Source organism: Paenibacillus sp. JNUCC-31 (assembly GCF_014844075.1).
GTDB lineage: Bacteria > Bacillota > Bacilli > Paenibacillales > Paenibacillaceae > Paenibacillus.
On record NZ_CP062165.1, the window covers coordinates 2363648 to 2421318 of the forward strand.

The window sequence follows — 57671 nt, forward strand, 5'->3', positions numbered from 1 at the left end:
AGATGACCAGCTTTTTGGTGCCTTCTTTCAAAAGGATGACGGAGCCATTGGGCAGTAAAGTGGATGTTTCTTTTTCCATAGTGATCTTCCTCCTTTATCATTTTATGTTTGTAGTGGCATGAGCTTCATCCGACTTGTTCAACACTCGGCGAAGCCAGTAGTATCGGTGCACATCCATAATAAAGTGAAATACGACAAAAGCCAGCATAATGTACACACAGATGAGCACAACTGCTACGGTCTGCTGCGTAACAAACGCCAGTGAAATGTTGGCCAGAAGATATCCAGCCCCCGTTAACATCGTTAGCGTAGCGATTGGCATTCGTGCGCCCGTATCCCCTTTTTTCCGCTGAGGGTACTGTTGCAGTTTACGCAAATGAAACTTCGCATACTGATATAAGGCAAATCCATATAAGACAAATGATCCAATGGCGTACCACGGCGTTGTTAGGCCCAATATGCCGTATGCGAACTTTTGCACAATGATCATAAAGCCCAAAGAACAGACAATCCCAAATACACCTCGAAACAGGACATAATTCAGCTGCAACTTTCGTGGTGCCACAATCAGAGCGATGGCCCACACATTCATCACCACCAGAAGCGGCAGGAGAACATAAGCGTATACGGGTTGGAACGGAACACTGAACACGGGAATCAACAGAAATAGGTTAAGAAAGAAAAGTACTAGGGTACCCGCACTGAACCGAATGCCCTCTACCGCATATACAGCCAGATAATTTTCGAACGCCTCCCGGTGATAGGGGGTTCCTTCATATATTGCAGAAACCGTGGTACCGGTCGTTGAGTTTTTACGTTTTTTGCTTGCCATTTATTTAAACCACCCCGCTACTGTAGACCAGGCTTTCTTTGCACCATGCTTAACGACATCCTTCACAGAATCATCTTTCCCATCGCCATCCAGATCCATATTCATCGTTACTCCTTCCGCAAGATAAGTCAGGCCTACGGATACGCCCAGACCAACTGCGCCTACTGCCAACACAGGTGCTGCTGCAGGCAGAATAGCCGCTGTCAGGAGTGTCGCGCCAACGGTTGTTGCCCCGCCGACAACAACGTTACCGATGATATCGCCAGCAATTTTGTCACTAGAAGCATTATGACTAATGTTCTCCTGAGTATCTGTGAAAACATCAATGCCAACACTTGCCCATCCCAACTTGTCTGTTAATGCAGATTTGACCGCATAACCCGGCTTGACCATAGAAGCTATTTCCTTGATCTGCGGGGTAGCGGTTCCATTGGAAAGTTTAGCTTCAATATCACGGACATAGTGAATTTTGTAGTCTCTGGGTCTGCCGTTCACAATCTTGTTATCTTTGACCGAATCATAACTTTCACGAACCAAAATACGTGGCGTATTCCGGTCCAGCTCTGGCTTGACCATGTAGCCATTTTTCACGCGATATCCCAACCGGGCAACAGCCGCGGCTCCCGTCAGCGTTCCTACCGTACTTCCCGGTCCGTCAAATGGAGCGATTGGATTAATTCCGGTCAGCCCAAATGTACCACCTGACTGATCCTCCTGTTCCATTCGCTCACGGGTAGTTTTCACAAATGCACTCAGTTGCTGCATATTCTGTCCAGCGTTCTGAAACCGTTGCTGGTGTGTCTGGTATAACCCGATGATGGTTTGACGATTCCCCGACTGCCAAGCTGCACCCTGAATGGAACGTTGCAGCGTGCCATCTACCTGCTGCAGTTGTGCGGTAACCTGTTCAATCTGCTGCGCGAGGGAGTTCAGGTATTCCGATTTCATGATAATTTTGGTCAACTGGACTTCCTCCTTCAACTTCGTAGATGATTCCATGTGGTTTAGACCACAGGCAACGTAGATAATGAACGTGTCGTTAGTAAAAACAGACTCTGCACCACCTCTTCTTCGGTCACCTTGAATGCTGTCAGATCTGTATCTTTCCCTTCAAGGAATAACCAATTGCCATTGGTACTGCCCAGAAAGTAAATGGTTTGCGGCGTACCCTCCGTCCCGCGAGTGTACACGTCAAATTGTCCCCGTCTCCGGATCGTCTCGAAAGCATGGGATAACTCGTTGATCAACGATTCATTGAGATGATGGTCCTGCTGTAGAATCGATTGTATGGTCTCGATGTCTGATCCGATCGGTAACGCAGATAGTTGCTGAAATGTTTCTGCCTGAATGGGTGTGCGCATCATTTCCTCTGCCGTATCGGGCAACTCGATCCGATTCCCGATGACCTGGAACAGATCCTGCAATTCCTCGTAAGAAGATAGTACCGCCTGATCCTGTGTGGGCGTCCATACCCACTCAACAATTTGCGTACCTGACAAAAAACCATAAGTCAGGGACGATTCACCATCCGCTATATGCAGTTTAAGTCGGGTAACTGCACTACTGAGCTTACACCCCATCAGCAGGTTATGTACTTGCGGATGTAGAGTGACTTGTCCATCATCTACTTCAATGACACTATCTTTAACCAGACGGTGAACAACTTGTTTATAAATGTACTCCGCCTGCTCACCCTCCAATAAAGGATCATTCAGATCCCTGATAAGCTGGTCCGCTTCGGGAATATTCATCAGTTGAAACAAAAACAAGGCCTCTCGGCCGGAACATTCAAACGATGTATATGAAGGCAAGTCATTCCCTCTTTTCCTTAGTATAGAGATAAACATGATATGGAAAAGTCTATCATTTTATTGTAAAAGGATATGCAGCTGTGCTCAATGCGCCCACGCTCCTGATATTGGGATGATCAACCTGATTATATTTACCCAAAAAATGCATAGGGGCACAGCAAATGCCCCCGTCTCCCTACTACATTGTCCACTATAAAATTCACGTTACCAAGTCCGCTAAACGAATCACTCTCCGGTAGTTCATATAATCGATCATATCCTCCCAGTCCAGTTCGCCTGCATTACCGTCACGATAGTATACGGCCGCAGCGGGCAGGAAACCGACCAACGGACCCATGCCGCCACAGATCATCGCGCCACCGTCGCCTCCTTTGGGCATCATGTTTCCAGACGTATCAAGCGTCAATTCATAGTTATAGGGATCTCCGATAAACTGGACACCAAAAAAGTTGGGCAGCTCCAGATCATATGGACTATCATCCTCTTCCAATAGGGAAGGGTCAGGCTCTACCGATTCATCCACAATTCCCTCCATCTCTTCAAGGCTTCCAAAATGCTTCAATTTCATCGTGTAGTCGAAGCTGTCTCCCCATGGAAATAACGTGCGACAGCCCCCTCCGTACAGATACTCCCACTCATCTTCAGTAAGCAAATCAAAACCCGCTTTTGCTTCTTCCTCGATAAGGTACTCCAAAGTCAAATCCTCATTGAACCAAAATATCTGTACTGCCTCACTTTGACGAACCAGACGGAACTCTTGATGCAGTTCATACTGGTTCAGATCGGACAGCTTGAATTTCTCCAACTCTTCGGCAAAATAGGTATTCTCCTGCGCCATCGCTTCATCTTCTGTCACTTCAATCCAGCCCATTGAATGGTTGCTGCACTCCACCAGCATGGGAGCAATGTGCACTTCCCTAACCGGAGACATCTGGCTACTTAAAAAAGAATCCACGTCCTCCACACCATACTCACTGACCGTCTCCAGCAAATCTGCGGAAGTTTGCTCATTCATTCCATCCTGCCAACGATCCCAGCCGAGTGTAACCCGATCCCCAGGCACAAATACAAATCGCTGCTCATCATACGAAAATACACCTGTCTCGATTCGCTGACCGAATCGTTCAAATGTCTCCAATCCTTCATACTTCATACCTGTTGGAAAATGACTGACCATCCCCCGCAGACACTTCTCTTTTTCCTGAGCAGGTAACCCTTTCCATACCCTACGATTCAATACTTCCATGCACTCCCCCACCTTTACCTGTATCCTTATACACCAGCTCAACCTTGTAAGCCCTCACGGGCATATCCTTATTTCCCTGCGGCCTTTAACAGCTCCAACAACAATTCTTTCCGTCTTCCCTCTGCCTTGCGTGATAACGTTGCAAGCTTCTCTACCTTGCCCCAGATCGGATACAGCACACGCTCCACTTCATAGGTTTTCATTCCTTGCAGCGATTGGACCAGAAGTTCAAGTTTCTCCTCATCCTCCAGTTCTGGCTGGATCTTCAGCTTCAGGGAATCCGTAGAACGACGCAAACAGGCAACTAATGCAGGTATGACGCTGGCCGTTACACCATGTACCTCAGCAAAGGCAACGGTGAATTTATCCTGTACCAACTGGTGCTCATCATCCACTACACCCATGTAATATTCAACCAAAGGGAAATACTGCTTATCTGCCAGTCCAAGTCCAAAGGTTGCATAACTGCCTGGCATACAGTTCTTTTCACCCTCTGTATCCGCATAAAATTCGAACTCTTCGATTGCTGCACGTGCATATTCTTCAAGCAGCGGATGCAGCTCCGGGTACTCCAGTGCGTTTGCGAAAAATCGATGTGTATCCGACTTCGCGAGACCTTTAATAGGCAGATACTGCTTCACGCTGGACTTGAGCTTGATCTTGTAACTTTTCGGAAAGCCCTGCTTCAGCAAACGGATAATAAAATCAATGGCTTGTTCGTAGGCAGCTGCTTCTTCCTTGCGAATGATGATGGTAATCATCGAGAACACATCGTTGGCTGTGCATTCCACCTGCTCATTTTTCAAATGGATATCATCCTCGGCATAGGTTCCGCTACCTTCCGTCATCATGCGCGCTGCTCGGTTACTGCCAAGCTGTTTCGCCAGCTCCAGAAAGTTGAGCCCCTTCGGTTTACTGTAGCTAGGCTCATAACGGAGAATCATCACGGCCACATATAACAGCAGATCAATGGGCTGTGCCACATGCTCCCCATGCTCACTCGGAGACGGCTCCCCCCCCAAAGAAGCACCTGGCTTAAGTGTATATTTATTGTCGCTGTACGCAGAAGGCTGCACATCAAAGTAGCGTGGCAAAAAATGATTCTCTGCCCATGAGGTTATGGCACGAATAATATCACCACGATGCTCCGCCAGGGCTTCTTGACGCCCTTTGTTTAACTCCTGTATGCGATCATATTGCGTTATAGTCCACGCTACGTCCAGTTCAGGGAACAATTTCGGGTCAAGCAGGTGACGCGTCAGAAAAAAGGATTCCAACGGCTTGGTTGGATATGAACCTTTCAGCAGCTTCTGGTCTACGTATGTATGAATGCGCTCAAGTAACTGCTGCCTTTTCCCTTCGTTGATATATTCGAGCATGGTCACTTGCAGCTTTCCTTCTGTCGTTGGGAATTTCCCTCGAAAGGTAAACCGATAGTCAATCAACGGTGTATTCGCCAGCTCGTCCAATCTCCCCTGAACAACCGCTACAAGCCTGGGTTGAATCTCATTTCGCACCTGTTCCTCGGTAAAAGGACCGGGGTTCTTCGATTTTAATCCCTCATCCAATCCAAGATCCACACTGTCTACCGTGGTCCGTCCAGGTCTGTAATCCAGCAAAATATCATTAAAGATCCCCATTTGCAGCGTTGTTCGCTTGACAGCCTTTTCAAGGTCACTCCGCTTCAGCTGTTCATCAAACCATTCATGAATTACCGCAATCATCTCTTCCATTGCCTGATCATGGAATGTACTCATCCTTCGACCACCTTCCCATTTATCTACTATCCATTAGCGACTGCTTCCCAAACACCTGGCTCTCATCAGACCATTTCTCAAACCATGTATGCCAAAAATACGTATTGACGTTCGTATATTACCTAGTATTTTACTCTCTCAGGCAACCGCGAAACAATAAGTCTTACGCACGGTTGTACGCCGAGAGAGTAATGGATAATCTCTCCTGCACATGCTATGGAACCTGTTTGCCAAATCAAAAACACCGAACTCAGGCGACTTCCCGCCTAAATCCGGTGTATTCACGAAAGACTTCTTCCCTTTTTTATTACTTTAGTATGATTCATCTGTTGAATCATTCACAGGTTTAATTGACGGTTTTGAACCATTCGTTGACTTCCGTTGTGATTTGGTCGCCGCCCATGGACTTCCACTTCGTCACGAATGCGTCGAATTCATTGAGGTCCACCTGACCGTATATGATTTTGCTGAACGTATCTTTTTCCAGCTTGTCGAGTGCGTCTTTCTTCATTTTCATGGTATCCGTAGGTGCACCCGTAAATTTGTTCTTGATGGCATCATCCTTATGAGCCACCACGACTTGAGCCGCAGCAAATACTTCAGGTTTGTTGGCAATTTTCGTATTTTTCTCAAATGGTGTTTCAGGCTCCTTGCCTGTAGCGAGTTCTGCCAACGTATCCATCATCAGGTTTGGAATCCGTGCACCGTCATACGTAATTGTGTACTTGAGGGGGGATACCCCATCTTTCACTTCAGCTTCACCAAGCACTTTGCCGTCTACAATATCAAAGTCATAGCCTTGGGCAAAGCCGTGTTCGAATTCGCTACCTACTTCCGGATTGGCAAAGTTATCGAACAAATAGTTCTGATACGTGAAGAAAATTTCCGGGTTCGCCATATCCTTGTTAATCAACACGACCCCGTTGCTCGCACCTGAACCGTGGTGATGGCTCTCGCCAGTAGGTCCGGTTGGCAGAGCGATGGCTTTGTAGGTAGCGCCGTCCACATTTTTCTTCACATCATCGATCGGCCAGTTCGGCATCCAGTGTGGTCCTACAATGATTCCGGCTTTGCCTGCTGTAAACAGTTCCGCTGCCTTGATCTCGTCATATACGCCGGCTTCCTTCGGCAGATAGCCTTTGGACAACCAGTCTTTCATCGTTGCAAGTCCTTCTTTCACACCCGGTTGAACCGAGCCGTATTCCAGCGTTCCTTCTGCATTCAGATTCCATTGTCCCGGCATCGTGTTATACATCCCGAAGATCCAGCCGGATTCAGTCATCCAGGTATTGAGGGCATTTTTCATGCCAACTGTCAGACCGTACGTATCTTTCTTCCCGTTACCATCCGGGTCTTTATTCGTAAATGCATCCATTACTGCAACGAGCTCATCGATTGTTTTTGGTTCTTCCAGCCCCAGCTTCTTCAGCCAGTCTTCACGGATAAACATCACCGGGTCACCGTTGTAGGCATAGTCGAAGATCGGAATACCGTACCGTTTGCCTTCATACATGTACGGGTACCACTCTTCCGAGGCGGATTCAGCAGCCCCTTTCCATGTATCGGAGGCATACTTGTCAAACAGCTCACCTGCATCGGTGAATTTTCCCGACTCAATCAACTCACGCACCAGATTGTAGTCACCACGGATGGAGACGATATCTGGCAGTTCTTCGTTAGCCGACAGGGAGAGGCGAAGCTTCGTGTAAAAGGCATCATTGGTCACGGACACAGCCCACGGTGTGGTCAGGTCGATGCCCAGTCGTTCTTTGGCCCATTTGGTGTGCACGTTGTTCTGTGCAGTCTCTCCGTTCTTGAACTTTGTATCATCATTCCAGGCTCGCAGATAGCTCATCTGAACCGCAGGTTCGTACTTACCGTCTTGCAGCGTAAGTGGCGCAGCCGCTTCCTTGGACGGTTCTTCCTTTGCCCCCGAGCTGCATGCCGTTACGGCAACCATCGTCAGTGCAAGCAATGCAGTCATCATTTTTCTATACATGAAACCCCTCCTCAATCACTTTGAATACCCTTACATGAAAAGGATAGTGCAGCCAGGGAAGCAAACATATATCACAATTTCAATGTTCATATTGATTTGTTAACCGTTCCGAAAATCCTGCGGGGTCAGACCATAATGTTTGCGGAATACCTGAATGAAATAAGGGGTATTGTTATATCCCACTTCCTGACCGACTTCATAAATCTTCATTGCCGTGTGCTTCAGCAAGTGAACTGCACGCTCCATTCGGGATCGGATAATGTAATCACTGATACCTTCACCCGTCGATTGTTTATACATTTTGGACAAGTATACCGGGTGCAGATGCACCTCCCCGGCAATCACCTGCAAGGACAGATCTTCGCCCAGATGATGGTCAATCCATTGCTGGACCTGCCTGATCATGCTGGATCCACTTTCCTGACCCGTGTCGGTTGTACTTTGAGCCCACTGTTCCATCACGCTCCGGGTCCATGCCTCCAGACTGCGCAGTGACACGCCATACCCGTCCTTCAACAGCTGCTGATACTGCTCACCAAGGACATCGGACAATTGTCTGCCCTCCCGATGAGCCATGTACGAGAATGCGGCCGCGAGATAGTGAAAGGCAACATAAACATGCTCGGGGAACACACTATCCGATAACTCGGCAAAAATCGAATCAATCTTGCGATTGGCATCCTCCATCCGCCCTGCTTCCAGCAGCGAGGTCAATCCGGGTGGCTCATACAGCGCCGCAAGGGATTTCAATGTTGCTCCATGGGAGCCGGCAGCCGCATTGAGATGCAGTCCTTTGCCCGCTTCCGCCTGCTTGCGCAAGGCACTTACAGCCTGATGGTGCAGCTGCGGAACCTGCTCTGGAAAACGGCCTATCCGGCTGACCGACAGTGAAATTGTCGCGTTCAAATACTGCTTCACACTGTGAAGCAGTCGTTCCCCAAGCCGTCCCATTAACAGTTCCGGTTCAGACTGTACTTGTTTGGGACTTGCCATGAAGACGAGATCGTCATACGCATCGTCGGTATGGCAGAGGTGATAGCTGCTGCCAAAGATCTCCTCCACCACGTTAGAGATGGCGTATTTCATCAACTGGAATGCCTTATGTGTTGGCTGCGGGTCATCATAGCGGATGAGCAGCAGCTGCATTTTATCCTGGGGACGAAAACCAATCTCCAACTGCTCCAGCTTTTCCACAAGTTCGCTCTCCGCAAATTTATGGCCCAGCAGCACATCCTTCATTAATCCTGCCCGCTTCTCCGGTAAGTGCTCCCTCACCGAATACATGGCGCGCTGATGCATCAACTGCTTCTCTCCCTCCAGCCGAATTTGGACGGAGGCTTGCTGCACAGCTTCAATCAGCTCTTCATCCCTCACTGGCTTCAGCAAGTAACTCACCGTCCCATGACGGAGTGCCTGCTTCGCATAATCAAAGGAAGCGTGCCCGGATAAAATGATACATTTGGTCCGCTCCCACTTCTGCCGAATATGACTCACCAGATCCAGACCGGACAAACCCGGCATACGAATATCGGTGATGATAATATGGACCTGATGTGCAGCCATTTGCTGCAACGCCTCTTTCACCGAGTAAGCCTTATATACATGTCCAATCCCATGTTCCCTCCACGGTATGGAAGCTGCAATCGATTCCACCGCTGAATGTTCATCATCCACGACCATTAGATTCATCATTAGGATGTTCCTCCTCAAACCATCGTATTTCCACACTGAGTCCCCCATAGGGGATCGCTCCAAAATGAAGCCCCGAAGAATGACCATATCGCGTAACGAGCCGCTGGTGTACATTCCAGGTGCCTGTGCCAATTTCTTCACCCATGGGTTCATTGATTTCCCGTTCCAGTCCCGCAATCTCTTCCGGTGTCAGGGTGACACCGTCGTTGTCGACAAACAGACTGTATCGTGTGTACTGCCTTCCATCGATTTGCTCTTGTGCAGCCATGCCTGTAACCACGATGTGACCGCTGCCCTCCATCGGTTCAATGCCGTGAATGACTGCATTCTCCACAATAGGCTGGATCAGCAGCCTAGGAATGTGCTGCTGCAACAGTTCTTGCGGTACGGCAATCTCATACGACAAACGATTGGTGCGCATCTGTTGGATGGACAAATAATTGTCCAGCAGTCGTATCTCCTCTTCCACAGTTGTCATGTCATTCTCATCACGCGTGATGTAGCGATAGTAGTCACCCAGACTGAGCGACATGGCAATAACCGCTTCGCGGTTGCCCAGCTGCGTCATATTTTTAATATAAAACAGGCAATTGTACAGGAAATGAGGATTAATCTGCGATTGCAGATGTTTCAACGTCGCTTCCCGTGAACGAATGCGTTCCTCGTATACCTTTTCGATCAGCTCCTGAATCTGCTCAGCCATGTGATTGAAGCTCTGGGTCAGATACGCGAATTCATCCCGGGAGTGATCAACCGGGATTCTTGTGGACAGCTGTCCTTTGCGAATCTGCTGCAGCCCTCTCATCAAACGTTGTATCGGCACCTGTACCTTTCGGTATAACAACAGCGCAGCCCCAATACTAAGCACAAGCAGCAGCAAAATCGAAGTAATGAACATATTCCGGCTCTTGTCCATCGGCGTGAGCAGATCATCCAGGACCACCGGGTTAACATAAATTCCGTTCAGCTGTTTGGAGAGCACATAACTGACCAAGTACTTCTTGCCCCCCACCTCCAGCTGATGGTTACCCTCGCTGCCCAGTCCGTTTAACGGCATGTCCTCCATGATGGCTTGCATCAGTTCAGGGTCCGCACTGCGGTTTAATAACGGTTCATTACCCGGCACATAAAGGAAAGGGTCCCCCCCTTGCGCCTCCTTGAAGTCGTCCAGCATGGCTACAATATTCATGGGATCAAAGTTGATCTCCATCACGGTTCGAACACCCGTAGTTACCGGCTTAGCATTCCATTCATAATTATCCGTGAAGAAATACGTAAACCCCGCCTGATCCAATTGCCACTGTCCAGGTTGGGGAAACTTCAACATGTTCTCATTGTAGACGGTTCGACTCGCCTTGGTGGATAATACCAACTCTGCCTGAGGAAGCACAATAGTAATATCGTTCTTCCAGCGGCTGGTGGACTGGTACAGCGACAGTTTGTCGAGAATATCGAGATAGATGCTGTTTTTCTCATACTGGCTGGTTGATTCTGTCATGTAACGATAGTGCAAAATGCTTGGATCGCGCAGCAAAGTAAGCCCATAAAGCGAGAGCTGCTCAATATTTTTATCCACCTGAGAGCTAAAATAGTTGAACTGACTCAAGCTGGACTGTTGTTTCTCCTCCACGATCATGTCCACATTCGCCTGATTTGCGTAGGTATAGAGCAGCAGAATCGGTACCAGCAAACAGACCAGCAGCATAACTGTTTTTGAGAATACTGTAAATTTCATTGCTTCACCCTGTCCCGGATTAAAGTAAAGATACACATCGAAGTCCTATTTTATATTGAAACCCCTTACATATCTATACTGATTTTATGTTATATCGCTTTCCTGTGATTCATAATCCTCTTATACTAGGAGTGAATTAACATTTCGTGAGGGGGTTGTATGATGCAATTGACAGAACACGGGGTTTTACAGATTGTGGATGAAGACATCTCCAGTCTGTATTGTTACTACGATCGGGATGGAATGGGTTATGATGATTCCTTTCTGTTTGAACTGCAACTTCAAAATGTGCCATTAACTCCAGGCAGTGTGTCTGCCATTCAGTTTGTTCTAGAAGATGAGTCTCCCCTGCGGGAAGGTATCATTGAAGATGTGCAGACAGCGATTCGTTCTGTTGATACGCAGTATGATGGCTCAATTGTAAAATAATATAATCTTTCAGCAGAAGCGTGAAACAGGAGCATTGGACTTGCGGGTCGGATGCTCCTGTTTGACGTTTCGTCAACAAGTTAATATTTCAACATCCGCCTTGAAATGTTGTTCTATAGCCGGCCCGTTTCCGTTGCTATAATTCAGTTGCTCCACTTTTTGCAGAGGCTGGCTGGCCTCATGATGCAGAGGCTGGACGATATAAAGGAGGGACCTGATGGCTATGGAACAACCACTAACGACCAATACACCGGTGCGGCAGGCAACACACCATCCACGCAAACGTACCCGGTGGAATTTCAAACGCACATGGCCGCTGCATTTCATGCTTCTGCCTGCGGTACTGCTCACATTGCTGTTCGCCTATGTGCCTATGGGCGGCATTATTATTGCCTTTCAGGATTTCAAACCGTGGCTGGGGTTCACCGGCTCCAAATGGGTCGGCTGGGATAACTTCCGATTCATGTTCGAATATCCGGACAGTGTTCAGGTCATCTGGAACACCGTACTGATTGCTGCCATGAAGATTGTGGCAGGACTCGTAGCCCCGGTTGTGTTTGCCATTTTGCTGAATGAAGTACGAAATTCCACGTTCAAAAGGTTCTCACAGACGCTGGTATACCTGCCCCACTTCCTGTCTTGGGTTGTACTGGGCGGCATCCTGCTGGATATGCTTTCCCCCGAAGGCGGACTGATTAATCAGGTGCTCGCGGCTGTTGGCATTGAACCAATCTTCTTTTTGGGAGATGGCGACTGGTTCCGTGTAACCGTAGTCATTAGTGATGTATGGAAGGAATTTGGGTTTGGTACCATTGTCTTTCTTGCAGCCCTCGCAGGCATTAACCCTGCGCTATACGAAGCTTCCGAGGTCGACGGGGCAACACGACTCAAACAGACTCTGCACATTACGCTGCCTGCACTCGTGCCGATGATCATTGTGGTGGGAACGCTGTCACTGGGGAATATTCTTAATGCCGGATTTGACCAGATTTTCAACCTGTACAATCCACTTGTATATGATAAAGGCGATATTATTGACACATTTGTTTACCGGATGGGTATTTTGAATGGCAAAATGAGCTTTGCGACTGCGGTTGGTTTGTTTAAATCCTTTGTCGCCATGTTCCTCGTTATTACTGCCTACCGGATGGCTTACAAAATCGCCAATTACCGCATTTTCTAAGGGGCATTTTGCATACATCCAGACAGCGACTTTCAATAAGCAAGATATAGATCGAAATGGTTCAGTTCGTCTATATCTTGTACACGCGAGCGGTTCAAATCGAATGATGCAAAATGCTTAAGGAGGAATTAAGGTGTATCACAAAACGACCGGATATCGTATATTTAACGGCTTCAACTTGTTTTTCATCGCGGCTGTCTCGCTGCTGTGTGTGCTGCCGCTTGTTCATATTCTGGCGGTTTCCTTTAGCGGTAAAGCGGCAGCTTCCGCCAATCTGGTCACACTCTGGCCGATTGATTTTACAGTCGATGCCTATACCAAAACATTTGGTAACAGCAACTTTCTGAGCGCACTCTGGATCTCGGTGCAACGTACCGTTTTCGGTACATTGCTCAGCATGGTGCTGGTCATCCTGACGGCATATCCGTTATCCAAGGAAAGTTTGAATTTCAAGGGGCGTTCGCTGTACGCGTGGTTCTTCATCTTCACGATGCTGTTTAGCGGCGGACTGATCCCTTCCTACATCCTGATTCAAAAGCTGGGACTGATCAACACCCTATGGGCCCTGATTTTACCTGGGGCTGTGGCGGTCTGGAACCTGATTCTCATGATGAACTTCTTCCGTAATGTGCCCAAAGAGTTGGAAGAAGCTGCATTTATCGACGGAGCCAACCATATCACCACTTTGTTCCGCATCTATCTGCCCGTATCCATGCCGGCCATTGCCACGATCTCCCTTTTCACGATGGTGGGGCAGTGGAATTCCTGGTTCGACGGGTTGATCTATATGAACGACGCAGCCAAGTATCCGCTTGCCACGTTAATGCAGACGATTATCGTGCAGCAGGATTTCTCCAATATGAACGTGGATGCTACACAGCTCCAAAACATGTCGCAGCGTACGGTCAACGCAGCCCAGATCTTTATCGGTGCACTGCCAATCCTGCTCGTGTATCCATTCTTACAGCGATTCTTCGTCAAGGGAATTGTGCTTGGGGCTGTAAAAGAATAGAGTTACCCAGCGCAATGCTTTCGCCTCATTTCATCCCGAGGTTTATAAAACATTTAGTTACTTCGGGATGATTTCCCGCGAATAGCATTGTTATATTGATTAATGAGCTCATCCAGCACCATTGATTGACGAATGACTTCCGGATGCCAGAGCTCTTTATGTGCATTTGCAATCTGATAGAGCCTTTGCCGTGCCTTTTCTATACATTCCTGAATGGTTTCCGGATTACGCACCATACTCCCGCCCCCTGTTGTCCTTCAATATACTTCATCCAAAAAAGACCATCTATTATAATATTCGGAACAAAGGGAGCTGCGGATTACCCCAAATTTAAAATTTTATATTTTTTCTTGTAAAGGTTGAATAAGCATGTCCTTGCGACCATATATGTGTCCAAACTAATTGCAGACAAAGAAGACCGGAAACGACCACACTCGGGCCATTACCGATCTTCTTTGTTTGTACTCTTCCCATTTAGAAACCATGTGCAGTATTCACTTCATCTTAATCCGATATCCTCAAAACGATTACCGATCGTTTCTGGGAAACCATGTTTAATCGCATCGATGGCACATTGTTCCGTCTCCCCTGCCTTAGCGATCAGATGAATCACCCTTTGCACATGCCCCTGCTCCTTCGCATCCCACGCCGAATCCTCAACCTTCTCCATTATCTGCGTATAAAGGTCAGACAACAATACGTACTCCCGTATAACGTGAATCATCTGATCTGACAGATGCCCAAGCCCTCCGACATAGGAGGCTATATCCTGTCTTGATTTGGCATAGTAGCGCAGGACCCCAGCAGCTTGATCGGTTTCATATGTTCCAGACTCTAAAGCATCAGCAATGGCAGCATACGCAGCCGCTCCACAGGCATAATCATGGTGCGGCAGCATGTAATCATGGGTTTCCCATTTGTATACGGCCTGAATTAATGACTCCTTGCATACTTCCCACTGATCTATGGATTTATGGGATTCCAGCACCTGATAATACCAGTATGGTGTGCTGTTCCTGCCAAACGAATCATAGGGAAGATGAATGACTTTATTTCCGTTACTTTCACAGATAAATAGCACCTGCTCCCCATCATCATACCCCGCACAGATGACAAATTGATCATGCCAGACAATCGCACCTACACCCCGATCAATGGAAGCCTTGATATCCAGCAGGGCCTGCTTCTGATAGAGCGGAAAGGTAGGTTCGAACGAAAATCCCCCGTGTTGTCCAGTCGTTATGCCAATGAAATCAGCCGCCACAAAGTTCTCAGCCATCCAGTTGTAGGCCGAGATCGATTCTGTCGTCAGACGCCGATCTACCACCAGTTGAAATACACTTGCGGTCATGCCCGCAATCATGTGACGCGGTAAATCCGTCCACTTTCTATGTAATAAAATACGGTACATCGCATCTGTATACGAGCCCACACCGCTCCATGGTATGTGTTCAGACGCATAACCCGGAACTTGTGGGCATTGAATTAAATCCAGTAGTAGTTTGGTTCTCATCATCCGTTCCTCCCTCTTCCTACCTTGCAGAGTGCGCCCCCCACCGTGGCACAGTGGAACGTTTGCGATCAGGAAACTTCAGGGATATTACGCGAAAATAATGAACAGCCTGCTCTTCCATTGCTTTCGCTTCCAATAAAACCTGTGCAAGCTTCTCTGTTGCATCTAGCCGCAACACCCATCCGTTCTCCTGCTGGGCCATGCACCCCTTCATCTGGATAATTAACGCACCAAGCTGCTCATAGCATGCATAGGCTTGGTCCAGTTCGGTCCATATTCCGCGCGCATCCTGCAAGTACATCTGAATTTCAGTTCGGGACTGGCAATAAGATTCCAAAATATAAGCAGCACCTGATGCATCGTAATCTCCACCCCGAAGGGCCTCCACCCACACATCATACGCCAGTCTGCCCGAAGCTATGTTTCGATCAGGCAACAGTCGATAAGGAATATCCCAATCCTCAATCGCTAGTCGCAGGGATTCCAGCAGCATCTGTTGTTCAGGGATATGTACCTGCTCACCAAAGATCTGACAATACCAGAAGCCGGTGAAGTTTAATCCGAAATTGTCATACAGCAAAATCTGCGGTTCCTTGCTCCAGCCGTCTTGCACATAAAAGATTCGATCACGGTCATCATACCCATGAATGACTCCAAATTCCGGAATCCAGTAGATCACCCCAATGCCTCCATCCAGACTGCGCTTCACCCAATTGACCGCATCCCGCTGATAATATTCGAAGGTGGAATGACGCGTGCGTCCGCCATCCCAGATCGTGAATATCCCCAGGTTATCGATTCCAGGGCGATGGGATTCCCCCCATTGACCATAGGCTGTAACCGACATGGGCAGTAGTCTGCGATGTACCGAAAGTTTGAATGCCAACCCCGTATATCCGGCTAACACATATTTGGAACCCTGAAACAGACCCGCATGAGTCAACACGGCGTGCAGACTATCTACATACGATTTGGACTGCCGCTTCATCATTAAGTTGTTTAATATGACTTCAGCCAAGGAACCCTCTCCTCCCCATGGTGGTTTTCTTATATATTTTGCTAAAAAATAACCAACCTGCCTCTGCTCGTTTATGCACGTTCAGAAACTTATTCTTCCATCCCAAGTTTGCCAATCATGCCACTCACACGACTTTCTAGCTTGCGTTTGAGCCACCCTGGGGACAATAGCTCTTCCCACTCGCTAATAAACAAATGCTGTAGAAAAGCATCCGTATCATAAAATTCGATGGATAGAATCTGATCTTCCTTCGACCGAATCCGATATCCATGCCACAGCTCGGTTTGCTGCTCTTCCTTCACTCTGATCTCAGCGACAAACGGTTTACGGACAGGCAGCGCCTCTTCCCATCCACACAATACCCCGTCTGTCTGACACTCAAAGGTCTCATTCGTGATCCGCACATGAACAATTCCCTCCATTCGGATGGCCGTTTGCTGTACAGAATCCGCCTCGTAGCCGATTACATAATCGGCATTATACTGGGATATCATCTTCAAAGGACACCAGGAAAATTGCCGTTCCCCGGCATGATCCCTGTAATGAATATGTACTTTGCGTGTTTCGGTGATCGCATGGGACAGTAACTCAAAGAACTGAAGCTGCTGCGGACGCGCCATAAATACGGGAAGCTGACTATTCCCCGTGTGTTGTTCCTCAGGCGTAAAACGCTCCAGCAAATGCGCGACACGCTTCACAGCATCCGACTGATCATAATTGTAGTGCCGATACCGATGTGCCAGATACTTAAGCACCCGCTGTTCTTCTTCCGTCATATATAAATGGGGTAATCGATAGGTCTGATCCTCGTAACAGTAGCCCCGATATTTTGCCAAATACAACAGGGGTGCACGCAGGGAAAACGCCATATATTCAATATCGCGCTGAGCCTGACGCCGGGATATTTCAAATTCACGGGCAAGCCAGCTGCTGTTCGGAAAACGTCCGCTCCTAATTTGCTCGTCAAACCAGTGAATACGATGCATATTGCTCATTTTCCCGCCCCCCCATCATTTACTATATTCATTATACCAAAAGACATGGCCCGTTCCGAAGAACAGGCCTGTTGTGTTATACGGTTGCCTTGTCCACTCTGGACTGCACGGCTTTGAAGCATTTCTTGCATACCTTCAGAGTTGTACCATCTGTTTTTGTTTGCGAATATAACAATTTAATTCGGGTGCTGCTGCACACCGGGCATGTTCCCCGTCCCCTTGAAGGAAGATTCCACAGGACGCGTCCTCTTTTTGTTTTTGCCAACGTATGTGAACCTCTTTTCGATATGTTTTGTGTGTTCACCGTTATTATAGAGGGTATGGTACGACATAGAATGTCGCAGCAGTATGGGCATATGTAAAAATAAAAAAATGTCCCCTCTTCGGCCTGAAGAAAGGACAAGTTTCAAGAATGATCGGTGCTTGACTGAGCCGCTGCTTGCAACAAAGGCTGCAAAAGACCGGGGAACCGCGCTTCCAGATCTTCGGATCTCAGCGTAAGGAAATGCTGTGTACCCTGTACTCTCACCCGAATGACTCCGGCTTCCCGGAGGGTCCGAATATGGTGCGACCTTGTGGATTTCACAACAGGTGTACGAAAATGACTGCATGGCTGCTCACCACTTCGGGCTGCTTCCGCTACAATGCCAAGACGGATTGGGTCACTCAACGCGTACAACACAGAAGAAAGCTCAATATCTTCCATTTGGGGATGATGTAAAATTTTCATGTTGTAGTCTCCTTTTTTCAGACTTCCCTTGTATTTTAGCACAGTTCCATGATATATTTCTAATGTTCGATATCAATCGAACTTATAAATTTATTTCGTTTATGTATCTCCTGCTGCCAAGAAGGGGATTCACTCTATACCACATTTTGCAAATGTTACACACCGTTTCTGAAATGTTGCGAAATACACATCAATCTAGGAGGTTTTTATGAACAACACCGCAACTGCATCATCCGGGGAACGAACGACCGGAATACAGGAAGGGTTAATTGTAAGTCTGCTTGGCTTCACGGTTGTACTCGTCGTCATGAATACAATGATGTTCAATCTGGCCCTGCCCAAAATAGCAGCAGAGTTTATGCTCTCATCTGTCGCTTCTTCCTGGATTGTCACGGGATATTCCATCGTATTTGCCATTTCCTCGATCACATTCTCGCGTCTATCGGATTTTGTACCGATTCGCACCCTGTTTACGACCGGACTTACACTACTTGGTGCGGCATCCGTACTTGGTTTCTTCAGTAATCACTTTATCATTCTGCTCATTGCGCGTCTGATTCAGGCTGCGGGTGCAGCTTCGGTACCGGGGCTCGCCATCGTTCTCATTACTCGTTATATTCCAAGCGATCGCCGGGGTAAATCCATGGCTGTCGTCATGTCTGCAAGCTCACTGGGTCTTGGACTCGGACCTGTGATCGGCGGCAGTATTACACAGTTTCTCGGGTGGCATGATCTGTTTATCGTTACGGGGTTAACACTGTTTCTGATTCCTGTATTTTTCAAGCTGCTTCCAAGTGAAATGCCGAAAAAAGGTTCGTTTGACTTGCTCGGCGCGCTGCTTCTCGCTATCGGAACAACCGGCATTCTGTTATTCCTGACCTCACGACAATGGGTAACTCTGGTTGTTGGTGCGGCTGCGCTGGTCCTGTTCTGGTTACGAATTCGCCGTGCGGCTGATCCATTCGTTCAACCAGCTCTGTTCAAAAACAAAAAGTACATGATGCTTAGCTCGCTGGGCATTGTATCATACATTAACAACTTCTCGACACTGTTTCTGCTGCCGCAAATTCTGGCACATCTGTATGGCCTGACTCCAGCCCAGTCCGGGCTCGTCATCTTCCCGGGTGCAATCGTGTCCATGTTGTTATCCAACCGGATCGGCCGCATGATTGACCGGCACGGCAATACACAACTGCTCAAGTTTGCACCATGGTTGCTGCTCGCTGCTGCGGGTTTGTTCGCGCTATTTGCAGACGACAGCATCTATGCCATTATGGCCGTATACATTTTGCTTAGCGTAGGTTTCTCGGCACTAACAACGAGTGTGTCCAATGAGTTGTCAGGCAATCTGACGATGGATCAGGTTGGTGCTGGCATGGGATTGTTCCAGCTTAGCCAGTTCTTCAGCGGTGCATTTAGTGTTGCCGTCACTGGCGTGGCACTGACTGCGATGCAGCAAATGCCATTAGCATCAGCCTACACCAATATTTTCTGGGGCATGACCGTGGTCGCTCTGGCATCCATTATTTTCTCCCAAGTGTATCTGAGAATGCAGTCACGGAAAAGAATGACCACGTAGTATAAAGCCGTTTCACAAGAATGATATGGTAAACTCCTCATACTCAAAAGCCAGGGATCGGTTCTGATCCCTGGCTTTTTCCCTGTTTTTAGGTTTGAAGGAAAATGCTTCACTTCCCCAGTCATTCCTGCAATATTCGCATTTTTCACCACATGGGTACAAGCTTCTCAGATGACTGGGGTTTTGGGGCTTTGACAATTATCGTATTTTCATATGAACACGAAGACTATTCGAACAGATCCAGACGAAGACGCTTCAGGCTGGTATGCTGGATGAGCCATTGACCGTCGATTTTGACAAACGTTTCATGATAGTGTCCAAATCCGTGAAAGGATTTGTTCTCGTTGCCTTCAGGGAACGTCACCCAATCTTCCATTGGGGAGATGACTTTGGCTTCGTTCTCGGATACAAATTCGACTTCGGCGCTATGTACGTGATGAACAGTTACGGCAACATCCACCAGATCGCGGAATACTTGAACGATGGTTTCACGGCCTGTTAATACCGGTATTGGATTGCCTTCTGTACTGAAATCAGCTACGGCATCCGGAGCAAATACTTCACCCAATGTATCCCACTGTTTGGTATCAATATAGCGGCAATAACGCGCTTTGGTGTTTCGAATGTTTTCCAGTGCAAGCAGTTGCTCCAGTTCCGTAATGGTTGATTGGCTCATGTATTGTCCCTCCAGAAATCTAAGATGTAATTGGATATGTATAAACTAAACTTCTTCCTTATTGTACCACCCCGCTCAAATTAGGCACAATGCAATCAGTTGACCGAAAAAAGCCTGAGAGTCCGGCATGATTACTGCGTGCCCACCCTCAGACCCTCTCTTGCTAATAATTCAGAAGGATAATATCCGCGTTCGTCACTTCTGACCTGTAAAATATTGCTTAACCACGTCATCTGAAAGCTTCCCACCCTCTGCGGAGAAAAAGTAAATATTATCCATTGTATTTTCAAGGTCTATACGGATTATAAGGAATGTACACCTTTCATCTGAGCAGCCAGCTCGGACATTTTTTTGTTGTTCAAATAGCTCTCCATCTCTTCCTCCGCATGAACCATCACCTGCTGAATCAGGCAACCTTCATTATGGTCCTGCGAGCATTCGAACAGCGAAGCCTGACCTTCAATGGCATGGATAATCTCCAGAAAGGAAGGATCAGGATTTCTACGGCTAAGCCGATAACCTCCATTGGCACCAGAAGTCGATTCGATCATGCCAGCTTTGACCAGTTTGGTCAATATTTTGGACAGGTAGGTTGGAGAGACCTTCTGCATGTCTGCTAGTTGATGTACACTAACCAGTTGTTCCGGTTCAGTCGCAACCAGAAAAAGCATCGTATGCAGCGCATAGTTTGTCGCTTTTGAATATTTCATGAGGGCACCTCATTATATACGGATTTAATTTATCTATAATAGACTTGATTGAACACTCTGTCAAACTTCATGAATTCCGACAAATGAAACAAATCGATATCATGCAACTTAGCTATGGTAAAGCCCGCGATAATCCGTAGGTGTCATGCCCTCATGCGCCAAAAACTGGCGGTTAAAATAACTGGCATTGGGATATCCCGCCTCCTCCGCGATTTGTCCAATGTTGGCCGTTGGCCGTTCCAGCAGCCATTGCTTTGCCATCTGCAACCGTGAACGTGTTATAAATTCCATCGGCGTCATTTCCACTGCACTTTTGAACATCTTGCAGAAATAATATGAGCTGACCCCCGCCATATCCGCCCAATCCTGGAGCAGAAACGGCTGGCAGGCCTCCTGCTGCATCTGTGGGAGCAGCCCCAGAATACGACTCTCCGCCTTGCTTGTGCGTGTACTTTTCAGCGGAATGGCATGCTGAACGAACTCGGCCAGTACAGCATAGGTCAGCGTGGATAACTGGGCTGGACGAAGCATACTGTTCTGCTCAGCTTCCGTCAACAGAGCCAAATGGGCTTCTTCCCAGGAATTTCGCTGGCGTAACGTCCACAGCAGATTGCGATGAAGCCCCCGTTCGATCATATAATCATGCAGGCGTTCACCGTAAAAATGAACCCAGCGTACATCCCAGGGATCATCTTCGCTGCTATAGTAATGCTGCCGCTGCTGCGGAAAATATAATACCGCCTGACCTGCGCGAAGTTCATGCACCACCCCATCCACTTCCACATATCCCTTGCCCGCAGCAACGTAGTGAATGTTGAAATTGTTAAGAGCGCCGGCCTCTCGTAATACGATATGCTCAGGGTGATCGATATAATGGCCAACAGATTCCGGGTAACAAAAATAAGGAATATCCTGCAAGGTAAGCAATACCGTTTGTCTCATCATAGAGTTTTCTCCTTTCTGAGCAATATTGTGTTAACCGAATTCAATATATTATCATTTTAATTCATTGATCTATTACTTATAATCACAATATACATTTATAAACAGGAGGAGACAACAATGAATACAGAACGTAAATTGCGCTGGGGCATTCTTGGTAGCGCTAGCATTGCTGTAGGCTCCGTTATCCCTGGCTTGCAGCAATCGGAGTTGAATGAAGTGACCGCCATTGCCAGCCGGGATGAAGAAAAAGCAAAACAAACCGCTGACCAGCTCGGGATTGCCCAAGCATATGGCAGCTATGAAGCTTTGCTGCAGGACGATTCCATTGACGCTGTCTACATTCCACTTCCAAACCATCTGCACCGCGAGTGGACACTCCGCGCCGCGGAAGCTGGGAAACATATTTTGTGCGAGAAGCCACTGGCACTGACTGAGCAGGAAGCCCAGGAAATGGTGCAAGCCTGTGAAGAGGCTGGTGTGCATCTCGCTGAGGCACTCATGTACCGCCACCATCCACGTTATGATCAGATTCGGGATATTATCGCCAGCGGAGAAATTGGTGAAGTCCGCGGCATTCATAGTACATTTTCGTTCAACAGTTCAGGTTCGACAGGCAATGTCCGCTTCCGGCGTGATTGGGGCGGCGGTTCCCTGTATGACATCGGCTGTTATTCCATCAGTGCAGCACGCCTGTTGCTTGGTCAAGAGCCTTCGGCGGCAACCGTCATTGGCATGTTCTCCCCTGAGCATGGTCATGTGGATATGATGGCTTCCGGCTTGCTTGAGTTCGACAATCATATTGGCATGACTTTTGACAGCAGCATGTGGGCAGCCTTCCGCAACACCCTGGAGGTGCTTGGATCGGATGGCATCATCGAGGTACCGTCTGCTTATATCAGCAATCCGGACCGCGGCTCCAACTTCTTCGTAATTGTTGACGGTGAGCGTAAAGAAATTGAAGTCCCACAGGTGAATCACTACTCCCTTCAGGGAGACGACATGGCACGAGCCGTGCTTCAAGGTAAGGCTCTGCGCTTCGCTCCATCCGATGCTGTAGCCAATATGAAAGTACTCGAAGCTTGCCTTCGTTCGGCAGAAGAACGTACACGAATCACACTATAAGTAAAGGGGATGAACTGAATTATGGAATACATTGAAATTGCTGGTGCAGGTAAACCAATCTCCCGATTGATTAAAGGAACGGATTATTTCTACCATGATGCCTATGAGAAAGCAGCTACGAACATGGATGCCTTTCTGTCGATTGGCGGCAACACCGTAGATACAGCACATATCTATTGCGGCGGTCAGAGCGAAGAAGTGCTCGGTCGTTATATGAAAGAGCGCGGCAACCGTGATGAGATCGTTATTCTTACCAAAGGCGCGCATCATGACCAGAACGGACCACGTGTTAACGCTGCTGCCATCCGCAGTGACCTGCTGGAAAGCTTGGAGCGCCTTCAGACAGAACATGTGGAGCTGTATGCCCTGCATCGGGATGATCCAAACATTCCTGTTGGTTTTATTCTTGAAGCCCTGAACGAACATATTGAATCCGGTAAAATCGGCGCAATTGGCGCTTCGAACTGGACCTGGCAGCGGCTTGAGGAAGCTAACGCATATGCAGCTGCTAACGGTCTGAAAGGTTTCACATTCAGCAGTCCGAACCTCAGTCTTGCCAAAGCGAACGAACCATTCTGGGCTGGCTGTGTATCAGCAGATGCCGAAACGCTCGCATGGCATCAGCAGACCCAATTGCCATTGCTGTCCTGGTCATCCCAAGCTCGTGGCTTCTTTACTGGACGGTTCACACCTGAAGTTCGGGACAATGAGGATCTGGTTCGTGTATTTTACAGTGATGGCAACTGGGAACGGCTGCACCGGGCTGAACAGCTGGCGGAGTCCAAGAAGACGTCACCGATCCAGATTGCGCTCGCTTATGTATTGAATCAACCGTTTCCAACCTGTGCGTTGATAGGTGCCCAGAATCAGGCGGAACTGCTCTCCTGTGACGAAGGATCACGTATCACCCTATCTCCTGAAGAAGTGGCATGGCTGGACCTCGGCAGTGATGTGAAGCCTAGCGTCTAATATGGACATCCACGCATTCATTCTTACTTAACGTGTTAAGGGACTGACTATTCCGCGATGGCGGAGTGGTCAGTCCCTTTATCTTATAAATTTAATTATTCATCATTAAGATTACAGCTTCACGATCTGACCTGTCTTCTCGGATTCGAATGCTGCCAGAATCACTTGCAGGGAACGCAAACCTTCTTCACCGGAAATGCTTGGAGGAGTTTGGGTCATAATGGATTCTACAAAAGCGTCAATAACGCCGCTTGGTACTTGTTTTTCGTTTGTAGCCATGGCGCCAACCTTGTAGGTTTCCACTGTACCGTTAGTCAGCTCAACGATAACCTCGTCGCCTTCTACCGTTCCGATCTTCATCACACCATTCTCACACCACAGAACCGTACTGTTATCTCCTGCTCTGTATTGTGTCCAGCTCGCTACCAGTGTACCGATGGCACCGCTCTTCATGCGCAGCAGGCACGTCGCGTTATCGTCCACTTTTGTGTTTTCTTTATGCAATGTGCTGATAAAACCAGCAACTTCGGACACTTCATCATCCAGCAAATAACGGATAAAGTCCGACTTGTGCACGCCCAGGTCTCCCATGGCGCCCATAATCGCTTCTTCTTTGCGGAAGAACCAGCTCTCTGCTCCGTCTACACTCCAGCCTTCCGGACCCGGATGGCCAAAGGAAGTACGGAAATTCAGGACTTTGCCGAGTTTGCCAGAGTCAAGAATTTCTTTGGCTTTCACGTGTGGAGGCATCAAACGCTGGTTGTGTCCAACCATCAGATATACACCGTTTTTCTTGGCAGCTTCGATCATTTGCTCGCCTTCTTCGGTAGATACTGCCATTGGTTTTTCCACCAATACGTGTTTGCCTGCATTTGCAGCAGCGATTGACATCGAAGCATGCAGGTAGTTCGGCGTACAAACGCTGACTGCATCCACTTCTTCGTTCGCAAGTAATTCTTCATAGCTGGAATAGGCCTTGCCACCGTAAGTTTCAGCCATCTTCTCTGCACGCTCCACGATCGGATCGGCAAAAGCCACAAGTTCTACGTTCTCATTAGCAGCATACTCTGGAATATGTCTGCGCTCGGCAATGGCTCCACAGCCGAATACAGCAACTTTAATTTTACTCATGTACAAATATCTCCTTTAATAAATAGATTTGCATTTTGCATCATTCGATTCTTATCGTTCATGGGAATGATGCAAAATGCTCAGATTAGAATTGGTTCAGGTAGTTCTCTTTCAACCAGTTATAGCTGTTGGCTACGCTTTCAAGCGGTGGATTCTGACATACGTCCTGTTCCACGATCAACCACTCTACACCTGCATTTGTAGATGCTTCAATTACTGCTGGCAGATTAACCGAACCTTGTCCCAGTTCGAGTGTCTTCATCTGGCCTTGATCATCTTTGCTGAAGTCTTTCAGGTGAAGCAATGGCAGACGGCCTGCATATTTATTAATATATTCAATCGGATTTTGTCCAGCAAATTGTACCCAACATACGTCCATTTCCACTTGAACAGCTTCAGGTGTCGTTTGAGCAAACATCGCATCAAAGGCATTATCGTCGCCAACCTGACCGTGGAATTCGAAATCATGGTTATGATAACCGAAGATCAGACCTTGTTTGGTCGCTTCTGCACCATATTGTTGCAATTCGTTGAACAGTTTGGTCCAGCCTTCTGCATTCTCTGGGCGATCTTCAGGCATCAGGTAAGGGCAGATCATATATTGAGCCCCAATCGTTTTGAGGTAATCGATTTGTTTTTGCAGATCCTCACGCATGGCATGCAATGAAACGTGGCTGCTGAAACCTTTCAGCCCAAGCTCATCCAATAGCGCTTTCATTTCTTCGGCAGGAATATCACCATATCCGGCGAATTCGACACCTTCATAACCAAGCTCTGCTACTTTGCGCAAAGTTCCACGGAAATCCGCTGCAGTTTCATCACGGAGCGTAAACAATTGCAAACCAATATTAAGTTTTTTCATAATAGATGCACCTCTGCTCTCAAATTTGCTTTCATTGCTCTATCTGGTATCATCCTAACGCAAAACAGGCTAGAATGAACATATACAATATCGTCAGAACATGAACTATCTGATCATTTTTTTAATATGGAGGATACATCTTTTGGAAACCTCAGTACTGATCTGCGACTACTCGTATCACTACAAGGCGTTTAACCATAATATGAAGGGCGAGTTGCAGACTTATTTGTTCCGTCTGCAAACGGAGGGCTCTTGCAAGGTATATGTACAGGATGAAGAATTCAAAATGACTGGCGGGGATCTGCTGCTTTTAAAGCCGGGAGACGATTATCATCTCGTGGTCGAAGAACCTCACAAGGAAGGCAGATTGTCGAGCGGAGACTATTATTTGTTCTGTGAAGGGACATGGATTGAGAACTGGTGGAAACGACAGCATCGGTCCACTGTAAGTCGCATCGGCCTGGATGACAAATTGATCAGTCTCTGGCGCAATATGCTTCTGGAGAAACGCCGTGGACCGCTAGAGGAAAATATAGAACTGAGTGACGCATTGCTGCGCGGTTTGTGCCTGTATATCGATCGGGCCATCAAGGAGAATATCCAGACGGATCGGTCGGTTTCCTCGACACTAAAGCTGAAACGATTCATTGAAGAGCATGCCACGGTTACCTTTAAGCTCGAAGAAGCGGCACGTTATGCAGGACTGAGTCTGTCCCGTGCGGTTCGACTGTTCAAGGAGCACTATGGCAAAACAATGATCCAGTATGCGATTGAAATCCGCCTGAATGCTGCACTGGAGCGTATGAAATATAGCGATATGACGCTTGAGCATATTTCCGAAACTTGCGGCTTTGCAAGCTACTCTTATTTCCATCGGGTGTTCCGGGCACACTTCGGCGCATCTCCAGTAGAATATCTCAAATCCCAATCTCATCAATCTATTGATCTGGAGCATGTGTGAGATTCAATATAAGCCCCCTCACTCAGAAACAATAACACCCTTGTTAATGCGACAAAAAACGGTCAACTCGAACGAACAAACCATACACAAGTTCAATACGGTCAAGCAATAACAAGAAACGCCGCCTTGCGAGAGAATGTAGCTTGTACACTCTTTGGTACTGCGGCGTTTTTTAGTTCCATCCCTTCCTCAGTCCCATCTTTTTTTACCAAATTCACCCATGACTCTGCCATTATAAATCTGTACAATTGATATAGAATGCCTTTCTTGCAACTTTATCCAAATAAATGGATTTCATTAATCGTATTGGAGCGATACATATGCAAGCTAATCCACGCAAAATTCTTATTATCGAAGATGAACACGATATCTCGCGCATTCTGCGAGACTACTTGGTGAAGAATCGGTATGAAGCAGCAATAGCCGTTAATGGTCAGGACGGGTTGCAGATGATGGACATGCTTCAACCGGATTATATTATTCTGGACATCATGCTTCCGGATATGGACGGCATTGATGTATGCCGCGAAATTCGGAGACGAAATAACATCCCCATTCTCATTCTGAGCGCAAGGGGAAATGATACGGACAAAGTCCTCGGCTTGGGATTTGGCGCGGATGACTATATGACCAAACCTTTCTCTCTGAGCGAATTACTGGCCCGAATCAATGCTCATTTCAGACGTTATGACAGCGTGACAGCAGAACAAGAGCACCCCCATCTATTGCGTCTAGGTAATCTCCAAATTGACAAGAAAGCCTATAGGGTTACCCTTGACGGAAATGAGGTTTCTCTCTCCGCCAAGGAATTTGAGCTGCTATTTCATCTGGCAAGCCACAAAAATCAGGTTTTTTCTAAATCCCAGTTGCTTGATGCGATCTGGGGATATGCAGTCTATGGAGATGAAAATACCGTTACCGTATACATACGCAGATTGAGAGAGAAAATCGAGGCAGACCCTTCCCATCCTTCTATCCTGAAGACGGTATGGGGAGTGGGCTACAAATTCAATCATGAATAATCAAGATTGGAGGAGGCAATATGTCACTGAACACCTGGTCCACACGATGGCTAAGAACTTCATTCATCCTCCTGCTTATTCTGATCGGATGTAGCCTGATGTTATTTCATGAGCTGAGCACAAACAGGCCGTCGAGCGGATCCAATCCATCCATCCAGAAGGTACGCCTTATGATCAATCCCCTTCTGCTTGATCTGGAGCAGAACAATCAACATCTGCAGGACCCCGGAATTCGGGAACATCTGCTTAACATCGCCAAGGAGAATAGGATCGAACTATCCTACATCGGGCTGGATGGAGTTGTTTTACTGTCCTCCTCTCCTGCAACTGAAGGAAAAGAAGTCAACTTGCGATCAGTCCTGCCTTATGATCTGAACCACACCGTGAAAAATACAAACGGAGAAGATTCGCTTAATTTCGCCTTTCCCGTCATGGATGGTCCTGAAGGAAAGCAGATCGGCAATGCGGTCTTCACGGTTCCGACGTCTATGATTATTGTTCAGGAAACGTTGACCTCCCTTTATATTATTTTGGGTGTACTCTTGGTTAGCTCCCTGATCCTTGCTATGTTTCTCCTATTCATGAAGCGCAAAATCAGAAAACGGATGCTGTCTCCCATTCATCAGTTGAAGGAACATACGGAATCTATTCTCAAAGGACAGTATGATAAGCAGATTCAGTATAACCGGACGGATGAGATGGGTGAACTGTACGCTATGCTGGATCTGATGCGATCCGAAATCATGCATTTGAGTGAGCAGCGGATTAGACAGGAAAAGGCAGAGAAAGAGCTGATTACGAATCTATCTCACGCGACATTAAAACTCCAATTACGACCATAAAAGCATACATAGAAGCCATTCTTGAAGGGTTGTGCTCGGATGAGGAGACATTGATGGAATATATGGAGATCATGCGTACCCATACGGACAAAACTGCCCGTCTTGTCGAGGACCTGCTTGTTCATGCCCTGCAAGAACTGGGCCAGATATCGGTGGAGCTGCGTGAGGTCTATAGCCGTTCCGCCATTAAAACGATGTTGAAACCCATCGGACATAGCGTACAAATGAACGGCCTGAAGTATAGGGAGCCGGAGCACATTCCCAATGTCCTTATCCGAATGGACCCCATACGAATTGAGCAGGTTCTGTCCAACCTCGTCTCAAACGCCCTTAAGCATACTGCGCCGGGAGACACCATTCATATCAACACGGAACTGGAAAACGCGCTTTTCAAAGTTACCATTGTCGATTCGGGTCAGGGAATTCGAGCACAGGACATGCCTTTTGTATTTGAACGTTATTTCAGAGGCCAGACTTCCCGCACAGACAATACTCTTGAAGGTACAGGCCTGGGTCTCTCCATCTGCAAAGGCATTATTGAAGCGCACGGAGGACATATCTCCTTTTCAAGCAAAGAGGGCCAGGGCACCCTGTTTCAGTTCACTCTCCCCATTTGCTGAGCATTGAAGTTTATTTCCAACCTTCTTTTCATCTCAATCCATTGCCCAAGGGCTGTAATACTTTATTCATAATTTGATAAGATTTCTTCAACATCCCTTCCTTAGAATGAACCTTATACTGGAATCGGGAGTGATCCGCTTGACCAAAACATCCATCATCCGTGTTCAAAACCTATGCAAAACGTACAATACAGGCAGTGAACAATATCATGCTATACGCAATGTCGATCTCGATATTTATGAAGGAGATTTTACGGTTATCATGGGTAATTCCGGCTCTGGCAAATCAACCTTGCTGTATTTGCTGAGCGGGCTGGATCATGTGACAGCTGGCGAAGTTTATTTCCACAACCAGCGAATTGATGCCTACAGCGAACTTGAAATGTCTCAATTCCGTATTCACAGGATCGGCTATATTTATCAGAGCATCAATCTGGTGCCGGATCTCTCGATCAAAGAGAACATTGCTTTGCCGGGATATATTGCTGGAGGCAAAAAAACTGAGGTAACAGCTAGGGCCGCACAACTGATGGCTGCCATGGATATTGACGGACAAAGCAAACGCCTTCCATCTCAAACATCGGGGGGCCAGCAGCAACGAGCGGCTATTGCACGCGCACTGATCAATTCACCGGACATCATCTTTGCCGATGAGCCTACGGGAAGCTTGAACTACGAACACGGTAAAGCCGTACTGGATATTCTGACGAATATCAATCGGAGAGGGCAATCCGTTGTTATGGTAACACATGATATCAAGGCAGCCTGTCGGGCGGATCGTCTTATTTTCATCCGGGACGGCAAAGTTGACGGTGTTCTGGAGTTTGAGAAATATAACGAACATCATATCCAGGATCGGGAATCAATGATCTTTGCTTTTGTATCAGGGAAGGAGTAACCGATGGCTGCCATGTTGAAACTTAGCCTGTCCTACCTGAGCAGAAGTAAAATACAAAATCTGTTGATTGCTCTGCTGATTCTACTCTCTGCACTCCTTGTATCCACAGCAGTCATCATTCTAGCCAACACAGGCAATCAGTTTAAGGAAATGCATGAGCGTACCCATGGCTCGCATCAGATTCTGACATTCGACAAAGGACTGAATGATCCCAAAGCCGTGTATGACTGGTGGGCTTCCCAAGACGGGGTTGAAGTGTCCACATTGCTGAGGTATCGTCCACTATCAGGCATCACTTTCAATGATCTCGATATTCCGAACCTGTACCTATACATGATGGATACACCTGCACTACCGTGGAAGGTAGATAAGCTTGTTTTTTCCAGTGGTTTGCAAAGCGCTGTGCCTGAACAAGGTTCGGTCTGGATTCCCACATCTATGGCGAATGCATACACGATCTCGGCAGGAGATACGATAGGCTTTAAGACCGGATCCAGCACACTTGATCTGAAGGTATCCGGCATTGTGGTCGACATTCCATACGGAGCGCCCTTCACCAATACAGCACGAGTGTGGATGAATCCTGCTGATTATCAAGCTGATTTCCATTCACTCGGAGGGAAAGATACTTACATGATGGGCATTCATTTTAATGATTACAGCATGAATTCTGACTACTGGGATCATTATGCCAGCGAGACAGGTGCTCCGTTTCTGGAAACCAAGATGGAGTTTGAGAGTATCGCCTCATTCTATCTGATCATTAGTCAGATCGTTGGATTCATCATGGTTTTCCTTGGTGTCGTGATGATGATAATTGCCCTGATCACGATCGGATTCACGATCTCGGATGCCATACTTGCCAACTACCAAACCATAGGCATTCTCAAATCACTGGGACTCACCTCAAACAGAACCATAGGCACATATGTTATTCAATACTCGTTACTATCCGTTGTCGCCATTCTCCCAGGAATCGCACTGAGCGTGTTAGTATCGAAATTCATCATTAATATCTCCGTATCTTCCCTTCGGGTAGGCAGCAGTGATATTGCAATTAAAGGAAGCAGTGCAGCCATTCTGGTCGGCGTCTCCCTGTTTGCCCTGGTACTATTATTCGTTGTACTCTATGCCAGAAAAGCACGCAGCATTCAACCGGTGCAGGCAATCCGCTATGGAATGTCAGAGAGTGATCATACCCGCATGTCCAACCGAATCCACTCACCACTGGGTAACTGGATCGGTTTTGGACGAATGCCCGTATTGGCGGTTATTGGCATCCGCAATCTGATCAAGAACAGTAAAAGTTCTATTCTGATGTTCCTGCTGACTACCGTGGCTTCTTCCGTGCTCGTTCTGGGGTATGTTTTGCTGACCAGCATTACCGGAATCTATCAAACAGCTGCCAAGTGGGGTTATGATAATGCCAATATTGCAGCTGTGGTTGTTAACAATAGTACATTCCCTAAGGATGAATTTAAGCAGTTGTTAGCAGAAGATTCAAGGATTAGATATGTGGGCTGGCAAGGAAACATTACCGGAGTATTCAGTCCGGAATCTTCCTCAGAAATCCATGGTCAAACCATCAGTCTATATTTGAGTGTACTGGATGGAAGTTATCAGGAACTTGGGTTTGAGAACCTGCGAGGAAATAATCCTCAGCAAGAGAATGAAATTGCCGTTGGTGTAAGTGTAGCCAAAACCTTAAATAAGGATCTGGGTGACCTCATAGATCTCTACATTCAAGGAGAAAAGCGCACATTCATCATAACGGGTATCTATCAGGCCATCGCCAACATGTCCGTATCAGGTCGAATCACCATGGATGCCGTGAGAACTGTGAACCCGGCATACAGTGATTTCGATGCCATTTTCATTAATGTGAATGACCCAACGCAAGCGAATACAGTTGCCAATGAATTGAATGAGCGATTTAAGTCTTCCGCTTCGGTGGTAACCCAAAAAACGCTGCTCGATTCGGTTTATGCAGAAGCCGCTGACATCCTGATCTATCCTATGAGTCTGATTGGGCTGTTGTTTATTCTGGCTACATTCATCATTATTTTCAGTACCTGCCGGATCAGTATCCGCAAAGAAAACAAAACCTATGGCATCTACAAATCCATAGGCATGACATCTCGTCGGATTCGATTATCGGTTGCCATGGGAGTGACAGTACTATCTGTCATTGGGGCAGTACTGGGAAGCGTGATAGGGGTATATGTGCTCCCCGTGTTACTGGAGATGATCCTCTCCGGATATGGTATCGTACAGCTTCCATTAATTTTGAATTGGGGTGGAATTATTCTGTTCGCCTGCTTAAGCATTGGCGCCGCAGCTCTTGGCTCTTGGTTCTCATCACGGGTTATTGGCGAAGCATCCCCTCGTATGCTGGTCATAGAATAACTTGGGAGAAAGAATAACAATACGAAAGAGCATCTGCTCTGTAGCCTAACTAATTATTTTCGATAGCCAAAAGAAATAAAACAGCCCTCCCGTCCCCCTGAAGTGCACCCCAATGCATGGGAACGAAAGGGCTGTTCATGTACCTTTTTTTACATGCTGGTGGAAATCCACGCGCTTACGCAGCAGGTCTTACTTACGCCACTTCTTCGCCAGTTCACCAATCTGATGTGGTGTAGTTCGGCAACATCCACCGATAATTCTGGCGCCCGCAGCGACCCATTCTTCCGAAGCATCGCTCATGCTGCCGCATGATCCTTGACCGCTCCACGTTTTGGTCTCAGCGTCATAGATCTCCCCCGAGTTCGGATAGACAATGACAGGTTTGTCGCTTGCACGGCTCAGCACACCTACCGCTTCCGTCACCACTTCCATGGGAGCACAGTTCAAGCCAATCGCAGCAATCTGCTGTTCGGAGCCAAATTGTCGTGCACACTCTTCCAAGAGCGTCCCCTCACTGATCGTTTTGCCATCCTGTAATGAGAAAGACAGCCATGCATAAGCGTCAGGGAACTCTTTTAATAAAGCAACCAATACCTGTGCCTCCTGTAAGGATGGGATCGTCTCAAATGCCAGAACATCCGCGCCTGCTTCCAGCAGTGCTGTCATCCGCGGACGATGGAAGGCGGTCAGCGTCTCATCCGTAACACCATAATGACCGACATACTCTGAGCCATCAGCCAAATAAGCACCATAGGGTCCGACGGATGCAGCAACAATTGGACGTGGACGAGCCGATGCCGTTTTCCCTATCGCAACTGCAGGTCGTTTTTCACATTTTGACTCATTCCCAATTACATTCTCTGCGACTCCACCTTGGATTTCTTGCCACACGTCATCACGCGCCTGAGCCGCCAGCTCTACTGTCTTGCGAATCAGCTTCAGCGACTCCTGTTCTCCGATGCCCCTCTTGCCGAAGCCATCCACTGTTGCCTGATAACTGGATGTGATCGCGCAGTCCGCTCCTGCACGGAAGTAATCCGCATGCACCTGAACGATAACTTCCGGATTCTCCAGCAGGACACGTGCTGACCATAATGGATCATCCAGATCACACCCCTGCTGCTCAAGTTCGGTTGCCAGTGCCCCATCGAGAATCATAACCGGATGTTCCCGCAGGATCTGTTCCAAGGGATTAATGCGTTTTGGTTGCGTCATGTTCTAGCCCTCTTTTCTTATTCACACGTTCTGTCAGATAATACGTTGCGTAACATAATACAATAAAAGGAATACCGCAGTACAACGCTATGCGCTGTGTCGGGTCAAAAGCAATGCCTATGCATGAAGCCAGACATAATATAAATGAAATAATCGGTACTGCCGGGTACAGCGGCGTCCGGTAGACCAGGTCCTCAACCGCATGCCCTTCCAGAAGATACTGTCTGCGAAACATATACTGCGAAGCACTGATGCTCATCCATACGGCAACAACGGCAAGGCCAGAGATGGAGACCAGCGTAATATACACGGTACCTGGTGCAATGATGCTCGAGAGCAAAGCCAAAGCACCACCAACCATGCTGATCAGGAGGGCATTCAGCGGTACACCGCGTTTCGTCAATTTGGCAAACCATGGAGAGATCGTCTTTTTATCTGCCAGAGACCACAGCATCCGCGAAGAAGCATATAGGCCCGAGTTGGCAGCAGAGAGAATCGCCGTCAGAATAACAAAGTTCATAATATCTGCTGCATACGGAACACCAATTCGCTCCATTACAGCTACAAATGGACTTTCGAGAACACTAGCATCCGACATGGGTAATAGCGCAGAGAGAATAACAATGGTTCCGATAAAAAAGATAATTAAGCGCCATAACGTGGTATGGATCGCTTTCGGAATCGTCTTTTCCGGATTCTCCGTCTCCCCGGCAGCAATTCCGATCAATTCTGTGCCCGAGAACGCAAAGTTTACGGCAAGCATCGTCATCAGTATCGCAGAAGCGCCATTCGGGAACCAGCCTGACGCTGTAATATTGGATAGAAAAGGGGCGGTTTCCGAGCCTGCCATTGGAATAATACCGAACATGGCTGCGCCCCCAAGAATAATGAAGATTACAATTGTAAGGACTTTAACTGCGGAAAACCAGAACTCCGACTCCGCAAAAAATTTGACCGTCAGCGCGTTGAACAGAAAGATCATAAGAGCAAACAATGCGCTCCAGATCCAAACATTCACTGAAGGGAACCAGCGCTGCATCAACAGCCCGGCCGCTGTAAATTCGGAACCGAGGGCAACCGTCCAGGTTAGCCAATACAACCAGGCTACGGTGTATCCTGTTGCCGGCCCAATATATTTTGCCGCATAGCTATGAAATGCCCCAGTCTCCGGCATATGAACGGACAGTTCACCTAAACAAAGCATAACCAGATAAACGACAATCGCTCCGATCAGGTAAGATAGAATAGTCCCGATCGGCCCTGCCTGCTGAATGGTATAACCTGAGCTAAGAAATAAACCTGTACCAATAACTCCTCCAAGTGAGAGCATGACTACATGCCGTGCCTGCATTTTGCGCTGAAAATGCCCTGTATCTTTGTTGTTATCCATGCCTGCTCCCCTACTTCTTCATCCAGAACAACAAAAAGACCCACTCTTCCCGAAGAGTGCGCCGTAACTGACAAATAAAGACAAACGCTCCTATCTATCAGGCTGTTCACCCGCTGGAATTAGCACAGTATCCTTCAGATCTGTTGCTGAGGCTTCTAAGGGCCAGTCCCTCCACCTCTCTGGATAAGAAAATGATTTTTTATAAATATAGCGATCTATCATGATTGTGTCAACAATTAAATATCATCATCCATTTATGGATAAAGAAACTCTCCAACCTCATTTTTAATCCGTCGATGATCCATAATCTGTGATTTTCATTTTCACATCATAGGTCACAGGAATCTCACTAAAGGTTTCATCCCAATTTTTTTTGACCTTTTTCCATACCCTCGGATATTTGATCCGCAACTGCTCTCCAAATCCGGCCACTTCCACCCGATAGGTGTGCTGCATTTTGTTCATGACCTGCTGTATTTGTTCTTTGGCTGTATCAGCGAACTGAACCTCACATTCCTTAATGTACTTTTCCGTAGAAGGAATTTCCGGAGCACTCCAATCTTCCATGAGCTGACCTTCTGATTCAACCTTTACATGAAAAGAAATGTCATCTCCGTGGACTTTGGGCACAATTTTGCTCTTCGTAGACTTGATTTCATAGACTATCGTATGTTTCTTTTTCGGTGCATACGATTTTAAGGCCCCTCCCTTAGCCTCCCCAGTGATCCAGGACAATCCTTGAAGGTCCACCTGATTTAAGGAGCCGATCCACTTTTTCGTTTTCCCTTTATAGACGCCTGCACCTGAAAATTTATGCTCCCCATCAGCAGTAAGGACATTTTGCAGCAAAAAGCTTGACCCTGACTGCATTTTGCCATCAAGTTTCGCGAGGGATACAGGCGGAAGAATTTTATTGGTACGATACGCATTATTCACCAACCCTCTCAGATAAAAGGCTGGGATTTCTCCCGGCTCCTTGGAACTAAGAGCATCCAAAGCACGTCCTTTGCTCACCAGAACAAGGGAACTGGGTCGGATATCATTGTCGCGCAAAACAAAATCAAGCAGCTGCTCCATGCTATATTTCTTCGACAACTCTTGGGAAACGACAATAACCTTTAAATGATGACCAATGAGCGGACGGTCTCTTCTTAGAGCAAACTGACGAAAGATCTGAAACAGGGAATCTCCGGTCAACTGTTCATTCAAAAAGGTTTGTCCGCCGGAAGAACCACTGGAACTGCTTTGATTTTCCTGTTTTCCCCCAACACGTGGGACAATCTGTACGGTAGATGTAAATACATTGTTTTTGGGATAATGACCTCCTTGTTTATTAATGTCCTGTTCAAATTTCGATTCCTCAGCGACGTCCAGTCCCAGACCCACATAAACACTTAAATCTTCGATCTCTTTGCTGCTCCAGCAACCTGAGGTAAAAACCAGCAGGGCCGTTGACAAAAGGGTTAATTTCTTTCTGATCCTGTTCAATTGTACTTGCCTCCTTTCTTTCGGAACATGCTCAGCAACAAAAGCAATAGTGGCAAAACACCAAACAAATAAATGGATGCATTCCCCAAAGCATCTCCGAGTTTGAACGTTTCGTCCACGTTCTGCGGAAGCATAGCAGTGATATAACTGATCGGGAGCAGAATGATCAGAAAAGGCAGCATTTTTTTCTTGAACAATTGCGAACATCCAAGAGAAGCGGCATAATGCGTGATGGTAGACGTAGAGAAAATTTGCATAATCCAAATAACCAGCAACAGGGATTCGAACCGTTCAAAGAACAATCCCTCAATCTCAAAGCTGCGCATCAAATCAAGGGTTGGCCACGTCCTTGTTCTCATGCCTTCAATAGATAAACTGCCAATAACCATAACCAATGTGATAAGGTAGATCACCATAGGGATAAGGATTCCCCAGACCATGGCTTTCTTGCCCTTCTCTGGATTTTTCATAAATGCCATCACCACAAACATGACTTCATAACCCGTATAGGCAAGTACCGAAGATTTCAGCCCTTTAAACACCGGCATGATCCCCTCTCCCAGCACAGGTCTCAAATTATTGATCTCAAACAGACTGCTGCTCAGAAAAATGGCCAGTACAAAAAGAATAAGCGTAATGGGTAAAATGATCTCATACAAACGCGCCATGGAGTTGATCCCTCCTGAGACCAAATAAAAGCCGATCCACATAAACACCATGACAATCGCCCACACCGGGGTTCCCTCCAATAAATATAATCGGGTGACTTCAGCCATCACTCTGATTTCAAAGGCAGAGATGACAAGGAAATACAGGATGATCGCAGCTCCCAATATATAAGCAATCCACTTCCCTGTGATTTCCTCAGTGAATTGAAAGACAGTCTTCCCTGGGAATCTTCGGCACAGGTTCACCAGGATTATACCCATCAGCATAGCCAACAGACCGGACAATATAATTGAAATCCACACATCAGGCGTTTTGACCGCCGTTACCGTAGTTCGGGGAAGTGTAAGTATTCCTGCACCGAGCATGTAATTGATGATAAAAACTGCGGCTTGAACTGTCGTCAGCTGGTCACTTTTAGGATTCATGATCCACCTCCTGAATATCGGATATGCCTACTTTTTGCGATCAGGGTCTTTCGGATTCATCATGCCTGGGCGCTGCCTCATCATTCGTAAGGGTACCCGAATAAAGAAATCCTTCCAATCCGACAGGCTGAATGGCACCGCAGGGGTGACGTAAGGAACTCCAAAGCTTTTCAACCGAACCAGATGACTGCAGAGCAGCAAGAAAAACATGACCACCCCAAACAATCCATAGCCCGCCGCACTGAACATTCCAAAAAAACGTAATATACGCAGTGTAATCCCCGCACTATATGAAGGGATTGAGAACGAAGAAATCGCGGTAACGGCCACAACTATAACCAGAAATGGACTGACCATTCCGGCCTTCACCGCGGCCTCCCCAATAATCAGACCGCCAACGATACCCATCGCAGGCCCGATCGGCTTCGGAAGTCGAATTCCCGCTTCCCGCAAAATTTCAATGGAGACTTCCATAATCAGCGCCTCAATAATGGAGGGAAAAGGTACTCCCTGTCTGGTTTGAATAATGGTTAGAGCCAGCTTCGTTGGAATCAGACCCGGATGATAAGAGATAAAGGAGATATACAATGCAGGCGCGAACAGGGCAAGCATGGCCGCCAGGAAACGAAGCATACGTAGAAAGGTCCCCGGAATCCAGCGCTCGTAATAATCTTCGGGGGATTGAAGCAGCATGCTGAAGGTCGACGGCACAATTAATGCAAAGGGTGTTCCATCCAGTAAGATGGCTACCCGTCCTTCCAACAACCCGCTGATTACACGGTCGGGTCTCTCTGTATTCTGAACCTGTTGAAATGGGCTCAGTTCATCGTCTTCAATCAACTGTTCCACATAACCGGATTCCAGCATCATATCCATGTCTATGCTTTGGATTCTTTTCTCCACCTCAGTGACAAGATCGGAGCTTGCAATATCTTGGATATACGCAATGACGAGATCTCTTTTGATCCGGGTACCAACCTGATGTTTTGTCATAAATAAAGCCTCGTTACCTCCGAATAGCCGTAGTATCCCGGTATTATCACTCAGCCGTTCGGTGAAGCCGATTCTTGGCCCGCGAAGCAGTGCTTCAGATAGCGGTTCTTCCAGGCTGCGGGTTTTCCCCTTTGCCGATCCGATAAGGAGAGCTCCTGGCATCCCGTCAATCAACAATACATTTTTGCCAATAAGAACTGCCCGCGCCGCTTGTTGCAACGTCTCCGCTTCCTGAACTTCACTAACAGGCAGCAGCTGACTGCTTATATAAGCTTTGAGTTCATTTGCATTTTCGGGGTGTTGAAATGTTTCTCGTTCTGTTTCCGGTACTCCCTCAGTCATAAGGGGTGTGAAGAGGTGCGTATCAATCAGATCATGATCTACCAAACCATCCACATACATGACAGCCGCGGACGTATGGGTTCCCCTTATCGTAAACTCCCTTATATGTACATCTGCATTTTGACCAAACGTTTCTTTTACACTAATCAGATCCGTAGCATACTTCCCGGTAAGCCTTATATTTGCGTAACTCCCTGTCTCTTCGCCCGTAGACGGATTGGAGTCAGCATCCCGATTTTGTTGATCTTTATTCGAAAAGGTCCCTTTCTTTAAGGATGAACGAACCCACTGAAATCCTTTCAAGAACAAGATTGGCATCAAAAATAATAAAAAGGCCTGTCCCCAAGTAGACCACTCCGGCACATAAGAGAATATTTTCGGCCACATCTGTCTCACCCCATTATCTAGACTTTCTTGGTATCATTGAGTATTGTTACCCTGACTGCTCTCAATAATTCCCGATTTTTTGAACAACAAAAAAAGCAGATGCCTCTATCAGCACTGCTTCCTTATAGGGTAATGGATTTCACCTAATTTATACGATTTGGGTTACGTGCTGCGCTTTGGCATCCAGCAGTTGTGCAGACGCCGCAATGGTTGTAAAATCATTCATCGCCACCTCAATCTGCTGCTGGCTTCGCTCCACGTATCCTTCCACCTGCTGTGTTCCACCAGAAATGTTCGTAATCTCTTTCGTAATCCCGTTCACACTATCCCGAATCTCATTGATCGATTGTTCGACCATGGCTGAAAGTTTCCGTACTTCCTTCGCTACAACATCGAACCCGCGGCCATATTCGCCTGCATGAGCTGCTTCAATCGCGGCGTTCAGGGCCAGAAGCTGGGTCTGCGACGCAATTTCGCGAATCGTTTTGACAACTCCCTGGATAGAACGAGCCTGTTCTTGCAACTGATTCAGTGTCGCTCGGTTGTGGGCGGAAACTTCAGATATATACGTGATACTGGACATCAGCTCACGGCTCCGCTCAATACCGATATCCGCATGTTCGTTCAGATCATGTGACATCGTCTTCAGTTCATTAACTACAGCAGAAATATTGTTCTGACGGCTTGTAATGTTTGTAGCTATTTTGGACACACCTAGTATGTTCTGGTTCATTTCATCATAGACAGGCATATATGTTGCCTCAAGCCATACGGAATTACCTGTTGCACCCTTGCGTTCAACTTTGTTCTGGAAACTGGTACCGTTAAATATGCTGCTCCAGAATGCGTTATAATCGGGGCTTTTCACAAATTCCTCGAAACACAATTGCTCATGCTGCATGCCATACATCTCAGCTACCGTATAACCCATCGTCTGGGCAAAGACTTCATTTACATACGTCACCCGTCGATCCATATCGAATCGAATGATAGCCAGACTTTTCTCCATTGCCTGAATGACCAGCGCGTCGGTGACAATCTCTTTCTTGTCCACATCCAATACAAACATCGAAATATTCCCCATTCCTGCTCCATAATAAATGACCTGTATGGAAAAACATTAACATTGATTTCTTTACAATTTATGTACACCACCAAGGATCTGGAAGGCTCTACTATTACCCCAATTTAGGCCATTTGAGTCACTAAAACAAGGTATAAAAAAATATATATTTGTGTCTTGAGAATCAGCCTGACTGTTATACGCAAAAAAGGACCGTTTCATCTCAACGGTCACACAATTTCAACGCAGGCGAGCCTGTCCAATCCTTCAATCCCGCGGCAATTTGTCGGCATAACGAGTGCGCAGATCAGCCAGCCGCTCCAGCTTGGACAGCGCATGCTCCTTTTGCATCAACCCCACCGCCAGCACCAGCTGCTCCATTAACAGGAGCGGAGTAACCATGGAATGAAATTCTCCAAGCTCCCCTCTGCTGACGTAAAAAGATAACTCCATCCCCAATCCATATAACAGGTCTTCCCGATCGGTTACAAGTACGGCTTTGCTGCCTGTATCGCTGGCATAATCCAGAATGACCTCCGCTTCAGGCAAGAGTCTTGTGAAACACAACAGCAGCACAACATCTTCCTGCTGCATATGCATCAGCGATTCCAATAATTCATGCCCCCCACCAGAGAGGTGGACGACCGTCAATCCGAATCGGGACAGCCGAAAGGACAATAATTCCGCCAAACCTGCGGATGGTCCTGGAGCATAGATATATACTCTTCGTGCTTCTGCAAAGATAGCGGCTGCCTGCTCCAAATCACCTTGCTTCATATGGGACAACGTCTCCTGCAAATGGCTGATGGAGGCTTCCAGCAACTGAACGGGAATGCTGTCCGTATCCATGCGGGATATGGTTTTATTTAATTTGAGGGCAGGTGTGGTGTCTTCCGATGTGCGTAGCCGGATTTTGAACGCTTTGGCATTATCATATCCAACCACACGCCAAAAACGGGATACGGTCGCAATACTGAGCCCCAGCCTGTCAGCAATCTCCTGTTCTGTCATGAACAGAATCTCCTCCGGATTGCGTTCAACAAAATCAGCAATTTTCAGATGGCCTGGTGACAGCTGTTCTTTATGGGTAAACAAATTCATTCCGTATGCACTCCTTTTCTATATAAATTGAACTAAAGAATATTTACACTTGCCACTTCGATGCCAGAACAACCTTCCGATCGCTGTTATCCCCAGATTTTTTGAATTCCCTTTTTTCAAAGGGGAAAATCCGGGGATAAAGGCGAACGCTCCGCTTCTTCAGGTTATTTCTGTCCTCTCCGTTCTTGTGTAAATGTTTAGTTCAATTTAAATAGCTCTGCACTCAGTATATCAGTTGAGAGAATAAGAAGTGGGTTATGTATGTAATATTTTTTTCATTAATTTAAGATTGTGTAATAAAAATTACATTCGATTTACAAATGTCCTCTTTCCCGTTAATACTCTGCCCCTAGACTGTGGCTATGATGATCACCAACTTTCAGGGGGTATGTATCGATGAAGAAGATGACTGAGCGTTATACGCTGACGTCTTCACAGAAAATGATGGTGTTTGTGCTTTCCATGTCACTGTACGGCTTGTCCAACATGTTCACAGAGCTTATTCCAAAGCTCCAGCTTGGACCGATTGAATTGTCTGTTGAATACTTCGCCTTCATTCCGCTGACACTTTGCATTTTGTTCCACCCCATGATTGCTGCCCTTGGCGCGGCTCTTGGTGAGGTGATCTTCGGTGAGCTGATGCTGGGGCAATTCGGCGGACTGGGCGAGCTGGAGAAATTCATTACCTTTTCCTTCGCCATGTATGTCGCAGGACGTATGGTCAGTGATCCTCGCAATCGCAGACAGGTTGGTATAGCTGCCATGACGGGTGTCATCATTCATCAGTTCCTCAGTTCACTGGTAGATATCGGTAAAGTGTGGATTGGTGTGGAGCAACTGGAGGCAGTCCCTGGACTTGCGGAAAGTGTTGTACTGATCGAAGGGGTTGGTTTTCTGAATGACGTACTGTTCTCGGGCATACTGTTCGCTCTGCTGCCTACGCTGTATCTCGTACCCCTACTCTATGGCAAAATTGAACCCCTTCTCGGCATCAAACCTCGTAATCCAGGGATGAAATATGATGGAATCGGCTTCTTCCGTCCGAAACTGATCCTGATTGGTGTGCTGCTGCTTGCACTTGCCTTTGGTGCGGAATCGCTGTCCGAAATGGATATCAACTTTGCGGTTTGGGAGACGGACTATGCAGATCGATATGGTTCAGCTTCAATATGGATTAGTATCGGGGCTGCTGCATTGGTTACCGTGGTGACATTACTGATCATGCGTGCGAAACGTAGCAAAAACAAAATGGTACCAGGTACGGAGAACCGCCCTTATGCATAATGAAATTACATCTACATCTGCTTCTGCTTCTGCAACGAATGCTGCTATTTCCATTCAAAATGTTATCTTTACCTATCCAGGCTCAGAGGAGCCTGTCCTGAACGGAGCTTCGCTTGAGCTCTCACGAGGCAGTTTTACAGCCATCATCGGGGGCAACGGTTGCGGCAAATCTACTCTGTGCAAGTTGTTCAATGGCCTTATTCCCCAATTCTACACAGGAGACTTCTCCGGTGAAGTCCATGTACTCGGCATGCCTGCCGAAGGCCGGAGTGTTGCAGACCTGTCCAGAAAGATCGGTTACGTCTATCAGGATTTCGACAACCAGCTCGTGCGGCCCACCGTCTTGGACGAGGCTTGCTTTGCACCACTCAATTACGGGTTTCCCAACTACCGGGAAATGGGTGAACATGCACTAACCATGTGTGGTCTGGATGCTATTCATAACCGATACATCTGGGAATTGAGTGGTGGGCAGAAACATCTGCTCGCTCTGGCCGGGGCCCTGTCACTCGACCCGGACATCCTGATTGTCGATGAACCTGTCTCACAGCTTGACCCGCAGCATGCGAGACTCATCTATGAGTGCCTTTCCAGATTGAATACGGAATACGGCAAAACGATTATCGTCATCGAACATCATACTGAATTTATTGCCGATTTCTGCGCAGATGTGGTACTGATGGACAAAGGTCAGGTCTTGTGGAATCTTCCCGTCAAGGAAGGCTTGAATCGCATTACCGATCTGGAGCGGCTTGGCATTCAGCCTCCTGAGGTGACATGTGCAGCTATCCAGGCTGCCGAATTATCGCAGGGAGAAGAATTAAATGCGGACTCTTCACGTTCACGACAACGTTTCCCGGTCACGGTGGAAGAAGCAACGGTTTATTTTGCCGAGCATTACGCGTCCATTCCATCCGTTTCTTTACAAAATGAACATTCATCTGACTCGACTTTAGCACGCGACGCTTCCAACCGGATTGTGAATACAGAACGTCTAACGCCAACTTCAGCTACTGAACCGTTGATTCCTATAGTACAGTTTCATCAAACCCGGCTGCGCTACAGAGGACTGGGCAAAAAAGAACATGAAGTCATTCGTGGTGTTAATATTTCACTGCATGAAGGAGAACGAATTGCCTTAATTGGTAACAATGGCGCCGGCAAATCCTCTTTGCTGAAGCTGATGGCTGGAATTTGCCTGCCTCAGGAAGGCAGTGTCAGTGTTCTGGGTGAAGTCACCCACCGTTCCTCTTTGGAGCAGTTGGCGGGTAAGGTCGCCTATATTTTTCAGAACTCTTCCGAAATGTTTATTGAAGACAGTGTCCGCAAAGAAGTCGCCTATTTCCTGAATAATCGTCGTATCCCGGAAGCTGACCAGCAAGTAGCACATGTACTGGATCGTTTCCGGCTTATTCCACTGCAAGAGCGGGATGCCCGTCTTCTCAGTGGGGGGCAACAGCGGCGTGTCACACTTGCCATCGGTGCAGCCATGAAGCCATCACTCATGCTGCTGGATGAACCGACCGCCAATCTGGACCTCGCTACACGCGAAGAAATGATAGGTGTGCTGGATGAGCTGGATCAGCATGTGCGAACAACCATCATTGCCACGCATGACATGCAGCTGGTTACCCAATGGGCCAGTCGCGTTATCGTGCTTCACAACGGTCAGGTGGAAGCAGACGGCACACCTGCCGACGTGTTTGCAGATGAATCCCTTCTGCGCCGCTCTGGACTTGCACTTACACAGATCATGGAGCTTTCGCACCGGATGGGACTGCCGACACTTGCACCGACAACCGAGGCTTTTGTTGATAGCCTGTTGAATCGATCACTCACCAAGGAGGATGCTCCTCATGCAGCTTGTCCGCAACTGGTTTGACAAAATATCCATTGAACGCATTCAGCTTGAGCTGATGAACACCGTATATGGCAGCGGGCATGCCAGCCTGTCGCGGATCGATCCCCGTGCCATGCTGATCTGGTATCTCTTTTTTGCCATCGTTCCCTGGTTTGTTCATAACGGGACTGTTCTGCTTGGCATGTTTTTGTTGACGGTAACTACCACCATACTGTCCAGAGCCGCTCCCTTTATCATTATCATTCTCTGTCTGGGGCTGATCGGTCAGGTCGGTTGGATGTTTATCATCTCGCTGTTCTTCGGTGGCAATCTGGAATCCGCATTCCCTCTGCTGCTGCTCACCCTGAAGCTGTCCATCGTCTCACTAGCAAGTATCACTGTCTTTTCGGGCATGGACCCGGAACGCATCGGCGATGGGTTGCTCGCACTCGGCATGCCAGCGACGTTCTCTTTCAGCCTCTCTTATGCTTATCGCATATTGCCGGTGCTGTTCGGTGAATTCCGCAACATCATGCTGTCCTACAGACTGCGGGGTCAGGTTCCCTCTCGGCACGGATGGCTCTATTGGCGGCTCGTTGTCTATTATATGAAGCTGTTCGTTGTGTCCTTCTTCCCGCTCATGCTGGCTACCGCCAAACGTTCCCGCACCACCGTGGAAGCACTGGAGACACGTGGTTTCTCGTACGGCATGAAGCATCCCGAATCCAAACGCCTAAAGCTGGCCCATCTGAAAATCACCTCACGTGACCTCGGATTTCTCGCCGGATCGGTAATCTATGTTGCACTGCTGTTCTGGCTCGGCGGACGTTATGAGATTCTGTAATTCAAAATAAAATGCTGTAATTGTTCATATCATTAACCATTCATGGAATAAAAGGAGTGTCTTCTATGCGTATTGATCTTCATACACACGGCAAATTATCCAAAAACTCTGATTTCTCAGTCGATTACTTCACTGAAATGGTCAAAGAGGCCAAAGCCAGTGGGCTCGAAGCCCTCGCGCTAACCGAACATTTTAACACCCGCAACTTCTACGAGGTCTACGAGACACTGGATCGTCTCTATCCTTATAAAGGAGACTACTACGATGCAGACGGGCTGCGCATTTTCCCCGGTATGGAAGTAGACATTCAGGAGACAGGGCATATTTTGCTGGTGGGTCAAAAAGAACACATCCTTGCCGTCCGCAGCGGCCTGGATCAATATACGGCCAAAGGTTCATTCATTCCCTTTGCCGAACTGCTGGACTTGGTCGAAGCCTGGCCTCTGCTCAAAATTGGCGCACATCCTTTCCGCGAGTCCACCCCGCTGTACCAGCTGGATCGTGATTTGTTGGCACGTCTGGACGCTTTTGATCTGAACGCCAAGGATATGTACCAATACGGCATCGAGGCGTGCCGCGGCCAGGTTGAACCATTCGCCCACTCCCTTGGTAAACCGATCACTGCCGGAAGTGATACCCATCAGTGTCTGCAATACGGCAGTGTAGTCAATGTGTTGGATCATCCATGCACATCGGTTGCCGAGCTCAAAGAGCAAATTCTCACTGGCTCATACACGATTGAAATCTCCAACGATCTTCCTCTCCGTGTCAAAGCCTCCGTTATGCTCAAAAAAGTAATGAAACGTCTGGCCAAGCTGGAGAACGCCCGTTTACAGAGCGTTTAGAGGAGACTATAACTTCTATGAATTCAAAATGAGCCCAAAGGACATACATCCTCCAGGCTCATGACGGGTTCACTTTTACACTTTTGCCTAATTAAAAATCATGCACTGTCACACAGAGCTGAATCACGATTCCGAACGGATCACGGACAATTCCATACCCTGGACTAAATTCGTTTGGCTCATAGGGCACCAGCACCGTAACCTCATCATGCTGTACCAGCGAATGATACAGCTCTGTCATCGTGCTTTTATCTTTCGATTGAATGCATAATGACGTGCTGTTTCCCAGCTGCCAAGGCCGCCCCGTATCCATTTCCTCCTCAGCAATCATCAATTTGTTTACCCCGATCTCCAGCACCGAATGTGTAATATATTCATCCTGGCCTTCAGGATACTCAAACCCCGGATTCATTTCCTTCATCTCTTTATAATTTTTCTTGAATAACACGTTAGCACCCAGATACTTCTCATAAAATGCAATGGCTGCCGCGGCGTCTCCATTCATCGACAGAAACGGGATCACTTCAACATTCATCTGTATTGCCTCCTTCGTTGGATTGGATTACACTGTTTACTATAACGAATAAAGGTGCCAATCCATGGCACCATTGAGAGGTTTTTATGAAAAAATCAGAACGTATGAACCAGATGCTTCGCTTTATCAATCAAAAACAGCACTTCACCCTGCAAGATCTCATGCAGGAATTTCAGATATCCAAGAGAACCGCATTAAGAGACATCGCGTCATTGGAGGAAATGGGTGCTCCCATTTATGCCGAGTACGGACGTTATGGGGGATATCGTTTGCTTCAGCAGATGCAGCTGCCACCCATTTCGTTTAATACGAGTGAGCTTCATGCTCTCTACTTTGCGATGCAGGCATTGCGCAGCTTTACCAACCTACCCTTTCAGATCTCTTTTCGATCCATTCACGAGAAGTTTCTAGGTGCCCTATCCGCAAACCAGAGACAGGATATTGAAGAAATCCAGCATCGGGTTTCCTTTCGACACACCGAGCAAATCCGGGATAGTGAGCATCTGGAGTTTCTATTGATGGCCGCTGTTCAGAATGTAGTAATACAGATCACGTATCCGCATAATCGCAGCAGGAACAGCAACCCACATAACAGCTCCAATCCCGACAAACCCAATCCCAGCATACGCACCATTCAGCCCATAGCCCTCTATGCCATGAAAGGCTACTGGTATTGCCAGGCGTATGATCTCGATAAACAGGCGTACCGTGTGTTCCGATGTGACCGAATTACCTCATCCGAGGCGACAGATCTCGAACCTATACCACATATTAATGAACTCAATCTACAGGATGCCCGCTCGTTATGGAAACCATCAGAGAACGCCATCCCATTCAAATGTCTGATCAATGAAGACGGGGTTGAGCTGTTCCAGCAAGAACAGTTTCCGTCCATGCAGCTCATCAACGAATCAGAAAGCGAACCCGGACAGACCATTCTTGTAGGCTGTTATGAACCCCCTGAGCTTGAGTTCATCATTCGCTATCTCGCCAGTTTTGGCAAGTCCATCCGGATCATAGAACCCGACACATTAAAGGAATCCTTAAGACAGCACTATCAGGATTTACTTGCTCATGTTTAAAAATCGCTTAGCTCGCTGGAGAACTTTTTTTATTGCCTATCGCCAACTGAACAATGATTTGCAGCACAATGATTATAGCCAGACCATAGAACGCTTGAATGAAGCTGCCCGTGGCATCATGTAGCCAACCGATCGTCAGCGGACCAAGGGCCCCCAGAATATAGCCGCCGGATTGAGTCATCGCTGACCATGCACTGGCTTCCTGAGCATTATTCGTCTCATCAATGGGCAGCATCAATGCGATCGGAAACAGTCCCCCGGCACCAATGCCGAGTGGGATCGCGGCCAGCCAAGGACTGACGGACAGGTTCAGCATTAAAACTCCTATCAACTCCATTAACGCACATCCTACAAGCCAGAGTACACGTCTTTGATAACGGTGTACGAGCATTGGAATGAATAACGTAGACGGTAATGAAATCAACGTAAATAACGTTTGGATGCTTCCCGCAATCTCTTTCGTATATCCCTGGCTTTGGATCGCGGGTGCAAGCCATGCAGTCAATGAATAGAAGATCGCTGCCATCAGTCCGAAGAACAATGTCAGCACCCATGCTCGACTATTTTTCACGGGAAGAGCCTCAACGTTCAAGGCAGAAATCTGCCCGGATTGTCGTACCTTTCGTGCTGACAAGGCTAATTTCATCCAGATCGGCAAAGCAATGAAGGCGAGCAATGCCCATACCGCCAACGATCCCCTCCAGGAACCTCCCAGGATCTTTTGAATGGGAACGGATAACCCAACACTTATGCTAGCTCCGACGACCATTGCTGTAGAGTAGACACCCACCATGGCTGCCACTCGTGTTGGGAAGTACTGCTTGATAAAACTCGACAACAGCGGACCAGCTAATGCAATCCCTACACCGGATAGAAAAGAAGTAAACATCATCAGAGGCGTTGCACCCACGAACAACCGCAATGCCGTACCTATTCCAATGAGCATTAAAGCCAAAACAATTGCGCCCTCATTCCCCCATCTTCTGCTTAACTTTACGGAAAATGGAGCGAATATACCCATACATAATACGGGAAGCGTGGTTAACAGACTGGCGGTTATTCCGCTAATGCCAAGATCACCCTGTATAGTACTCATCAGAGGGGAAATGGATGTTATCGGCGGTCGCAAATTCAAGGAAGCCAGAATAAGCGCCAGGACGATATAAAACAGTTTCACTCGGATCACCTCATGTACTCTTATATGGTTGCATTCACTAATGATCCAGGTTGTAGATCTTTTTGTGGTGCAAGATTAGTATAGAGGCATCCGAATGATTGAACAATACAATAGTTTCTATTAAAATGATTATAAAAACCAATGATTTGAGGAGATACAGATGGAAATCCGTCAAATGGAGAACTTTATCGTCGTTTGTGAAGAACTCCATTTCACACGTGCAGCAGACAAAATTGGCATTTCTCAACCTACCTTGAGCCAACAGATTCGAGCGTTGGAGGATGAGCTAGGCGTTCCCCTGTTCGACAGAGTGGGCAAAAAAATTGTGATGACCCAAGCGGGAGCGCTGTTCCTGGAGCATTGTGTACAAATGGTTCGTCATTTGCAAAACACCCAGGATGCGATAGCTGAATTCCGCAATGACCAGCGAGGCAAGCTGGTGATTGGTCTCCTTCCGTCCGATCTGGACTACCGTATCACTCCATTGCTCGTACATTTCCATGCCCGATTTCCCAAGGTGAAATTGAAGGTTGTCTCTTCGATTTATGTAATAAATCAAGTCCTGGATAACGAAGTAGACATCGGAATCGAGCTTACTTCTGCTCCTGATGACCGTCTTGTCCGCATTCCTTTGTGCAGTGAAGAATATGTACTCGTCGTTTCCGAGAACCACGCTTGGGCCGACCGAAAGGAGATTGGAATCAAAGAACTGCGGGATATTCAGACAGTGATGTTCCCTGAAGGGTTCACAGGCAGGGAGCTCGTTGATGGCTATTGCCGCAAATATGGCTTCACCCTGAATACAATCATGGAGACAAGCTCCGCAACCTCCATCATTAGCCTCGTCAAAGCTAACGTTGGCGGAACCGTGCTGCCATATCCACTGATTAAAGCAATGGATGAACCAACACTGCGCTGTATTCGTATCACGGACGATGCTCCTTACCGTCACTTTGAAGTCATTCATCGGTCCGATCGTTACCTGACCCAATCTGCCAAAGCATTTATTGAGAAAACCATTGAGTATTTTAATCAAGGATGAGTTCAGAGGGAGAGTGACTTGAATGCAAATAAAAGAAGTGGGTTCAAGCTCGAAACATCACTTTGCTTTTTAGTGTTTCAGTTTTCGTTATACTGTTCAGTACAACAATAAAGGGTACCAATTTATGGCACCCTTAAAAAGATCTCTTCATTGGAAGAGCTATGTTTCCGTACAGGCTGTTCTATGAGAATTGACATGGAATGTACTAATGCTCATTCATACACATTTCCCAATCTTATATTCAACTTCTTCCACATTCTGAACTTATATCCCGAATTAAGCAGGTATAGAATTAGAAAACGGAACCATGCTGTTCAAGCAACTCCTCTTTCCATTCTTCATGTTCCAAAACCTCTAATGCATTAAAATCACGACCAGCAAGAAAATCAGGACGTGTTAATTCAATCTGAGGCAAATTATTCACCGCGTTATACGTCATAATTAACAGTTTGCGATCAAATGGAGAAATATTAGGCGCTGATGCATGAGCCACTAATGGGTTAAAAATCAGTACAGAGCCCGCTGGCCCCTTAGGTGCAACAATATCGTAAGCATTGACCAGTTTGCGTAGTAAGGGCTTATCCAGTGTGTACTTTAAATCAACACTCAAATGATTCTGCCAAGCTTCACCTGACTCAGCTTCAGAACCACTGATCACCGTGTCCATATTCTCCAATCTGTGGGAGCCTGGAATGATAGCCAGCGGACCATTGAACTCCGTCACTTCATCCAGATAAATGCTTACATTAATTAATTCTGGCGTAGCAATCCCGTCCTCCTTTTCCCAATATACGTAATCCTGATGCCAGTTCCACATTTCACCTGCCAAGCCCGCTTTTACATTAATTTTGTATTGATGTAGATATACTTCGTTATTTAGGAGCTGCATCACCGGATTTAATAGCCTGGAGTAGGATTTGAGTTGATCAAAGGTCTTGTTCGTGAAGTGAGGGGCATAAATAGAGCGAATCGTTCGATTATCTTTCTCAAAGACTCTCCTTGGGGAATCCTCGGCAAATACAGCTGGAATTTCTGCATTCAACTTATTTAATATATTTTTCGGAATTGCTGACTCCATAAACAAATACCCCTGCTGGTTATAGCTCTCAACTTGCTCGGCTGTTAGTAACATATCGAACCCTCCCACAATGATATTGCTTTCGCCCACTATCCGTTACGTTCAATGATTAACTACCGCCCAAACCCTAGATGGGTTTGAGCGGTGTTCAAATACTCATTATGTTTTGGAACTAACTGCGCCCTGCGGTCGAAGATATGGAATGAACGTCTCTTTTCCTTCATAGCTTAACAGCGTTAATCCTTTTTCTGAGTATTCGACAATGGTATCGAGCGAAATCGGGATTTTACCATTGATGGTTGTCACGACATACGTTGGGACTGCAAATCCGGTTGTATGCCCAACAAGTCCACGCAATATTTCTATCCCTTTTTCCAGCGGAGTCATAAAGTGAGAAACACCCGTCACATTATCGCAATGATAGAGATAATAAGGCCTTACACGAATCTTCAACAAGCCATGGAGCAAAGCTTTCATCGTTTCCAGATCATCATTAATACCTTTAAGCAGAACGGACTGATTTTGTACTGGAACACCATGCTTCAATAACAAATTACAGGCTTTTGCTGATTCCTCCGTTATTTCTTTTGGATGGTTAAAGTGGGTATTCAGCCAAACTGGATGATATTTCTCCAGCATTTCGCAAAACTCTTTCGTAATGCGCTGAGGAAGGAGAACGGGATACCTTGTCCCAATTCTAATAATTTCAACGTGTGGAATACTTCTGAGGTGTGAAATGATATGCTCAAGCCTGTCATCGGAATAGGTCAGAGGATCTCCTCCGGTTAACAGTACGTCGCGAATTTCCGGATGTTCTGCAATGTATTTGAAATCCTCTTCAAAGGATTCCGCTTCCTGCTTCTCAAAATAAGTCCCGTTTACATCCGTCGTATGATACTTGCGTGTGCAATGTCTGCAATATACGGAGCATTGCTCGGTAACTAGCATGACAATTCGGTCCGCATATTTATGAACAATACGGTTTGTTTTGCGATACTTCATATCACCCACGGGATCAACGTCGGAATACATATTAGGCATCAACTCGTCAACCGTTGGCAGAGCTTGTAAGCGAATTGGGCAATTGGAATCTGTAGGGTCCATCAACGAAGCGTAATACGGAGTGACGGCCCAACGGTACAGTCCCTCACTTTTTTTGATCGCTCTTTCTTCTTCAGGACTTAATTGGATAATTTCTTTTAGCGCCTCAACCGTTTGAATCCGATTGCGAAATTGTGCCTTCCAGTTATTCCAATCCCAATCTCCACGCATACTAATTCCTCCTCAGAGCATGTATTTAGTTAATTTTCAAAATCGAAAGATCGTGGTACTCTCCTGCCTCTGACCCGCTTGCAAATGATTCAGCAATCACCCCCCATGTGAAGTAACATCCGGACCTGCAGGCTGTGTAATGGTTCGTACCGATGAAAAGACGATAAAAATAGATGAACCCATCAGTCCAATCGCCCCCACAATCAAGGTTGGCGTAGTACCAATAATCCCTCCAAGCCAACCTCCAAGCACCGCGCCAATCGGAACTACGCCCATGCCAAACATCCGCATGCAGGCATTCATTCTTCCCTGTAAATTTTGCGGGGTGATGCCCTGTCTCAAACTGCGCTGATTGATGTTATACACAATGACCATTGCAGCATCAATCATGTACATCACCATGATGAGGATGACGGCTGGTAAGGTAGGCAATAATGTAGCTACAGGAATAACCAGTGAAACAAGACCTGCAAGAAACAACGAAGTCACCATGGTTTTACCAATACCCAGTTTTTTCACCATGGGACCTGCAACAAAAGCTCCGAGCAAGGCACCTACACCGGACATCGAAAAGATCAAGCCAATATAGACGGGGGCCAGTGCCAAGGTCCGTGAAATATACAAAATAAAAATAGGTTCTATTACATAGGTAAACAGATTAAAAATGACTGTTCCGATCAAAATAGCGCGCAGGATATTATTATGAAAAACAAATTTTGCTCCTTCGCGAATTTCGGCTCCCATGTTCTGTTTGGTCCCCTCTGGTACCTCGACTGCATCCTCCTGCTTTTTAATACGAGCAAGATATACGGCTGATACCAGATAGGTGCCGATATTAAATAGGATAGAGAAGGGAGCTGAGAATATCTGAATCAGTGCCCCGCCTATGCTTTGCCCTACAACTGTGGCACTAGAACTGCTAAACTCCAGTTTGCTGTTCCCCTCTACCAACTCATCTTTCTTGACAACCGTAGGCAGATACGAAACGTGAGCAATCTCAAAAATAACCGTATTTATACCGACAATTGCTGCGATGATATAAAGCAAGGGCATCGTTAATATGTCCATGAAGATGCCAACAGGAATAGCAATGAGTGCAACAGCACGAACAATGTCAGCTGCGATCATCATCGGACGTTTAGGCTTGCGGTCCACCCACACACCAACAAACAAGCTGATTAGCAAAAAAGGTAAAAATTCAACTGCAGTCAAAAATCCCATTTCAAGCGGTGATGCATGCATGGTTAGTGCTGCAATCAGGGGAATGGCCACAGTCGTAATCTGAACGCCAAATGACGAAACCGTGTGTCCCAACCAGAAATTCCTAAAATCATTCTGCTTCAATAAACCCAACGAAATTTTACTCATGAAGTCCTCCTACTAGCTTAATTACTTTACTATGATCTGAATAAGTCTCATGGCATGATCGAGAGTCCCAACCGTTTCCTCGAAGGTGCTCCCTTCAGCAATAACATGGCCTAGACGGTGATAAGCATTTTGTGGAGGAGTTACACGCTCCCCGGGGAGAACGTTAACTTTAACTTCATTTACATGACTTATTCGCACTGCCTGATCTTTGCCGATAATTTGATCAACCTGCCCTTCCGTGTCTGACATTAGAAACCGGATGCCGGCTGTACCCTCGTACTTCACCTGTTGAATGGTAGGGCCGCGAAAAGCACATAATATTTGCTGCTCCAACATATCCACCCCTGTAGTGAGACGAATCAGTTCTGGAATCATCCCTCCTGCCAAACGACCGTTAATCTCAATAATGGAGCAGCCATTCTCCGTCCATTTGATTTCGGTATGTGCAACTCCATTACAAAATCCGATGATCTCAAGGGCATGCAGCACAGTCTGAATGATCGTGTCGGATTGCACTGAACTTAATTTTGCCGGAAATAGATGTCCTGCTTCTACGAAAAAAGGAAGGCCTGCAAGTGACTTTTGAGTAATACCGATAATCTCCGTTTTGCCCTGCCAGCTAATCGTCTCGACACTATATTCAGGAGCCTCGATATATCCCTCAATCAGAACTTCCTTCGGTGCTAATTGACCCCGCACATTAAATTTATTTGAAAGGATGTTAGACACGTGCTGTTCAGCCACTTCAAGACTCATGCAGAGACGAACTGCATTTGAGCCGCTATCCTCTGTTGGCTTGATTACACAGGGAAGACCAATGCTGTTTATTGCGTTAGCCAGTTCTGATTCATGGCGAACCACCCTGAAAGGGGGCTGAATCATACCTGCCTGTGCAAGTATCCTGCGTGTCTTTGCTTTGTTTCGCACCCTGCGAACAACTTCAAGGGGATTCCCTGGAAGGCCGTACTCTGCGCTCAGCGCAGCCACCTGCTCCAAGTAAAACTCGCTAGTTGTCGTTATCCCCTGTATTCCCGAAAGATCGATTGTCTCTGCAAGGTGTTTACGCAACTGATTCAAATCATTCGTATCGCACACATGAACCTGACATCCCGTTTCCTTTAATCCGACGTATCTATCTGGATTATTTGTATAAAATACGGGGTCAAGCCCCCAACTTGCTGCACGAGTCAAGGCGAGCATTCCTGTACCTGTCGTGTTTGCTTCAATAAACACCAGTCTAGACACGGTGCATCACTCCCGAGAGCCTAGCGTAGGACCACGAATAAACGACAGTCTCATAAGGAACCAATTGCGGTCCCTCAGGCAAGCGCAAAGCATCAATTTGCTTTTCTTTTCTGTAGTCCCTGTTATAGATGGTACTGGCGTAACGGTCTCCCCGGTCCGGGAAAATGGCCAATATATTTGTATCTTGAGGGACATTGGACTGTAGCCATTTGGCTACCGCGTAGACCGAACCAGAGGAATTCCCAGCAAAAATTTGCTGTTCTCTTGCCAGAGCGAGCGTTGCAGCAAACGCTTCTTCGTCGTTCAGCCAGTGCACTTCGTCAACGATCGAATGGTCCACGTTTGGTGCAATTAGGGAATTGCCCAGCCCGCCTTGCAAACGTTGGGGCCAATCGGGCTGTCCAAAAATAACGCTGCCAATACAATCAACCGCCACCACCTTGAGATCTGGATTGTACCTTTTGAGTGCACGGGCTGTTCCTGTCATAGACCCGCCACTTCCAACAGAAGCAACCAGGTAATCTACACGTCCAAGATCATTCATGACCTCATGAGCAAGCTCACGATATGCAGCAGGGTTGTTGGAATTTTCATATTGTCTTGGCCAGTAGGCCCCCGGAAGCTCCTTCATCAATTCGTTGAGTCGCTGCAATCGTGCGCTCTGCCATCCGTTTGTGCCCATCTGTTCCACAATATCAATCTTGCAGCCTAACGCTGTCAGCTTGGCCAGCGTAATCTGGTCCATTCGCGGATCGGTAACAATATGAACTTCATGCCCCAGGCAGGTCCCAACCATTGCAACGCCGCAAGCCATTGTTCCGGACGAACTTTCAATAATGGGAGCTCCATCCTGCAATTGCCCACTGTACTTCGCTTCCAAAATAATTTGTTTGGCTACGCGGTCTTTCATCCCAAAGGGATTCATCAATTCAAGCTTGGCATAGACATTACCACCGATGATCCGATTATGGTTTAATTGCACCAAGGGTGTATTGCCTATCGTCTCGATCATGTTTGTGCAAATCAAACAGCTTCCCCCCAAGCCTTAGTATTCTTTTCTTGCACAACTGGTCAGGATCTCATCATAGCTTCTACTTCTTCGTCACTCATCTGCTGAATCTGCTCGTAGAGAAACTCCTCCACTCTGGATGCAAACTGCCTGATGGTTGGATGAAGCAGCACTTCACGTAATGGAACCTCCAGCTTCAATTGGCGGCGAACTCTGGAGACAATTTGTGTAGCCAGCAAGGAATGTCCACCCAAGTCGAAGAAATGATCCTCTACACCGACATGCTCCATATTTAAAAGCTCACGCCAGATTCCCACGAGGTACTCCTCCATCTGAGTTTGAGGCTCCACGAAGCTGGCAGCAGCATAGTGGCTGAGTCGTTCAGGCTTGGCAAGCTGGCTTCGGTCTATCTTTCCGTTCGCATTTAGAGGCATCCGATCAAGCAGCAGAATAAACGAAGGAACCATATAATCAGGCAGCACGTCCTTTGCCATTTGGCGAAGTTCCTCGCTTATATCTGCGGAGGTATCCAAAGGCACAACATAAGCTACCAAACGTTTGATGTTAGATGAGTCTTCATCCACAAGCACGACGACTTCTTTTACATTTTCATGAAGCAGCAGCACCGCTTCAATCTCCCCCAATTCCACCCGCATGCCGCGTATTTTCACTTGATTATCGGCACGTCCTATAAACTGGAGAGAGCCATCGGGACGATAAAAGCCGAGGTCGCCTGTATGATACATCCGTTCTCCAGGAACGAATGGATCTGGAATAAATGCCTGAGCCGTTCGTTCCGGCATATTCAGATAGCCTTGGGCAAGCCCTACACCTGCGAGATACAGTTTACCGTTAACTCCGGGTGGGACCGGCTGTAAATAGTCATCCAGCACGTAACATCGGTTGTTATCAATCGGTTTACCGATACACACTGCCCCTTCGGCTTCCATATCCTCGCTCGTTGCTACATGAAGCGTGGAGTCAATCGACACCTCCGTAGCACCCCAAGTGTTATTAAGCGTCCCCGGCAACTTGGCGAAGAAGCGTTTAACTGTGTTTGCTGTCAGCGCTTCCCCGGATGAGATCGTACTGCGAAGCTTATGGAGTCGCCGCTCATCATCAGATGTGAGTTCATCCAGTACCAGATTCAGCATACTTGGCACGAATTGAACGTGAACAGCTTCATATTGAATACATGCTTCAATAATTGAACGTGGATCACGGTGCAAACCAGGCTCCAGCAGCGCCACACGTCCGCCAGAGATCAAAGGCCAGAAAAATT

Annotated in this window: 52 protein-coding genes, 2 pseudogenes and 1 riboswitch (2 of these 55 running past the window's edge); of the genes and pseudogenes, 18 read left to right on the forward strand and 36 right to left on the reverse strand. The window is 47.1% G+C overall.

Annotated elements, in window-relative coordinates; genetic code table 11:
* From JNUCC31_RS10300 to JNUCC31_RS10340, 9 genes are all read right to left on the reverse strand, one after another.
* A protein-coding gene (locus tag JNUCC31_RS10300) for a DUF4176 domain-containing protein (RefSeq protein ID WP_192270941.1) crosses the window boundary here: on the reverse strand, window positions 1–79 show its beginning. The gene continues 191 nt to the left of window position 1, outside the view; 79 of the gene's 270 nt are visible here — the first part of the coding sequence; its start codon is at window positions 77–79; its stop codon lies off the left edge, out of view.
* Between the two features lie 18 nt (window positions 80–97).
* The gene (locus JNUCC31_RS10305) at window positions 98–832 is read right to left on the reverse strand and encodes a hypothetical protein (RefSeq protein ID WP_416234392.1); all 735 of its coding nucleotides are present in this window, start codon (window positions 830–832) and stop codon (window positions 98–100) included.
* A complete protein-coding gene (locus JNUCC31_RS33250; RefSeq protein ID WP_228469609.1) occupies window positions 833–1795 on the reverse strand; it encodes a hypothetical protein in 963 nt (320 codons plus the stop codon).
* A gap of 41 nt (window positions 1796–1836) precedes the next feature.
* Window positions 1837–2583: a hypothetical protein gene (locus tag JNUCC31_RS10315; protein WP_228469610.1), complete on the reverse strand. Its 747-nt coding sequence runs from the start codon at window positions 2581–2583 to the stop codon at window positions 1837–1839.
* A gap of 259 nt (window positions 2584–2842) precedes the next feature.
* Complete coding sequence (locus JNUCC31_RS10320; protein ID WP_192270945.1) at window positions 2843–3889, reverse strand: hypothetical protein; 1047 nt, start codon at window positions 3887–3889, stop codon at window positions 2843–2845.
* Window positions 3890–3957: 68 nt separating this feature from the next.
* On the reverse strand, window positions 3958–5646 hold the full coding sequence (locus JNUCC31_RS10325) for a DUF6138 family protein (RefSeq protein ID WP_192270947.1): 1689 nt from the start codon (window positions 5644–5646) through the stop codon (window positions 3958–3960).
* A gap of 346 nt (window positions 5647–5992) precedes the next feature.
* Window positions 5993–7645 (reverse strand): extracellular solute-binding protein, encoded by a 1653-nt coding sequence (locus JNUCC31_RS10330; RefSeq protein WP_192270949.1) that lies wholly within the window; start codon window positions 7643–7645, stop codon window positions 5993–5995.
* Window positions 7646–7744: 99 nt separating this feature from the next.
* Window positions 7745–9337 carry a response regulator transcription factor gene (locus JNUCC31_RS10335; RefSeq protein WP_192270951.1) on the reverse strand — a complete coding sequence of 531 codons (1593 nt, stop codon included), beginning with the start codon at window positions 9335–9337 and terminating at the stop codon, window positions 7745–7747.
* Complete coding sequence (locus tag JNUCC31_RS10340; RefSeq protein WP_192270953.1) at window positions 9312–11072, reverse strand: sensor histidine kinase; 1761 nt, start codon at window positions 11070–11072, stop codon at window positions 9312–9314. The genes JNUCC31_RS10335 and JNUCC31_RS10340 overlap by 26 nt, the downstream gene beginning before the upstream one ends.
* A 159-nt stretch (window positions 11073–11231) precedes the next feature.
* Here JNUCC31_RS10340 and JNUCC31_RS10345 point away from each other — a divergent pair, with 159 nt between their 5' ends.
* The 3 genes from JNUCC31_RS10345 (at window position 11232) to JNUCC31_RS10355 (ending at window position 13696) form a co-directional block, all read left to right on the forward strand.
* Window positions 11232–11501, forward strand: coding sequence for a hypothetical protein (locus JNUCC31_RS10345; protein ID WP_192270955.1), 270 nt, complete (start codon window positions 11232–11234; stop codon window positions 11499–11501).
* A gap of 217 nt (window positions 11502–11718) precedes the next feature.
* Window positions 11719–12684, forward strand: coding sequence for an ABC transporter permease (locus JNUCC31_RS10350; protein WP_416234393.1), 966 nt, complete (start codon window positions 11719–11721; stop codon window positions 12682–12684).
* Between the two features lie 133 nt (window positions 12685–12817).
* Window positions 12818–13696, forward strand: coding sequence for a carbohydrate ABC transporter permease (locus tag JNUCC31_RS10355; protein WP_076291187.1), 879 nt, complete (start codon window positions 12818–12820; stop codon window positions 13694–13696).
* Between the two features lie 53 nt (window positions 13697–13749).
* Here JNUCC31_RS10355 and JNUCC31_RS10360 read toward each other — a convergent pair whose 3' ends face one another.
* The 6 genes from JNUCC31_RS10360 to JNUCC31_RS10380 all read right to left on the reverse strand — a co-directional run bounded on the left by JNUCC31_RS10360 (window position 13750) and on the right by JNUCC31_RS10380 (window position 17952).
* A complete protein-coding gene (locus JNUCC31_RS10360; RefSeq protein ID WP_192270957.1) occupies window positions 13750–13932 on the reverse strand; it encodes an aspartyl-phosphate phosphatase Spo0E family protein in 183 nt (60 codons plus the stop codon).
* Window positions 13933–14195: 263 nt separating this feature from the next.
* Window positions 14196–15212, reverse strand: coding sequence for a hypothetical protein (locus JNUCC31_RS10365; RefSeq protein ID WP_192270959.1), 1017 nt, complete (start codon window positions 15210–15212; stop codon window positions 14196–14198).
* A 16-nt stretch (window positions 15213–15228) separates the two neighbouring features.
* Window positions 15229–16227, reverse strand: a complete 999-nt coding sequence (locus JNUCC31_RS10370; RefSeq protein ID WP_228469611.1) for a C39 family peptidase — start codon at window positions 16225–16227, stop codon at window positions 15229–15231.
* Between the two features lie 89 nt (window positions 16228–16316).
* The gene (locus tag JNUCC31_RS10375) at window positions 16317–17222 is read right to left on the reverse strand and encodes a helix-turn-helix transcriptional regulator (RefSeq protein ID WP_192270961.1); all 906 of its coding nucleotides are present in this window, start codon (window positions 17220–17222) and stop codon (window positions 16317–16319) included.
* 76 nt (window positions 17223–17298) lie between these two features.
* Complete coding sequence (locus tag JNUCC31_RS33255) at window positions 17299–17487, reverse strand: hypothetical protein (RefSeq protein WP_082704262.1); 189 nt, start codon at window positions 17485–17487, stop codon at window positions 17299–17301.
* A gap of 141 nt (window positions 17488–17628) precedes the next feature.
* Window positions 17629–17952 carry an ArsR/SmtB family transcription factor gene (locus tag JNUCC31_RS10380; protein ID WP_192270963.1) on the reverse strand — a complete coding sequence of 108 codons (324 nt, stop codon included), beginning with the start codon at window positions 17950–17952 and terminating at the stop codon, window positions 17629–17631.
* Between the two features lie 208 nt (window positions 17953–18160).
* Between JNUCC31_RS10380 and JNUCC31_RS10385 the strand changes: the two genes are divergently transcribed.
* A complete protein-coding gene (locus JNUCC31_RS10385; RefSeq protein ID WP_192270965.1) occupies window positions 18161–19531 on the forward strand; it encodes an MFS transporter in 1371 nt (456 codons plus the stop codon).
* A gap of 226 nt (window positions 19532–19757) precedes the next feature.
* Here the strand turns inward: JNUCC31_RS10385 and JNUCC31_RS10390 are convergent, their stop codons facing one another.
* From JNUCC31_RS10390 to JNUCC31_RS10400, 3 genes are all read right to left on the reverse strand, one after another.
* Window positions 19758–20207 carry a nuclear transport factor 2 family protein gene (locus JNUCC31_RS10390; RefSeq protein ID WP_192270967.1) on the reverse strand — a complete coding sequence of 150 codons (450 nt, stop codon included), beginning with the start codon at window positions 20205–20207 and terminating at the stop codon, window positions 19758–19760.
* Between the two features lie 302 nt (window positions 20208–20509).
* Window positions 20510–20917: an RrF2 family transcriptional regulator gene (locus JNUCC31_RS10395; RefSeq protein WP_192270969.1), complete on the reverse strand. Its 408-nt coding sequence runs from the start codon at window positions 20915–20917 to the stop codon at window positions 20510–20512.
* A 108-nt stretch (window positions 20918–21025) separates the two neighbouring features.
* Window positions 21026–21862 carry an AraC family transcriptional regulator gene (locus tag JNUCC31_RS10400; RefSeq protein ID WP_192270971.1) on the reverse strand — a complete coding sequence of 279 codons (837 nt, stop codon included), beginning with the start codon at window positions 21860–21862 and terminating at the stop codon, window positions 21026–21028.
* Window positions 21863–21979: 117 nt separating this feature from the next.
* On the opposite strand from JNUCC31_RS10400, the gene JNUCC31_RS10405 reads away from it, so the two are divergent.
* Window positions 21980–22984 (forward strand): Gfo/Idh/MocA family protein, encoded by a 1005-nt coding sequence (locus JNUCC31_RS10405; RefSeq protein WP_192270973.1) that lies wholly within the window; start codon window positions 21980–21982, stop codon window positions 22982–22984.
* A gap of 21 nt (window positions 22985–23005) precedes the next feature.
* A complete protein-coding gene (locus JNUCC31_RS10410) occupies window positions 23006–23953 on the forward strand; it encodes an aldo/keto reductase (protein ID WP_192270975.1) in 948 nt (315 codons plus the stop codon).
* Between the two features lie 111 nt (window positions 23954–24064).
* Here the strand turns inward: JNUCC31_RS10410 and JNUCC31_RS10415 are convergent, their stop codons facing one another.
* Both JNUCC31_RS10415 and JNUCC31_RS10420 read right to left on the reverse strand, forming a co-directional pair.
* Window positions 24065–25084 carry a Gfo/Idh/MocA family protein gene (locus JNUCC31_RS10415; RefSeq protein WP_192270977.1) on the reverse strand — a complete coding sequence of 340 codons (1020 nt, stop codon included), beginning with the start codon at window positions 25082–25084 and terminating at the stop codon, window positions 24065–24067.
* 85 nt (window positions 25085–25169) lie between these two features.
* Window positions 25170–25946 carry a sugar phosphate isomerase/epimerase family protein gene (locus JNUCC31_RS10420; RefSeq protein WP_192270979.1) on the reverse strand — a complete coding sequence of 259 codons (777 nt, stop codon included), beginning with the start codon at window positions 25944–25946 and terminating at the stop codon, window positions 25170–25172.
* Window positions 25947–26088: 142 nt separating this feature from the next.
* Here JNUCC31_RS10420 and JNUCC31_RS10425 point away from each other — a divergent pair, with 142 nt between their 5' ends.
* The 6 genes from JNUCC31_RS10425 to JNUCC31_RS10450 all read left to right on the forward strand — a co-directional run bounded on the left by JNUCC31_RS10425 (window position 26089) and on the right by JNUCC31_RS10450 (window position 32695).
* Window positions 26089–26907: a helix-turn-helix domain-containing protein gene (locus tag JNUCC31_RS10425; RefSeq protein WP_228469612.1), complete on the forward strand. Its 819-nt coding sequence runs from the start codon at window positions 26089–26091 to the stop codon at window positions 26905–26907.
* Window positions 26908–27227: 320 nt separating this feature from the next.
* On the forward strand, window positions 27228–27929 hold the full coding sequence (locus tag JNUCC31_RS10430) for a response regulator transcription factor (RefSeq protein WP_192270983.1): 702 nt from the start codon (window positions 27228–27230) through the stop codon (window positions 27927–27929).
* A 20-nt stretch (window positions 27930–27949) separates the two neighbouring features.
* The gene (locus JNUCC31_RS10435) at window positions 27950–28771 is read left to right on the forward strand and encodes a HAMP domain-containing protein (RefSeq protein ID WP_192270985.1); all 822 of its coding nucleotides are present in this window, start codon (window positions 27950–27952) and stop codon (window positions 28769–28771) included.
* 17 nt (window positions 28772–28788) lie between these two features.
* On the forward strand, window positions 28789–29391 hold the full coding sequence (locus JNUCC31_RS10440) for a sensor histidine kinase (protein ID WP_267132520.1): 603 nt from the start codon (window positions 28789–28791) through the stop codon (window positions 29389–29391).
* Window positions 29392–29530: 139 nt separating this feature from the next.
* Window positions 29531–30289: an ABC transporter ATP-binding protein gene (locus JNUCC31_RS10445; RefSeq protein WP_228469613.1), complete on the forward strand. Its 759-nt coding sequence runs from the start codon at window positions 29531–29533 to the stop codon at window positions 30287–30289.
* 3 nt (window positions 30290–30292) lie between these two features.
* Complete coding sequence (locus JNUCC31_RS10450; RefSeq protein WP_192270989.1) at window positions 30293–32695, forward strand: ABC transporter permease; 2403 nt, start codon at window positions 30293–30295, stop codon at window positions 32693–32695.
* Between the two features lie 189 nt (window positions 32696–32884).
* Here JNUCC31_RS10450 and mmuM read toward each other — a convergent pair whose 3' ends face one another.
* From mmuM to JNUCC31_RS10485, 8 genes and pseudogenes are all read right to left on the reverse strand, one after another.
* Complete coding sequence (gene mmuM, locus JNUCC31_RS10455) at window positions 32885–33910, reverse strand: homocysteine S-methyltransferase (protein WP_192270991.1); 1026 nt, start codon at window positions 33908–33910, stop codon at window positions 32885–32887.
* On the reverse strand, window positions 33888–35300 hold the full coding sequence (gene mmuP / locus JNUCC31_RS10460; protein WP_192270993.1) for an S-methylmethionine permease: 1413 nt from the start codon (window positions 35298–35300) through the stop codon (window positions 33888–33890). The genes mmuM and mmuP overlap by 23 nt, the downstream gene beginning before the upstream one ends.
* 87 nt (window positions 35301–35387) lie before the next feature.
* Window positions 35388–35490, reverse strand: a riboswitch (SAM riboswitch).
* Between the two features lie 95 nt (window positions 35491–35585).
* The gene (locus tag JNUCC31_RS10465; RefSeq protein WP_192270995.1) at window positions 35586–36788 is read right to left on the reverse strand and encodes a Ger(x)C family spore germination protein; all 1203 of its coding nucleotides are present in this window, start codon (window positions 36786–36788) and stop codon (window positions 35586–35588) included.
* Window positions 36785–37882, reverse strand: a complete 1098-nt coding sequence (locus JNUCC31_RS10470; RefSeq protein WP_192270997.1) for a spore germination protein — start codon at window positions 37880–37882, stop codon at window positions 36785–36787. Before JNUCC31_RS10470 ends, JNUCC31_RS10465 begins: the two co-directional genes overlap by 4 nt.
* Window positions 37883–37909: 27 nt before the next feature.
* Window positions 37910–39604 (reverse strand): spore germination protein, encoded by a 1695-nt coding sequence (locus JNUCC31_RS10475; protein WP_192270999.1) that lies wholly within the window; start codon window positions 39602–39604, stop codon window positions 37910–37912.
* Window positions 39605–39752: 148 nt separating this feature from the next.
* Window positions 39753–40085 (reverse strand): annotated as a pseudogene (locus JNUCC31_RS34075) (methyl-accepting chemotaxis protein); the annotation flags it as partial.
* Between the two features lie 204 nt (window positions 40086–40289).
* Window positions 40290–40688, reverse strand: a pseudogene (locus JNUCC31_RS34080) (PAS domain-containing protein); the annotation flags it as partial.
* Between the two features lie 246 nt (window positions 40689–40934).
* Entirely contained in the window at window positions 40935–41768 is an 834-nt protein-coding gene (locus tag JNUCC31_RS10485) for a MurR/RpiR family transcriptional regulator (protein ID WP_192271003.1), read from the reverse strand.
* Between the two features lie 396 nt (window positions 41769–42164).
* Here JNUCC31_RS10485 and JNUCC31_RS10490 point away from each other — a divergent pair, with 396 nt between their 5' ends.
* The 4 genes from JNUCC31_RS10490 (at window position 42165) to JNUCC31_RS10505 (ending at window position 46581) form a co-directional block, all read left to right on the forward strand.
* Window positions 42165–43052, forward strand: a complete 888-nt coding sequence (locus JNUCC31_RS10490) for a DUF8171 family membrane protein (RefSeq protein WP_192271005.1) — start codon at window positions 42165–42167, stop codon at window positions 43050–43052.
* Window positions 43045–44934, forward strand: a complete 1890-nt coding sequence (locus tag JNUCC31_RS10495) for an ABC transporter ATP-binding protein (protein ID WP_192271007.1) — start codon at window positions 43045–43047, stop codon at window positions 44932–44934. Before JNUCC31_RS10490 ends, JNUCC31_RS10495 begins: the two co-directional genes overlap by 8 nt.
* Window positions 44909–45736: an energy-coupling factor transporter transmembrane component T family protein gene (locus tag JNUCC31_RS10500; protein WP_192271009.1), complete on the forward strand. Its 828-nt coding sequence runs from the start codon at window positions 44909–44911 to the stop codon at window positions 45734–45736. Before JNUCC31_RS10495 ends, JNUCC31_RS10500 begins: the two co-directional genes overlap by 26 nt.
* A 65-nt stretch (window positions 45737–45801) precedes the next feature.
* Entirely contained in the window at window positions 45802–46581 is a 780-nt protein-coding gene (locus JNUCC31_RS10505; RefSeq protein ID WP_192271011.1) for a PHP domain-containing protein, read from the forward strand.
* Between the two features lie 91 nt (window positions 46582–46672).
* Here JNUCC31_RS10505 and JNUCC31_RS10510 read toward each other — a convergent pair whose 3' ends face one another.
* Complete coding sequence (locus JNUCC31_RS10510) at window positions 46673–47116, reverse strand: VOC family protein (RefSeq protein ID WP_192271013.1); 444 nt, start codon at window positions 47114–47116, stop codon at window positions 46673–46675.
* An 86-nt stretch (window positions 47117–47202) separates the two neighbouring features.
* On the opposite strand from JNUCC31_RS10510, the gene JNUCC31_RS10515 reads away from it, so the two are divergent.
* Entirely contained in the window at window positions 47203–48198 is a 996-nt protein-coding gene (locus JNUCC31_RS10515) for a helix-turn-helix transcriptional regulator (protein ID WP_192271015.1), read from the forward strand.
* A 7-nt stretch (window positions 48199–48205) separates the two neighbouring features.
* Here the strand turns inward: JNUCC31_RS10515 and JNUCC31_RS10520 are convergent, their stop codons facing one another.
* Window positions 48206–49375, reverse strand: coding sequence for an MFS transporter (locus JNUCC31_RS10520; protein ID WP_192271017.1), 1170 nt, complete (start codon window positions 49373–49375; stop codon window positions 48206–48208).
* Window positions 49376–49535: 160 nt separating this feature from the next.
* Between JNUCC31_RS10520 and JNUCC31_RS10525 the strand changes: the two genes are divergently transcribed.
* Entirely contained in the window at window positions 49536–50417 is an 882-nt protein-coding gene (locus JNUCC31_RS10525; RefSeq protein ID WP_192271019.1) for a LysR family transcriptional regulator, read from the forward strand.
* A gap of 292 nt (window positions 50418–50709) precedes the next feature.
* On the opposite strand, the gene JNUCC31_RS10530 is transcribed toward JNUCC31_RS10525, so the two are convergent.
* From JNUCC31_RS10530 to JNUCC31_RS10555, 6 genes are all read right to left on the reverse strand, one after another.
* Window positions 50710–51549, reverse strand: coding sequence for a phytanoyl-CoA dioxygenase family protein (locus tag JNUCC31_RS10530; protein WP_192271021.1), 840 nt, complete (start codon window positions 51547–51549; stop codon window positions 50710–50712).
* A 105-nt stretch (window positions 51550–51654) separates the two neighbouring features.
* Entirely contained in the window at window positions 51655–52767 is a 1113-nt protein-coding gene (blsG, locus tag JNUCC31_RS10535) for an arginine 2,3-aminomutase (RefSeq protein ID WP_192271023.1), read from the reverse strand.
* A 96-nt stretch (window positions 52768–52863) separates the two neighbouring features.
* Window positions 52864–54135, reverse strand: a complete 1272-nt coding sequence (locus tag JNUCC31_RS10540) for an MFS transporter (RefSeq protein ID WP_192271025.1) — start codon at window positions 54133–54135, stop codon at window positions 52864–52866.
* A gap of 21 nt (window positions 54136–54156) precedes the next feature.
* The gene (locus JNUCC31_RS10545; RefSeq protein ID WP_192271027.1) at window positions 54157–55380 is read right to left on the reverse strand and encodes an ATP-grasp domain-containing protein; all 1224 of its coding nucleotides are present in this window, start codon (window positions 55378–55380) and stop codon (window positions 54157–54159) included.
* A complete protein-coding gene (locus JNUCC31_RS10550; RefSeq protein WP_192272930.1) occupies window positions 55373–56392 on the reverse strand; it encodes a PLP-dependent cysteine synthase family protein in 1020 nt (339 codons plus the stop codon). The genes JNUCC31_RS10545 and JNUCC31_RS10550 overlap by 8 nt, the downstream gene beginning before the upstream one ends.
* 59 nt (window positions 56393–56451) lie before the next feature.
* Window positions 56452–57671, reverse strand: the 3' portion of a protein-coding gene (locus JNUCC31_RS10555) for a non-ribosomal peptide synthetase (protein WP_192271029.1). It continues 3826 nt past the right edge of the window; only the last 1220 of its 5046 coding nucleotides appear in the window; the start codon falls outside the window, past its right edge; its stop codon occupies window positions 56452–56454.

Coding starts and splice junctions, on each gene's coding strand:
- JNUCC31_RS10525 (WP_192271019.1), top strand. CDS start 49,536: ATGGAAATCCGTCAAATGGAGAACTTTATCGTCGTTTGTGAAGAACTC.
- mmuM (WP_192270991.1), bottom strand. CDS start 33,910: ATGACGCAACCAAAACGCATTAATCCCTTGGAACAGATCCTGCGGGAA.
- JNUCC31_RS10325 (WP_192270947.1), bottom strand. CDS start 5,646: ATGAGTACATTCCATGATCAGGCAATGGAAGAGATGATTGCGGTAATT.
- JNUCC31_RS10485 (WP_192271003.1), bottom strand. CDS start 41,768: ATGAATTTGTTTACCCATAAAGAACAGCTGTCACCAGGCCATCTGAAA.
- JNUCC31_RS10350 (WP_416234393.1), top strand. CDS start 11,719: ATGGCTATGGAACAACCACTAACGACCAATACACCGGTGCGGCAGGCA.
- JNUCC31_RS10305 (WP_416234392.1), bottom strand. CDS start 832: ATGGCAAGCAAAAAACGTAAAAACTCAACGACCGGTACCACGGTTTCT.
- JNUCC31_RS10360 (WP_192270957.1), bottom strand. CDS start 13,932: ATGGTGCGTAATCCGGAAACCATTCAGGAATGTATAGAAAAGGCACGG.
- JNUCC31_RS10470 (WP_192270997.1), bottom strand. CDS start 37,882: ATGAATCCTAAAAGTGACCAGCTGACGACAGTTCAAGCCGCAGTTTTT.
- JNUCC31_RS10375 (WP_192270961.1), bottom strand. CDS start 17,222: ATGAGCAATATGCATCGTATTCACTGGTTTGACGAGCAAATTAGGAGC.
- JNUCC31_RS10550 (WP_192272930.1), bottom strand. CDS start 56,392: ATGATCGAGACGATAGGCAATACACCCTTGGTGCAATTAAACCATAAT.
- JNUCC31_RS10530 (WP_192271021.1), bottom strand. CDS start 51,549: ATGTTACTAACAGCCGAGCAAGTTGAGAGCTATAACCAGCAGGGGTAT.
- JNUCC31_RS10400 (WP_192270971.1), bottom strand. CDS start 21,862: ATGATGAGACAAACGGTATTGCTTACCTTGCAGGATATTCCTTATTTT.
- JNUCC31_RS10540 (WP_192271025.1), bottom strand. CDS start 54,135: ATGAGTAAAATTTCGTTGGGTTTATTGAAGCAGAATGATTTTAGGAAT.
- JNUCC31_RS10390 (WP_192270967.1), bottom strand. CDS start 20,207: ATGAGCCAATCAACCATTACGGAACTGGAGCAACTGCTTGCACTGGAA.
- JNUCC31_RS10415 (WP_192270977.1), bottom strand. CDS start 25,084: ATGAGTAAAATTAAAGTTGCTGTATTCGGCTGTGGAGCCATTGCCGAG.
- JNUCC31_RS10510 (WP_192271013.1), bottom strand. CDS start 47,116: ATGAATGTTGAAGTGATCCCGTTTCTGTCGATGAATGGAGACGCCGCG.
- JNUCC31_RS10495 (WP_192271007.1), top strand. CDS start 43,045: ATGCATAATGAAATTACATCTACATCTGCTTCTGCTTCTGCAACGAAT.
- JNUCC31_RS10420 (WP_192270979.1), bottom strand. CDS start 25,946: ATGAAAAAACTTAATATTGGTTTGCAATTGTTTACGCTCCGTGATGAA.
- JNUCC31_RS10450 (WP_192270989.1), top strand. CDS start 30,293: ATGGCTGCCATGTTGAAACTTAGCCTGTCCTACCTGAGCAGAAGTAAA.
- JNUCC31_RS10385 (WP_192270965.1), top strand. CDS start 18,161: ATGAACAACACCGCAACTGCATCATCCGGGGAACGAACGACCGGAATA.
- JNUCC31_RS10365 (WP_192270959.1), bottom strand. CDS start 15,212: ATGATGAGAACCAAACTACTACTGGATTTAATTCAATGCCCACAAGTT.
- JNUCC31_RS10330 (WP_192270949.1), bottom strand. CDS start 7,645: ATGTATAGAAAAATGATGACTGCATTGCTTGCACTGACGATGGTTGCC.
- JNUCC31_RS10490 (WP_192271005.1), top strand. CDS start 42,165: ATGAAGAAGATGACTGAGCGTTATACGCTGACGTCTTCACAGAAAATG.
- JNUCC31_RS10380 (WP_192270963.1), bottom strand. CDS start 17,952: ATGAAAATTTTACATCATCCCCAAATGGAAGATATTGAGCTTTCTTCT.
- JNUCC31_RS10320 (WP_192270945.1), bottom strand. CDS start 3,889: ATGGAAGTATTGAATCGTAGGGTATGGAAAGGGTTACCTGCTCAGGAA.
- blsG (WP_192271023.1), bottom strand. CDS start 52,767: ATGCGTGGAGATTGGGATTGGAATAACTGGAAGGCACAATTTCGCAAT.
- JNUCC31_RS10515 (WP_192271015.1), top strand. CDS start 47,203: ATGAAAAAATCAGAACGTATGAACCAGATGCTTCGCTTTATCAATCAA.
- JNUCC31_RS10405 (WP_192270973.1), top strand. CDS start 21,980: ATGAATACAGAACGTAAATTGCGCTGGGGCATTCTTGGTAGCGCTAGC.
- JNUCC31_RS10340 (WP_192270953.1), bottom strand. CDS start 11,072: ATGAAATTTACAGTATTCTCAAAAACAGTTATGCTGCTGGTCTGTTTG.
- JNUCC31_RS10505 (WP_192271011.1), top strand. CDS start 45,802: ATGCGTATTGATCTTCATACACACGGCAAATTATCCAAAAACTCTGAT.
- JNUCC31_RS10335 (WP_192270951.1), bottom strand. CDS start 9,337: ATGATGAATCTAATGGTCGTGGATGATGAACATTCAGCGGTGGAATCG.
- JNUCC31_RS10395 (WP_192270969.1), bottom strand. CDS start 20,917: ATGAAATATTCAAAAGCGACAAACTATGCGCTGCATACGATGCTTTTT.
- mmuP (WP_192270993.1), bottom strand. CDS start 35,300: ATGGATAACAACAAAGATACAGGGCATTTTCAGCGCAAAATGCAGGCA.
- JNUCC31_RS10315 (WP_228469610.1), bottom strand. CDS start 2,583: ATGAATATTCCCGAAGCGGACCAGCTTATCAGGGATCTGAATGATCCT.
- JNUCC31_RS10475 (WP_192270999.1), bottom strand. CDS start 39,604: ATGTGGCCGAAAATATTCTCTTATGTGCCGGAGTGGTCTACTTGGGGA.
- JNUCC31_RS10500 (WP_192271009.1), top strand. CDS start 44,909: ATGCAGCTTGTCCGCAACTGGTTTGACAAAATATCCATTGAACGCATT.
- JNUCC31_RS10430 (WP_192270983.1), top strand. CDS start 27,228: ATGCAAGCTAATCCACGCAAAATTCTTATTATCGAAGATGAACACGAT.
- JNUCC31_RS10435 (WP_192270985.1), top strand. CDS start 27,950: ATGTCACTGAACACCTGGTCCACACGATGGCTAAGAACTTCATTCATC.
- JNUCC31_RS10345 (WP_192270955.1), top strand. CDS start 11,232: ATGATGCAATTGACAGAACACGGGGTTTTACAGATTGTGGATGAAGAC.
- JNUCC31_RS10410 (WP_192270975.1), top strand. CDS start 23,006: ATGGAATACATTGAAATTGCTGGTGCAGGTAAACCAATCTCCCGATTG.